The sequence below is a fragment of the Citrobacter sp. CK180 genome, from assembly GCF_030333655.1.
In the GTDB taxonomy this organism is placed as follows: domain Bacteria; phylum Pseudomonadota; class Gammaproteobacteria; order Enterobacterales; family Enterobacteriaceae; genus Citrobacter_B; species Citrobacter_B koseri.
On sequence record NZ_JAOWFM010000040.1, the window covers coordinates 57672 to 115342 of the forward strand.

General features: G+C 53.8%; 53 protein-coding genes (1 of these 53 only partly in view). 26 read left to right on the forward strand and 27 right to left on the reverse strand.

Features of this window, described 5'->3' with window-relative positions; genetic code table 11:
* The 3 genes from pfkA to cpxP form a co-directional block, all read right to left on the reverse strand.
* Positions 1–397, reverse strand: the 5' end (the start) of a protein-coding gene (pfkA, locus tag OGV50_RS07090; protein ID WP_012133883.1) for a 6-phosphofructokinase. 566 nt of this gene lie to the left of the window's left edge; only the first 397 of its 963 coding nucleotides appear in the window; the start codon lies at positions 395–397; the stop codon falls past the left edge of the window.
* Positions 398–587: 190 nt separating this feature from the next.
* Positions 588–1490 carry a CDF family cation-efflux transporter FieF gene (gene fieF / locus OGV50_RS07095; protein ID WP_012133884.1) on the reverse strand — a complete coding sequence of 301 codons (903 nt, stop codon included), beginning with the start codon at positions 1488–1490 and terminating at the stop codon, positions 588–590.
* 148 nt (positions 1491–1638) lie between these two features.
* Entirely contained in the window at positions 1639–2139 is a 501-nt protein-coding gene (gene cpxP / locus OGV50_RS07100) for a cell-envelope stress modulator CpxP (RefSeq protein WP_012133885.1), read from the reverse strand.
* A 150-nt stretch (positions 2140–2289) separates the two neighbouring features.
* On the opposite strand from cpxP, the gene cpxR reads away from it, so the two are divergent.
* Together cpxR and cpxA are read left to right on the forward strand one after the other, a co-directional pair.
* Positions 2290–2988 (forward strand): envelope stress response regulator transcription factor CpxR, encoded by a 699-nt coding sequence (gene cpxR / locus OGV50_RS07105; RefSeq protein WP_012133886.1) that lies wholly within the window; start codon positions 2290–2292, stop codon positions 2986–2988.
* Complete coding sequence (gene cpxA / locus OGV50_RS07110) at positions 2985–4358, forward strand: envelope stress sensor histidine kinase CpxA (protein WP_012133887.1); 1374 nt, start codon at positions 2985–2987, stop codon at positions 4356–4358. Before cpxR ends, cpxA begins: the two co-directional genes overlap by 4 nt.
* A gap of 99 nt (positions 4359–4457) precedes the next feature.
* On the opposite strand, the gene yiiM is transcribed toward cpxA, so the two are convergent.
* Positions 4458–5129, reverse strand: coding sequence for a 6-hydroxyaminopurine reductase (gene yiiM, locus OGV50_RS07115; RefSeq protein ID WP_012133888.1), 672 nt, complete (start codon positions 5127–5129; stop codon positions 4458–4460).
* A gap of 153 nt (positions 5130–5282) precedes the next feature.
* Here yiiM and OGV50_RS07120 point away from each other — a divergent pair, with 153 nt between their 5' ends.
* The gene (locus tag OGV50_RS07120) at positions 5283–6173 is read left to right on the forward strand and encodes a dihydrodipicolinate synthase family protein (RefSeq protein ID WP_200093310.1); all 891 of its coding nucleotides are present in this window, start codon (positions 5283–5285) and stop codon (positions 6171–6173) included.
* A gap of 52 nt (positions 6174–6225) precedes the next feature.
* On the opposite strand, the gene kdgT is transcribed toward OGV50_RS07120, so the two are convergent.
* Together kdgT and sodA are read right to left on the reverse strand one after the other, a co-directional pair.
* Complete coding sequence (gene kdgT, locus OGV50_RS07125) at positions 6226–7209, reverse strand: 2-keto-3-deoxygluconate transporter (RefSeq protein WP_012133890.1); 984 nt, start codon at positions 7207–7209, stop codon at positions 6226–6228.
* 437 nt (positions 7210–7646) lie between these two features.
* Complete coding sequence (gene sodA, locus OGV50_RS07130) at positions 7647–8267, reverse strand: superoxide dismutase [Mn] (RefSeq protein WP_024130664.1); 621 nt, start codon at positions 8265–8267, stop codon at positions 7647–7649.
* 288 nt (positions 8268–8555) lie between these two features.
* Between sodA and rhaT the strand changes: the two genes are divergently transcribed.
* Entirely contained in the window at positions 8556–9590 is a 1035-nt protein-coding gene (gene rhaT / locus OGV50_RS07135; protein WP_049009553.1) for an L-rhamnose/proton symporter RhaT, read from the forward strand.
* Here the strand turns inward: rhaT and rhaR are convergent.
* Together rhaR and rhaS are read right to left on the reverse strand one after the other, a co-directional pair.
* Positions 9587–10435 carry an HTH-type transcriptional activator RhaR gene (gene rhaR / locus OGV50_RS07140; protein ID WP_047459845.1) on the reverse strand — a complete coding sequence of 283 codons (849 nt, stop codon included), beginning with the start codon at positions 10433–10435 and terminating at the stop codon, positions 9587–9589. The genes rhaT and rhaR overlap by 4 nt on opposite strands.
* A 153-nt stretch (positions 10436–10588) precedes the next feature.
* Positions 10589–11425 carry an HTH-type transcriptional activator RhaS gene (gene rhaS, locus OGV50_RS07145; RefSeq protein WP_012133897.1) on the reverse strand — a complete coding sequence of 279 codons (837 nt, stop codon included), beginning with the start codon at positions 11423–11425 and terminating at the stop codon, positions 10589–10591.
* Positions 11426–11725: 300 nt separating this feature from the next.
* On the opposite strand from rhaS, the gene rhaB reads away from it, so the two are divergent.
* From rhaB to rhaM, 5 genes are all read left to right on the forward strand, one after another.
* Positions 11726–13195 carry a rhamnulokinase gene (gene rhaB, locus OGV50_RS07150; RefSeq protein WP_200093311.1) on the forward strand — a complete coding sequence of 490 codons (1470 nt, stop codon included), beginning with the start codon at positions 11726–11728 and terminating at the stop codon, positions 13193–13195.
* Positions 13192–14451 carry an L-rhamnose isomerase gene (gene rhaA, locus OGV50_RS07155; protein WP_012133900.1) on the forward strand — a complete coding sequence of 420 codons (1260 nt, stop codon included), beginning with the start codon at positions 13192–13194 and terminating at the stop codon, positions 14449–14451. Before rhaB ends, rhaA begins: the two co-directional genes overlap by 4 nt.
* Before the next feature lie 143 nt (positions 14452–14594).
* Positions 14595–15422: a rhamnulose-1-phosphate aldolase gene (gene rhaD / locus OGV50_RS07160; RefSeq protein ID WP_012133901.1), complete on the forward strand. Its 828-nt coding sequence runs from the start codon at positions 14595–14597 to the stop codon at positions 15420–15422.
* Positions 15423–15540: 118 nt separating this feature from the next.
* Positions 15541–16689, forward strand: a complete 1149-nt coding sequence (gene fucO, locus OGV50_RS07165) for a lactaldehyde reductase (protein ID WP_058668376.1) — start codon at positions 15541–15543, stop codon at positions 16687–16689.
* Positions 16686–17000, forward strand: coding sequence for an L-rhamnose mutarotase (rhaM, locus tag OGV50_RS07170; protein WP_012133904.1), 315 nt, complete (start codon positions 16686–16688; stop codon positions 16998–17000). Before fucO ends, rhaM begins: the two co-directional genes overlap by 4 nt.
* Positions 17001–17123: 123 nt before the next feature.
* On the opposite strand, the gene OGV50_RS07175 is transcribed toward rhaM, so the two are convergent.
* On the reverse strand, positions 17124–17672 hold the full coding sequence (locus OGV50_RS07175; protein WP_200093313.1) for a helix-turn-helix domain-containing protein: 549 nt from the start codon (positions 17670–17672) through the stop codon (positions 17124–17126).
* A gap of 101 nt (positions 17673–17773) precedes the next feature.
* Here OGV50_RS07175 and OGV50_RS07180 point away from each other — a divergent pair, with 101 nt between their 5' ends.
* Together OGV50_RS07180 and OGV50_RS07185 are read left to right on the forward strand one after the other, a co-directional pair.
* The gene (locus OGV50_RS07180; RefSeq protein ID WP_047459858.1) at positions 17774–18433 is read left to right on the forward strand and encodes an AzlC family ABC transporter permease; all 660 of its coding nucleotides are present in this window, start codon (positions 17774–17776) and stop codon (positions 18431–18433) included.
* A complete protein-coding gene (locus tag OGV50_RS07185; protein ID WP_012133907.1) occupies positions 18433–18756 on the forward strand; it encodes an AzlD domain-containing protein in 324 nt (107 codons plus the stop codon). The genes OGV50_RS07180 and OGV50_RS07185 overlap by 1 nt, the downstream gene beginning before the upstream one ends.
* Before the next feature lie 88 nt (positions 18757–18844).
* On the opposite strand, the gene OGV50_RS07190 is transcribed toward OGV50_RS07185, so the two are convergent.
* The 6 genes from OGV50_RS07190 to OGV50_RS07215 all read right to left on the reverse strand — a co-directional run bounded on the left by OGV50_RS07190 (position 18845) and on the right by OGV50_RS07215 (position 24690).
* Positions 18845–19057 carry a YdgH/BhsA/McbA-like domain containing protein gene (locus OGV50_RS07190; RefSeq protein WP_012133908.1) on the reverse strand — a complete coding sequence of 71 codons (213 nt, stop codon included), beginning with the start codon at positions 19055–19057 and terminating at the stop codon, positions 18845–18847.
* Positions 19058–19185: 128 nt separating this feature from the next.
* Complete coding sequence (fdhD, locus tag OGV50_RS07195; RefSeq protein ID WP_320337776.1) at positions 19186–19938, reverse strand: formate dehydrogenase accessory sulfurtransferase FdhD; 753 nt, start codon at positions 19936–19938, stop codon at positions 19186–19188.
* 216 nt (positions 19939–20154) lie between these two features.
* Positions 20155–20766 (reverse strand): DUF1120 domain-containing protein, encoded by a 612-nt coding sequence (locus OGV50_RS07200; RefSeq protein ID WP_114848732.1) that lies wholly within the window; start codon positions 20764–20766, stop codon positions 20155–20157.
* On the reverse strand, positions 20766–23189 hold the full coding sequence (locus OGV50_RS07205; RefSeq protein ID WP_071259459.1) for a fimbrial biogenesis outer membrane usher protein: 2424 nt from the start codon (positions 23187–23189) through the stop codon (positions 20766–20768). Before OGV50_RS07205 ends, OGV50_RS07200 begins: the two co-directional genes overlap by 1 nt.
* Before the next feature lie 36 nt (positions 23190–23225).
* Positions 23226–23909: a fimbria/pilus chaperone family protein gene (locus tag OGV50_RS07210; RefSeq protein ID WP_200031590.1), complete on the reverse strand. Its 684-nt coding sequence runs from the start codon at positions 23907–23909 to the stop codon at positions 23226–23228.
* Positions 23910–23982: 73 nt separating this feature from the next.
* Entirely contained in the window at positions 23983–24690 is a 708-nt protein-coding gene (locus OGV50_RS07215) for a DUF1120 domain-containing protein (RefSeq protein WP_200031592.1), read from the reverse strand.
* 642 nt (positions 24691–25332) lie between these two features.
* On the opposite strand from OGV50_RS07215, the gene fdnG reads away from it, so the two are divergent.
* From fdnG to fdhE, 4 genes are read left to right on the forward strand one after another with little or no spacing between them, the layout of a single operon-like run.
* A complete protein-coding gene (gene fdnG, locus OGV50_RS07220; RefSeq protein ID WP_200093317.1) occupies positions 25333–28383 on the forward strand; it encodes a formate dehydrogenase-N subunit alpha in 3051 nt (1016 codons plus the stop codon).
* A gap of 12 nt (positions 28384–28395) precedes the next feature.
* Entirely contained in the window at positions 28396–29298 is a 903-nt protein-coding gene (gene fdoH / locus OGV50_RS07225; protein ID WP_071259455.1) for a formate dehydrogenase O subunit beta, read from the forward strand.
* Entirely contained in the window at positions 29295–29930 is a 636-nt protein-coding gene (fdoI, locus tag OGV50_RS07230; RefSeq protein ID WP_049011887.1) for a formate dehydrogenase cytochrome b556 subunit, read from the forward strand. The genes fdoH and fdoI overlap by 4 nt, the downstream gene beginning before the upstream one ends.
* Positions 29927–30856 (forward strand): formate dehydrogenase accessory protein FdhE, encoded by a 930-nt coding sequence (fdhE, locus tag OGV50_RS07235; protein WP_047459875.1) that lies wholly within the window; start codon positions 29927–29929, stop codon positions 30854–30856. The genes fdoI and fdhE overlap by 4 nt, the downstream gene beginning before the upstream one ends.
* Before the next feature lie 36 nt (positions 30857–30892).
* On the opposite strand, the gene OGV50_RS07240 is transcribed toward fdhE, so the two are convergent.
* From OGV50_RS07240 to OGV50_RS07280, 9 genes are all read right to left on the reverse strand, one after another.
* Entirely contained in the window at positions 30893–31267 is a 375-nt protein-coding gene (locus tag OGV50_RS07240) for a type II toxin-antitoxin system VapC family toxin (RefSeq protein ID WP_012133919.1), read from the reverse strand.
* On the reverse strand, positions 31267–31509 hold the full coding sequence (locus OGV50_RS07245; protein WP_160880417.1) for a ribbon-helix-helix domain-containing protein: 243 nt from the start codon (positions 31507–31509) through the stop codon (positions 31267–31269). The genes OGV50_RS07240 and OGV50_RS07245 overlap by 1 nt, the downstream gene beginning before the upstream one ends.
* 235 nt (positions 31510–31744) lie before the next feature.
* Positions 31745–32686 (reverse strand): fatty acid biosynthesis protein FabY, encoded by a 942-nt coding sequence (gene fabY / locus OGV50_RS07250; protein WP_024130670.1) that lies wholly within the window; start codon positions 32684–32686, stop codon positions 31745–31747.
* A gap of 44 nt (positions 32687–32730) precedes the next feature.
* Positions 32731–33168 (reverse strand): D-aminoacyl-tRNA deacylase, encoded by a 438-nt coding sequence (gene dtd / locus OGV50_RS07255; protein ID WP_047459887.1) that lies wholly within the window; start codon positions 33166–33168, stop codon positions 32731–32733.
* A complete protein-coding gene (locus OGV50_RS07260; RefSeq protein ID WP_012133924.1) occupies positions 33165–34037 on the reverse strand; it encodes a virulence factor BrkB family protein in 873 nt (290 codons plus the stop codon). The genes dtd and OGV50_RS07260 overlap by 4 nt, the downstream gene beginning before the upstream one ends.
* On the reverse strand, positions 34031–34630 hold the full coding sequence (yihX, locus tag OGV50_RS07265; protein WP_047459890.1) for a glucose-1-phosphatase: 600 nt from the start codon (positions 34628–34630) through the stop codon (positions 34031–34033). The genes OGV50_RS07260 and yihX overlap by 7 nt, the downstream gene beginning before the upstream one ends.
* A gap of 284 nt (positions 34631–34914) precedes the next feature.
* On the reverse strand, positions 34915–37629 hold the full coding sequence (locus OGV50_RS07270; RefSeq protein WP_115615284.1) for an autotransporter outer membrane beta-barrel domain-containing protein: 2715 nt from the start codon (positions 37627–37629) through the stop codon (positions 34915–34917).
* A gap of 435 nt (positions 37630–38064) precedes the next feature.
* Positions 38065–38868: a DeoR/GlpR family DNA-binding transcription regulator gene (locus OGV50_RS07275; RefSeq protein WP_012133927.1), complete on the reverse strand. Its 804-nt coding sequence runs from the start codon at positions 38866–38868 to the stop codon at positions 38065–38067.
* Between the two features lie 32 nt (positions 38869–38900).
* Entirely contained in the window at positions 38901–39797 is an 897-nt protein-coding gene (locus OGV50_RS07280; RefSeq protein WP_200093319.1) for a sugar kinase, read from the reverse strand.
* 166 nt (positions 39798–39963) lie between these two features.
* Between OGV50_RS07280 and yihU the strand changes: the two genes are divergently transcribed.
* The 7 genes from yihU (at position 39964) to ompL (ending at position 48802) form a co-directional block, all read left to right on the forward strand.
* Positions 39964–40860, forward strand: a complete 897-nt coding sequence (gene yihU / locus OGV50_RS07285) for a sulfolactaldehyde 3-reductase (RefSeq protein WP_024130674.1) — start codon at positions 39964–39966, stop codon at positions 40858–40860.
* A gap of 22 nt (positions 40861–40882) precedes the next feature.
* Entirely contained in the window at positions 40883–41761 is an 879-nt protein-coding gene (gene yihT / locus OGV50_RS07290) for a sulfofructosephosphate aldolase (protein WP_286488412.1), read from the forward strand.
* A 15-nt stretch (positions 41762–41776) separates the two neighbouring features.
* On the forward strand, positions 41777–43018 hold the full coding sequence (gene yihS / locus OGV50_RS07295) for a sulfoquinovose isomerase (protein ID WP_115182264.1): 1242 nt from the start codon (positions 41777–41779) through the stop codon (positions 43016–43018).
* A 110-nt stretch (positions 43019–43128) separates the two neighbouring features.
* Positions 43129–45153 carry an alpha-glucosidase gene (locus OGV50_RS07300; RefSeq protein ID WP_200093321.1) on the forward strand — a complete coding sequence of 675 codons (2025 nt, stop codon included), beginning with the start codon at positions 43129–43131 and terminating at the stop codon, positions 45151–45153.
* A gap of 45 nt (positions 45154–45198) precedes the next feature.
* Complete coding sequence (locus OGV50_RS07305; protein ID WP_012133934.1) at positions 45199–46581, forward strand: MFS transporter; 1383 nt, start codon at positions 45199–45201, stop codon at positions 46579–46581.
* A gap of 45 nt (positions 46582–46626) precedes the next feature.
* Positions 46627–48021 carry an MFS transporter gene (locus OGV50_RS07310; RefSeq protein WP_012133935.1) on the forward strand — a complete coding sequence of 465 codons (1395 nt, stop codon included), beginning with the start codon at positions 46627–46629 and terminating at the stop codon, positions 48019–48021.
* Positions 48022–48109: 88 nt separating this feature from the next.
* The gene (gene ompL, locus OGV50_RS07315) at positions 48110–48802 is read left to right on the forward strand and encodes a porin OmpL (RefSeq protein ID WP_024130675.1); all 693 of its coding nucleotides are present in this window, start codon (positions 48110–48112) and stop codon (positions 48800–48802) included.
* Positions 48803–48913: 111 nt separating this feature from the next.
* On the opposite strand, the gene typA is transcribed toward ompL, so the two are convergent.
* Positions 48914–50737: a ribosome-dependent GTPase TypA gene (gene typA, locus OGV50_RS07320; protein ID WP_012133937.1), complete on the reverse strand. Its 1824-nt coding sequence runs from the start codon at positions 50735–50737 to the stop codon at positions 48914–48916.
* A gap of 377 nt (positions 50738–51114) precedes the next feature.
* Between typA and glnA the strand changes: the two genes are divergently transcribed.
* From glnA to OGV50_RS07340, 4 genes are all read left to right on the forward strand, one after another.
* Complete coding sequence (glnA, locus tag OGV50_RS07325) at positions 51115–52524, forward strand: glutamate--ammonia ligase (RefSeq protein WP_024130676.1); 1410 nt, start codon at positions 51115–51117, stop codon at positions 52522–52524.
* Between the two features lie 279 nt (positions 52525–52803).
* A complete protein-coding gene (gene glnL / locus OGV50_RS07330; protein ID WP_047459914.1) occupies positions 52804–53853 on the forward strand; it encodes a nitrogen regulation protein NR(II) in 1050 nt (349 codons plus the stop codon).
* Positions 53854–53864: 11 nt separating this feature from the next.
* Entirely contained in the window at positions 53865–55274 is a 1410-nt protein-coding gene (glnG, locus tag OGV50_RS07335; RefSeq protein WP_047463826.1) for a nitrogen regulation protein NR(I), read from the forward strand.
* A 111-nt stretch (positions 55275–55385) separates the two neighbouring features.
* Positions 55386–55496 (forward strand): YshB family small membrane protein, encoded by a 111-nt coding sequence (locus OGV50_RS07340; RefSeq protein WP_096753919.1) that lies wholly within the window; start codon positions 55386–55388, stop codon positions 55494–55496.
* A gap of 90 nt (positions 55497–55586) precedes the next feature.
* Here OGV50_RS07340 and hemN read toward each other — a convergent pair whose 3' ends face one another.
* Positions 55587–56960 (reverse strand): oxygen-independent coproporphyrinogen III oxidase, encoded by a 1374-nt coding sequence (hemN, locus tag OGV50_RS07345; protein WP_071259434.1) that lies wholly within the window; start codon positions 56958–56960, stop codon positions 55587–55589.
* Between the two features lie 188 nt (positions 56961–57148).
* Complete coding sequence (gene yihI / locus OGV50_RS07350; RefSeq protein ID WP_012133944.1) at positions 57149–57658, reverse strand: Der GTPase-activating protein YihI; 510 nt, start codon at positions 57656–57658, stop codon at positions 57149–57151.
* Positions 57659–57671: the final 13 nt, after the last annotated feature.

The following is a 57671-nucleotide window of genomic DNA, read 5'->3' on the forward strand; positions in this document are numbered from 1 at the left end:
CTTTGATGTCGTTGTCGATCGTGCCCGGCAGACCGATGCACGGGAAGCCCATTTCAGTCAGACGTTTTGCACCCATATAGGAACCGTCACCGCCGATAACAACCAGCGCGTCGATGCCACGTTTTTTCAGGTTTTCGATAGCCACTGCGCGAACATTTTCATCGCGGAATTCCGGGAAGCGCGCGGAACCGAGGAAAGTACCGCCACGGTTGATCATGTCGGACACGCTGTAACGGTCGAGCTGAACCATACGGTCTTCATACAGACCCAGGTAGCCATCATAAATACCCATTACTTCCAGTCCTTCCGTCAACGCTGCGCGTACAACACCACGGATTGCTGCGTTCATGCCAGGCGCATCACCGCCGCTTGTCAACACACCGATTTTCTTAATCATGACTACCTCTGAACTTTGGAATGCAAAATGAAATCTGTTGCCGGAAGCCGATACTGTTACTGCACATCGGGACGATCCAACGAATATGCAGATAGTATAACAACCGCTTCCTGCTGAATTGATTCAGGTCAGGCCAAACGGCGGTAATTTATACACAAAATGCTGGCCTTGCTCACTTTTTTACAACGAATTACGAAAGCTCAAACCTCTTGCCTTCCCTGGGTACGACTGAACAGGGGTCCTGGTGGATAATGACATCCGAACCCGGAAAACGCCGCAAAATCGCCTGCTCTACCTGTTCAGCCACCAGATGCGCCTGAACGAGCGGCAGATTATCTTCCATTTCCAAATGAATCTGAATAAAGCGGGTCGGCCCTGACTGCCGCGTGCGAAGATCGTGAGCACCGTTGACGCCCGGCCACGATGTCACGATATCAATAATTTCCTGACGTTCCTCATCGGGCAGCGCGCGATCCAGTAACGACTGCACTGCCTCATATCCCATACGTAGTGCGCTGTATAGAATATAGATGCCGATTCCCAACGCAAACAAGGCGTCCGCGCGATGCCAGCCATACCAGGCCAGCCCAAGCGCAACGAGAATCGCTCCGTTCATCATAACATCAGACTGATAATGAAGCATATCTGCCCGTACAGCCTGACTTTGCGTCTTGCGCACAACCCAACGCTGAAACGTGACCAGAATGATCGTACAAACCAGGGCGATAAGCGTCACCACGATCCCGACGCCCGGTTCGTTCATTGGCGTAGGGGTAATCAGATGCTGAATACCGGTCAAAAACAGAAACAGCGCCGAGCCGGAAATAAACATGCTCTGCGCCAGCGCCGCCAGCGACTCCGCTTTGCCGTGTCCAAAGGTGTGTTCATCATCCGCCGGTTGCAGCGAATAGCGCACCACTAACAGGTTAGTCAGCGACGCGGCAATATCCACCAGCGAGTCAACCAACGCAGCCAGAATACTCACCGACCCGGTGTACCACCACGCAAAAATTTTGATCAAAAGTAACAGTGACGCCATCACTGTCGCGGCAATTGCCGCCCGGCTGACCAGTCGCCCATAGGTTTGATTCATAAACACTCCTGCCTTTCCATGCCGGTAGTATAACGGATGGAGTAAAACAGTAAGGCAATAACCGGATGACAAATTTTGGACAAAAAAAACCCCTCCATCATGGAGGGGAAGACAGGGATGGTGTCTATGGCAAGGAAAACAGGGTTTGTTACTGGGAACGTGAGTTGCTACTACTCAATAACTTCAACGAGGAGCCGTTTTGCCATTGCGCCACATCGCGCAGTTGCTCCATTCGTTGTTGATGCTTCTCATTTAAAACCGCTTGCTGCTCCGGCGTTAACAGGCGATACATCTGGTTGCGAACCCTGGCCATTTCGACCTGACGGGCAACCTGTTCTTGCGCCATTTTTTCTGCCTGAGCGCGCACAGCGTTTTCATCAAATTTTTCTGCGATGACAAGGCGATGCATTGTCTCCATTTCGCTAACATTAACAGGAGGCTGTTCGTGTCTTGCCTGCTGCATCAGATCTCGCATCTGTTGACGCTGATGTTCGGTTAAACTTATGCCGTCGAACATATGGCTCTGCGTACTGCGCTGCGTAAGTCCTTCACCTTGATGCCAGTTATCGCCTGTAACGACTTCAGCAGCGTGGCTTAAAGGACTGAGTGCCAGCGTTGAGGCCATGACGGCAGCGGTAACTTTGCGCATCACTTGCTCCCAAAATCTTTTCTGTCGCGATTCAACGAGAGACAGTTTACGATTCGGGCTGCAAACATGCGTCAGGGGGTGTAAAACAACGTAAAGTCATGGATTAGCGACGCCTGATGACGTAATTTCTGCCTCGGAGGTACTTAAACAATGAATAAAATCCTGTTAGTTGATGATGACCGAGAGCTAACTTCCCTGTTAAAGGAGCTGCTCGAAATGGAAGGCTTCAATGTGCTGGTTGCCCATGACGGGGAGCAGGCGCTTGAGCTTCTGGACGACAGCATTGATTTACTTTTGCTCGATGTCATGATGCCGAAGAAAAACGGTATTGATACGTTGAAAGCGCTTCGCCAGACACACCAGACCCCTGTCATTATGCTGACCGCGCGCGGCAGCGAACTGGATCGCGTACTCGGCCTTGAGCTGGGCGCGGATGATTATTTACCTAAACCGTTTAACGACCGCGAACTGGTCGCGCGTATCCGTGCGATTCTGCGCCGCTCACACTGGAGCGAACAGCAGCAGAACAACGACAACGGCTCGCCGACGCTGGAAGTGGATGCGTTAAGCCTCAATCCGGGTCGCCAGGAGGCCAGCTTCGATGGTCAAACCCTGGAGTTAACCGGCACCGAATTTACCCTGCTCTATTTGCTGGCGCAGCATCTCGGCCAGGTGGTTTCGCGTGAACATTTGAGCCAGGAAGTGCTGGGTAAACGCCTGACGCCGTTCGACCGCGCAATCGACATGCATATCTCCAATCTGCGTCGTAAGCTGCCGGAGCGTAAAGACGGGCACCCGTGGTTTAAAACCCTGCGTGGTCGCGGTTATTTGATGGTTTCCGCTTCATGATAGGCAGTTTAACCGCGCGCATCTTTGCCATCTTCTGGTTGACGCTGGCGCTGGTGCTGATGTTGGTATTGATGTTACCCAAGCTCGACTCACGCCAGATGACCGAGCTACTGGACAGCGAACAGCGCCAGGGGTTGATGATTGAGCAACATGTAGAAGCTGAACTCGCGAACGATCCACCCAACGATTTAATGTGGTGGCGTCGCCTGTTCCGTGCGATCGACAAGTGGGCGCCGCCAGGACAGCGGTTATTGCTTGTGACCACTGAAGGACGCGTGATCGGCGCAGAACGCAGCGAAATGCAGATCATTCGTAACTTTATTGGTCAGGCGGATAACGCCGATCATCCGCAGAAGAAGAAATATGGCCGCGTTGAGATGGTAGGCCCGTTCTCTGTCAGAGACGGGGAAGATAACTACCAGCTTTATCTGATTCGACCGGCCAGCAGTTCCCAATCCGATTTTATTAATCTGCTGTTTGACCGCCCGCTCTTGTTGCTGATCGTCACCATGCTGGTCAGTTCGCCTCTGTTGCTTTGGCTGGCCTGGAGCCTGGCGAAACCGGCGCGTAAGTTGAAAAACGCGGCGGACGAAGTGGCTCAGGGTAATCTGCGACAACATCCAGAACTGGAAGCAGGCCCGCAGGAATTTCTTGCGGCTGGTGCCAGCTTTAACCAGATGGTAACTGCGCTGGAACGTATGATGACCACGCAGCAGCGTCTGCTGTCGGATATCTCGCACGAGCTACGCACTCCGCTTACGCGTCTGCAACTGGGCACCGCGCTGCTGCGTCGCCGTAGCGGCGAGAGTAAAGAGCTGGAGCGCATCGAGACCGAAGCGCAGCGGCTGGACAGCATGATCAACGACCTGCTGGTGATGTCGCGTAATCAACAGAAAAACGCGCTGGTCAGCGAAACGATGAAAGCCAATCATCTGTGGGGAGACGTGCTGGATAACGCCGCCTTCGAAGCCGAGCAGATGGGCAAATCGTTAACGGTGAACTTCCCGCCGGGGCCGTGGCCGTTATACGGCAACCCTAGCACCCTGGAAAGCGCGCTGGAGAACATTGTCCGTAACGCCCTGCGCTATTCACACACGAAGATTGAAGTCGGCTTCGCGGTGGATAAAGACGGCATTACGATAACGGTTGATGACGATGGCCCGGGCGTTAGCCCTGAAGACCGCGAACAGATCTTCCGCCCGTTTTATCGTACCGATGAAGCGCGCGATCGGGAGTCCGGTGGAACAGGGTTGGGGCTGGCCATCGTTGAGACCGCGATCCAGCAGCATCGCGGTTGGGTGAAAGCCGAAGACAGCCCGCTGGGCGGCTTACGGCTGGTGATCTGGCTGCCGTTGTATAAGCGTTCTTAAGTCTCGCTGTGGTGCCGGATGGCGGCGTGAACGCCTTATCCGGCCTACGAAAAACCGCACGTTGTAGGCCCGATAAGCGCAGCGCCATCGGGCGTTACATCATCCACGTAAACGTCGTGACTGATCTTCAATTTTGCCGCTCAAACGGCGCTTCTGCATCGTTCTGGTCCAGCTTTTCGATAACCCCGCTGCCGACAGCAACCGATGATACTGGTCGTCGTCGAACGGCATATGCCAGGCTATCGCAATCGCCTCCTGTACGCTCACATCGCTGACGCGCGACGCCAGAATTAACGGCGCATCCGCCGATACCTGCCCCGGCGCGATAACGCTGTACAGCCAGCCGGTTTTCCCGGCGTTCTGCATTTGCGTCGCCATATCGCTAATGCCGAAATGGAAGTTGAGCTTAAAGCACGGCGAACGTGGCTGAGTCACCTGAATCAGCGCCTCTCCCCACTGAAAAATATCGCCGATAAAAACATTTTGCTCGGTCAGACCGTCGGTCGAAAGGTTTTCGCCAAACGCGGGCGCGACAAACAGATCCGCCTGCGCCGGGAATTGACGCGCCCAGTGCAGATAGTGTTCACGGGGATAATGGCACAGCGCGCGATCGGGCCCGCCGTGAATTTTTGTCTCTGCCTGCTCATCACCGGCAAGGCCCAGATCGTTAAGCATCAGCTCGCCATCAACCTGGATTTTCGCAATGGCGCTGGGACGACTTCCCGCATAGTCCCGAATTTTGCCCGTAAACACCTCGACCGGATATCGCATCAGCTTCCCTCTCCCGACAAATAATCCTCATTAGAGCATATTTATTTTGTCTCAGCCGCTCAAAATGAGAGCCGGGTTCACATGATGCGCCAGCAGACGTGCTATCAATTAAAGTGATTTTGAAACGCCATTTCATAATAAGGAGTCAACAACGTGACAGTACAATCGCAGTTTGCTGGCGTCTGGTGTCCTTCCATTACGCCGATGGACAATGACGGAAAAGTCGATCTCAACGGCTTGAGCCAGCATCTCAAACGCCTTACCGAGGCTAACATCGATGTTATTTTGCTGATGGGCAGCATTGGCGAATTTGCGTCTTTCACGCTGGAAGAGCGGCTGATGCTGATCCGCGAGGCCCGCGCGATGAGTTCGCTGAAGATGGTTGCCAATGTCTCCTCCACCTGCACCAGCGACATCCTGCTTATGGCGCAGGAAGCGTACCGCGTCGGGTACGATGCGGTGATGATTCTGCCGCCGTATTACTACGGGCAGACGTCGAAGCAGCTTCTGAGCTACTTCCGCCAGCTTGGCAACGCCCTGAGCGGCAAATGGCTTGCCTACAATTTCCCGGCACGCACCGGCTGCGATTTAACGCCGGATCTGGTGGCGACCCTTGCCGCCGAATTCCCGAATTTTGCCGGGATTAAAGATACCGTCGACTGCCAGTCCCATACCCGCAGCATGATTCAGACCACCCGCGCGGTACGCGACGATTTTGCCGTGCTCTCCGGCTATGACGAGTATTACATTCCCAACCTGCTGGCGGGCGGCGCAGGCATTATTTCCGGCTTAAACAACGTGATGCCGGAGCTATTTGTCAGCGCGCGGGAGGCGTTTAAGCAGGGTGATTTGCAAACGTTGCGCGATATCCAGGAGAAAATCGGCACGTTTATGTCCATTTATGCGATTGGCGAGGATTTTGTGACCACGATTAAAACCGTGGTATCGCGTAAGTTCGGCTATTGTACCGGCGTGTCGCGTAATGCGGGAGGAGAACTGAACGAGCACGAGCGTCGCACAATTGATGAGGTGTTTGGCCGTTAATTCTGACCGGAAGCGCCGGATGAGGCATAAGCCGTCATCCGGCAAAACGGGTTTATTTCACCGTACCGCGAATATCGATTTCCGCCGCTCTGGCCTTCACCTTCCGCGACCAGACTGAGGTAATGATCGGCACCAGAATCGAAGTCACGATAACCGATGTGGCAACCAGCGAGGTCGCGGCGGGCGCCATCGGTTTAAACGCCGGAACCATCTCTGCGATCAGCACGGGCGTGGCTACTGCGGCGCCCGCAGAACTTGAGGCGGCAATACCTGCCGTACCGTCACCGCCGCCGATAAACTTGTCAGCGATGATTAACGGGATGCCGGTGATAATAATGACCGCCACACCCAGTAGAATCCCCAGCACGCCCGTCTGTGCAATCACGCTCAAATCAATGGTGTTGCCCAGCGCGAAGGCGAAGAACGGGATCAGCGTCTGTACCGCTTTGCTGAAGAATTCCCGCAGTTCCGGGTCGAGATTCCCCAGCGCGAAACCAATCAGGAACGGCAATACCGCCCCCACAAATACATGCGGTTCAAACGAGGCAATCCCGGCGGTTCCCAGAATAACCATCGTCATCAGCGGCCCTGACTCCAGCGACATCAGGACAAATGCCCCGGCCTCTTCTTTCGTGCCGTACTGCTGCATGATGGAGGCGTACAGCCCACCGTTGGTCATGTCCATAGAGGCCACCAGCGCCAGCGTCGACAGCCCGGCGAAGAAGCCCGCTTCCACCCCATGTTCCGGGATAACGCGTGACGCAATAGCGGCCACCACCCAGGCAACCGCAATTTTGGTCACCACCAGCGTCCCGGATTTACGCAGCACGGTGCCTGTGGCGCTCAGTTTGATCGACGCGCCCATACAAAAGAACCAGACCGCCAGAATCGGCACCGTACCGGTGATCATACCGTTTGTGAATGAGCCGAAGTATTTCCCTGCACCTGGCGCGAAGGTGTGGCATAGCGCGCCGAGGAACAACGGAACGAGCATCATGCCACCCGGGACTTTTTCTATCGTGCGTTTAATCTGCATTTCCTTCACCTGTAGACATAAAAACGGGCAATTTTTATGGGCGAATGCACCTTACTTTGAGGCACACCCGCGTTGATGAAGAAACGATAGACATTCATTCGAACAATAAAAGTGATCCCAACCACATAACAAAACTATGTTTCATTTTTTATGGATTGATGTTTTTAATTTGACGTAAGTCACACCAGGCAAGCCCAAAAGCGCCTAAAAGAAAGCCCCCGCAGGTTATGCCTGCGGGGGCTGAATTCAATGCCGGATGGCGGCTAATGCCTTATCCGGCCTACAAATTGTAACTCTGTGCCGGATGGCGGCTAATGCCTTATCCGGCCTACAAATTGTAACTCTGTGCCGGATGGCGGCTAACGCCTTATCCGGCCTACAAATCGACAAATCCTCTTCGTAGGCCTGATAAGCGCAGCGCCATCAGGCAAAAAGACTTATTTTTTCGCCGCGAAACGCGCAGCAGCTTCGTCCCAGTTCACCACGTTCCAGAACTCTTTGATGTAGTCCGGGCGACGGTTCTGGAATTTCAGGTAGTAAGCGTGTTCCCATACGTCCAGACCCAGGATTGGGAAACCGGAAACGCCGGAAATGGCCTCGCCCATCAGCGGGGAGTCCTGGTTAGCGGTAGAGACAACCGCCAGTTTGTCGCCCTGCAACACCAGCCAGGCCCAACCGGAACCGAAACGGGTTGCCGCCGCTTTTTCAAACTCCGCTTTGAAGTTATCAACGGAACCGAAATCACGTTCGATAGCCGCTTTCAGGTCGCCCTGCAAAGCGGTGCCTTTTTTCAGGCCTTTCCAGAACAGGCTGTGGTTAGCGTGGCCGCCCGCGTTATTGCGCAGTACGGTTTTTTTGTCCGCCGGAAGCTGATCCAGTTTGGTGATCAGTTCTTCAACCGGCAGGTTCGCGAATTCAGGCAGGTTTTCCAGCGCCGCGTTAGCGTTGTTGACATAAGTTTGATGGTGTTTGGTATGGTGGATTTCCATCGTCTGCTTATCGAAGTGCGGTTCCAGCGCATCATAAGCGTACGGCAGGGATGGCAGTGTATAACTCATAATCATCTCCATTATTGTCGAGCGGCTGAAGTGTTAATGCCGCGTAAGCAGTTGGTTCATTATAGTTAATTAAATGATATTGAAAATGCTTATCAATGCCGTAGTTTTAATAAGGATATAACTTTTCATTATGTTCTTGAATATGTGAGCCAAATCACCCGTATAACGTGCTGGTTGCCAGGAAGGAAGAAATGTCGGCAATCCTCAAAAGGTTAATCAACTGCGCAATTTTTACACTCATCAGGTCGGGAGGGTCACACCGGCAATAAAAACGATGAGGATTAAGTCATGAGTAACGCGATTACGATGGGTATCTTTTGGCATTTGATAGGTGCGGCCAGTGCAGCCTGTTTTTATGCCCCGTTCAAACAAGTTAAACAATGGTCCTGGGAAACCATGTGGTCAATCGGTGGGATTGTCTCCTGGCTTATCCTGCCCTGGACCATCAGCGCCCTGCTGCTCCCGGATTTCTGGGCCTATTACAGTTCCTTCAACCTCTCCACCCTGTTGCCCGTATTTCTGTTCGGCGCAATGTGGGGCATCGGTAATATTAACTACGGCCTGACCATGCGCTATCTCGGCATGTCGATGGGGATCGGCATCGCGATTGGTATTACGCTGATCGTCGGCACCCTGATGACCCCCATCATCAATGGAAACTTTGATGTGCTGATCAATACCGAAGGCGGACGAATGACGCTGCTGGGCGTCCTGGTGGCGCTGATCGGCGTTGGCATCGTCACCCGCGCCGGGCAGTTAAAAGAGCGCAAAATGGGGATCACCGCCGAGGAGTTCAACCTGAAAAAAGGTCTGCTGCTGGCGGTGATGTGCGGTATTTTCTCCGCCGGGATGTCCTTTGCGATGAACGCCGCCAAACCGATGCATGAAGCCGCCGCCGCGCTCGGCGTCGATCCGCTGTATGTCGCTCTGCCAAGCTACGTGGTCATCATGGGCGGCGGCGCGCTGATCAACCTGGGCTTCTGTTTCATTCGTCTGGCAAAAGTGAAAAACTTGTCGATAAAAGCCGACTTCTCGCTGGCAAAATCGATGATCATCACCAATATCCTGCTGTCCGCGCTGGGTGGCCTGATGTGGTATTTGCAGTTCTTTTTCTACGCCTGGGGCCACGCTCGCATTCCGCCGCAGTATGACTACATCAGCTGGATGCTGCACATGAGCTTCTACGTGCTGTGCGGTGGGATTGTGGGTCTGGTGCTGAAAGAGTGGAAAAACGCGGGTCGTCGTCCTGTCAGCGTTCTCAGTCTGGGTTGCGTGGTCATTATTATCGCCGCCAACATCGTCGGCATGGGAATGGCAAGCTAATCGTTTTGCGTACTGTGATGACGCCACTGGCTGGGCGTCATCCCGGTTTCCCGCGTAAACACCACCGAAAAGTAGTTACTGTCCTCAAAGCCGCACTGCATTGAAATCTCACTGATCATCAGGCGGCTGTGCTGAAGCAAATACTGCGCATGGCAGATGCGGATCTGGCGAAGATACTGGTTGATGGTCATCCCGGTCTGTGAGCGAAACTGCTGTCGCAGCACCCGCTCGCTGCACTGCTCCTGGTCGCAAAACGCGTCCAGCGCAAAGGGGCGCTCCAGGCTGCCGGCCAGCGCGGTAATCAATTTATCCAGCAACGTTTCGCTCGCTCTGGTCGGGAGATCATCGGTGGCATAGCGATGTCTTTTCAGCGTCATCACCAGCTGACCAAATAGCAGCTCCGCCATCTCATTCGCCAGCGGATCGCCCTGATTGCTCTCATGTTCAAGCTGGCTGATAACCTGCCGCGCCTGATTCATCCCCACGCTGCCCAGCCGCCAGTGCGGGCGCCGTTCACTGCCGTTAAAGCCCGGAATGGCGCTTTCCCAGCCAAGATTCAGGGTCAACCGCTCCGGGCAGTAAATAATATTCTGCAAAACCAAATCGTTAACGGAAGTGTAGGAGTGTCTGTCCTCGGCGCGAATATAAAACAGATCGCCGCGCGTGATGCGGTAAGGGCGATCGTTGAGCACATGCAAACCGTTGCCGCGCCAGACCAGCACCAGTTCACAAAACTCGTGTGTATGTTCCGCGAACACATTTTGCGGATAGCGATCGGCAACCGCGACAGCCTGGCCGTCATTCGCAAAAAAGTCTTTTTTCAGAAGGACTAACTGATTTGCCACCGCAGCACCTCACGTTGAATGCTTGCCGGATGGCGCTACGTTTGTCTGGCCTACAGATCGCCGCCGTAGGCCGGATAAGACGAAGCCGCCATCCGGCATTGAAGGGGACGATTATCAGCAAATTGGCGACAAAAAACGGTGATAGCTTTCGCGTTACTGTAGCAATGCGTCCCGCCCCTGGCGAATATCCCTGGGCGACCAGTCAAATTCCCGGCGAAACAGCGTCGAAAAATGGTTACTGTCGCCAAAACCGCAGCGATACGCGATATCTGTGACGCTTTCATCACTGTGACGCAGCAGATGGCGAGCCTTGATAAGCCGCAGACGGTTAAGATAGCGCTGCGGCGTCAGGCCGGTCTGCTGTTTGAGCTGACGATGCAGCGTGCGCAGCGAGAGCGAAAACTTGTCGGCTATCGATTCCCAGCACACCTCTTCAGCAAAATGATCCTCCAGCCAGGCCAGCAACTGATTCAGCCGCGCATCGTTATTGGCCGCCCCTTCCATCAGGCTGCTTTTACGCAGCAGCACCAGCAACTGCATAAACAGAATTTCACGGTTGGCGACCGCAGGCGTGTCCATCTCGTCTCCGGCGTTTTCCATCTGCGCCACCAGTTGCCGCACCTGCTGCAACGCGCTCTGATTCACGCGCCAGTGTGACGGATACTGCCCATCCTGTTCCTGCGGCAAGAGCTGGTTCAGCCCTGCCAGAAACTGAAACGCGTCCGGCGAGCGATAGAGCACATTCGTCAGACACAGGTTGTCGGTGTGTTCATACAGATGTCTGTCGTGATCGCGAACAAAGCAGACCGTACCGCCGCTAATGGTGTAGGGCTGCCCATTGAACACATGAATGCCGGTGCCATGTTCAACAATCACAATCTCATGAAAATCATGATGATGTTCAGGAAAAGCGGACTGAGGAAGCCGGGGTTCAATGGCCACGGGCGCTTTACCTGACGGAAAAAAATCCACGCTATGCAGTACGGTCATGATGGCTTCCTGATATGAGAAACATGTCAGAAATAGTAATTAAGGGTTACTACCCTCACCTTAAATTTTTAACGCCAAAGCGCGCAAACCCGGTCGTTTTTTCAAGAAAGGACGGGAAAGATCAGGAAATGCGGACGCCGTCACATCCGGCCAATTCACGCTGATAAACGGAAATTGTGAACGCTATCACGTTCACCTTTGCCTCCTTGCCAGCGGCCAATTTAACCTGTCAGTAACAGGAAGGTACGCCTTCCTGGGGGTTCTTAGACTGAGTGCAATGAAACTCAGAAGGACTTCACCATGACTTTTCGCCATTGTGTCGCTGTCGATCTCGGAGCATCCAGCGGGCGCGTAATGCTGGCGCGTTACGACAGTGAACAACACGCCCTGACGCTGCGTGAAATCCACCGCTTCGCGAACTGTTTGCAAAAAACAGACGGGTTCGACGCCTGGGATATCGACAGCCTGGAAAATGAAATTCGCCTTGGACTGGAGAAAGTCTGCGATGAAGGTATCCGTATTGACAGCATCGGCATTGATACCTGGGGCGTGGACTATGTGCTGCTCGACAAGCACGGCCAGCGCGTCGGTCTGCCCGTATCTTATCGCGACAACCGTACCACGGGGGTGATGCAGCAGGCGCTGGCGCAGCTCGGCAAGCATGATATCTATCGCCGCAGCGGCATTCAGTTTCTGCCGTTCAATACGCTGTATCAGCTCCGCGCGCTGGTTGAACAACAGCCTGAACTTATCCCGCAGGTGGCGCATGCCCTGCTGATCCCCGACTATTTCAGTTTCCGCCTGACGGGCGAAATGAACTGGGAATACACCAACGCCACCACCACGCAGCTCGTCAATATCAACAGCGATGACTGGGACGATACCCTGCTGGACTGGACCGGCGCCAACAAAGCCTGGTTTGGCAGGCCCACCCATCCGGGCAACGTGATCGGCTACTGGATCTGCCCACAGAAAAATCAAATTCCGGTGGTCGCCGTCGCCAGTCACGACACCGCCAGCGCAGTGATCGCCTCTCCGCTGGCCGATAAAAACAGCGCTTATCTCTCTTCCGGCACCTGGTCGTTGATGGGCTTCGAGTGCAGAACGCCTTACACCGATGACGCGGCGCTGGCGGCGAACATCACCAATGAAGGCGGCGCAGAAGGCCGCTACCGGGTGCTGAAAAACATCATGGGGCTCTGGCTGCTTCAGCGCGTACTGAAAGAGCGCCAGATTACCGACCTGCCCGCGCTGATCGCCGAGACCCAGTCGCTTCCGGCCTGCCGTTTCCTGATAAACCCGAATGACGATCGCTTTATCAACCCCGCCGATATGAGCGCGGAGATTCAGGCGGCCTGCCGTGAATCCGGCCAGCCGGAACCCACCCGTAACGCCGAACTGGCACGCTGCATTTTCGACAGTCTGGCGCTGCTGTATGCCGATGTGTTGCAGGAGCTGGCGAACCTGCGTGGTGAAGCCTTTAGCCAGCTGCACATCGTCGGCGGAGGTTGCCAGAACGCCCTGCTGAACCAGCTGTGCGCTGATGCCTGCGGCATTCGCGTGATGGCCGGGCCGATTGAGGCTTCCACCCTCGGCAATATCGGCATCCAGCTCATGACGCTGGACGAACTGAACAACGTTGACGACTTCCGTCAGGTGGTGAGAACCAACTACGACCTGACGACCTTTACCCCAAATCCTGACAGTGAAATTGCCCGCCACGTTGCGCAGTTTCAATCAAAACGACAGACAAAGGAGCTTTGCGCATGACCACTCAACTTGAACAAGCCTGGGAACTGGCAAAACAACGTTTTGCTGCGGTAGGTATTGATGTCGAGGAGGCGTTACGCCAGCTCGATCGTCTGCCGGTATCGATGCACTGCTGGCAGGGCGACGACGTCGCCGGATTCGAAAACCCGGAAGGATCGCTCACCGGCGGTATTCAGGCCACCGGTAACTATCCCGGTAAAGCACGCAGCGCCAGCGAGCTGCGTGCCGACCTGGAACAGGCGCTAAGCCTGATTCCTGGGCCAAAACGCCTGAACTTACACGCAATCTATCTGGAGTCTGACACACCGGTGTCCCGCGACCAGATCAAACCGGAGCACTTCAAAAACTGGGTGGAATGGGCAAAAGCGAACCAGTTAGGGCTGGACTTCAACCCCTCCTGCTTCTCTCACCCGCTGAGCGCTGACGGCTTCACCCTGGCGCACGCGGACGACAACATTCGCCAGTTCTGGATTGACCACTGCAAGGCCAGCCGCCGCGTATCTGCGTACTTCGGTGAGCAACTGGGCACGCCGTCGGTGATGAACATCTGGGTCCCGGATGGCATGAAAGACATCACCGTTGACCGCTTAGCGCCGCGCCAACGCCTGCTGGAGGCGCTGGACGAGGTGATCAGCGAAAAACTGAACCCGGCGCATCACATCGACGCCGTGGAAAGCAAACTGTTCGGTATTGGCGCGGAAAGCTATACCGTCGGCTCCAACGAGTTCTACATGGGCTACGCCACCAGCCGCCAGACCGCGCTGTGCCTCGACGCGGGCCACTTCCATCCGACCGAAGTGATTTCCGACAAGATTTCCGCCGCCATGCTGTATGTGCCGCGCCTGCTGCTGCACGTCAGCCGCCCGGTACGCTGGGACAGCGACCACGTCGTGCTGCTGGATGATGAAACCCAGGCAATTGCCAGCGAAATCGTGCGTCACAACCTGTTTGACCGTGTGCATATCGGCCTCGATTTCTTCGATGCCTCCATCAACCGTATCGCCGCGTGGGTTATCGGCACGCGCAATATGAAGAAAGCGCTGCTGCGCGCGCTGCTGGAACCAACCGGGCAGCTGCGTCAGTTAGAAGCCAGCGGCGATTACACCGCCCGCCTGGCGCTGCTGGAAGAGCAGAAATCCCTGCCGTGGCAAGCCGTCTGGGAAATGTATTGCCAGCGTCACGACACGCCAGCCGGCAGCCAGTGGCTGGAAAGCGTCCGTGCCTATGAAAAAGAGATTCTGAGCAAACGTAGCTAACCGCGACGCCTGACTTGTAGGCCGGATAAGACGTTCCGCGTCGCCATCCGGCAATAAATGAAACACGATAGCCGGATGGCGCTGCGCTTATCCGGCCTACGTAAGACCCGATAACGTTCGGGCAATAAATGGGAACACCGAACATGCAGAACATTACCCACTCCTGGTTTGTCCAGGGAATGATCAAAGCCACCTCCGACGCCTGGCTGAAGGGCTGGGACGAACGCAACGGCGGCAACCTGACGCTGCGTCTGGATGAGGCGGATATCGCGCCGTTTACCGACGATTTCCACCAGGAGCCGCGCTATATCGCGCTGAGTCAGCCAATGCCGCTGCTGGCGAACACGCCGTTTATCGTCACCGGCTCCGGCAAATTCTTCCGCAACGTACAGCTCGATCCGGCAGCGAATTTAGGCGTGGTGAAAGTGGACAGCGACGGCGCGGGCTACCACATTCTGTGGGGGCTGAATCATGAGGCGGTTCCAACCTCCGAGCTGCCGGCTCACTTCCTCTCCCACTGCGAGCGCATTAACGCCACCGACGGCAAAGACCGCGTGATCATGCATTGCCACGCCACCAACCTGATCGCGCTGACCTACGTGCTGGAAAACAACACGCCGCTTTTCACCCGCAAACTGTGGGAAGGCAGCACCGAGTGCCTGGTGGTGTTCCCGGACGGCGTCGGCATTCTGCCGTGGATGGTGCCGGGCACCGATGAGATCGGTCAGGCCACCGCGCAGGAAATGCAGAAGCATTCGCTGGTGCTGTGGCCCTTCCACGGCGTGTTCGGCAGCGGCCCGACGCTGGATGAAACATTCGGCCTGATCGATACCGCCGAGAAGTCTGCGGAGGTGCTGGTCAAAATCTATTCGATGGGCGGTATGAAGCAAACCATCACGCGTGAAGAACTGGTAGCGCTTGGCAAACGCTTTGGCGTGACTCCGCTTGCCAGTGCATTAGCGTTGTACTGATTCTTCCCGCAATCCAATGCCGGATGGCGGCTTCGCCTTATCCGGCCTATGCCGTAGGCCCGATAAGCGCAACGTCATCGGGCAATAGGGTAACGCGTCAATCTTAAGGAGAATATTCATGAGCTTCATGTTGGCACTTCCCAAAATTAGCCTGCATGGCGCAGGCGCAATCGGCGATATGGTTAACCTCGTCGCGAATAAGCAATGGGGTAAAGCGCTGGTCGTCACTGACGGGCAACTGGTAAAACTGGGCCTGCTGGACAGCCTGTTTGCCGCGCTTGACGCGCATCAGATGTCGTACCACCTTTTCGACGAGGTTTTCCCGAACCCCACTGAAGAACTGGTGCAAAAAGGGTATGCGGCATATCAGGACGCGCAGTGTGATTACATCATCGCCTTCGGCGGTGGCAGCCCGATCGATACCGCCAAAGCGGTCAAAATTCTGACGGCGAATCCTGGCCCCTCTACCGCCTATTCAGGCGTCGGCAAAGTCAAAAACGCGGGCGTTCCGCTGGTGGCGATTAATACCACCGCCGGTACGGCAGCGGAAATGACCAGCAATGCCGTCATTATCGACTCCGCGCGCCAGGTCAAAGAGGTCATCATCGACCCGAATATCATCCCTGATATCGCGGTGGACGACGCCAGCGTTATGCTGGACATCCCGCCATCCGTCACTGCCGCCACCGGCATGGATGCGCTGACCCACGCCATTGAGGCCTATGTCTCGGTTGGCGCGCACCCGCTTACCGACGCCAACGCGCTGGAAGCCATTCGGCTGATTAATCTGTGGCTGCCGAAAGCGGTTGATGACGGCCACAACCTCGAAGCGCGTGAGCAGATGGCGTTTGGCCAGTATCTGGCAGGTATGGCGTTCAACAGCGCTGGTCTTGGTCTGGTACACGCGCTGGCGCATCAGCCAGGCGCCACGCACAACCTGCCGCATGGCGTCTGTAACGCCATCCTGCTGCCGATCATTGAGAACTTTAACCGCCCGAACGCGGTCGCGCGTTTTGCCCGCGTCGCCCAGGCGATGGGCGTCGATACTCAAGGTATGAGCATTGAGGCGGCGAGTATGGAAGCGATCAATGCAATTCGCGCATTGAGCAAACGCGTCGGCATTCCTGAAGGTTTCAGCACACTGGGCGTCACGAAAGACGATATTGAAGGCTGGCTGGACAAAGCGCTGGCAGATCCGTGCGCGCCGTGCAATCCACGCACCGCCAGCCGCGATGACGTCCGCGAGTTGTATCTGGAGGCGCTATGATCCGCAAAGCGTTTGTGATGCAGGTGAATGCCGACGCACACGAGGAGTATCAGCGTCGCCATAATCCCATCTGGCCGGAGCTGGAAAGCGTATTGAAAGCGCATGGCGCGCATCACTATGCGATTTACCTCGATAAAGAACGCAACCTGTTGTTCGCGACCGTCGAGATTGAATCGGAAGAGCGCTGGAATGCCATCGCCAGTACCGACGTGTGCCAGCGTTGGTGGAAGCATATGCGCGACGTGATGCCTGCCAACCCGGATAACAGCCCGGTGAGCGCAGAGCTGAAAGAAGTGTTTTACCTGGCGTAGGCTGTCTGAAGCCGGATGGCGACGCTAACGCGTCTTATCCGGCCTACAGGTAGCAAACGGCACGAAATTGTAGGCCGGATAAGCGTTAGCGCCATCCGGCGTCATAAACCTCATCGCGCGGAATTAATTTTGCTCGGCCACCAGGATCGCCTGCGTATCCACTTCCAGCGCTTTAAAGATGTGCTCCTGATCGGCGGGATAACAAATATAATCGCCCTCGCCTAACTCTTCCGGCGCCTCTGTCAGCCCGACAAGCGCTTTCCCCCGCGTCACAATAATATGCTCCACCGATCCCGGCGGATGTGGATGTGAAATACGATCCGCCCCCGGCTGCGTCAGCAGCAGGTAGATATCGCGCCGCGCCCCTGGCGGACAGGCAGCCAGTAAAATAGCCTGATAGTGGGCCTGTTCCGCCACCACTTTTGTCCCTTCTCCGCGACGAATCACCTGCGTTTTTTGCGCCTGCGGCTCCAGCAGACGTGCAAAGGGAATATCCAGGGCCACGCAAAGCGCCCAGAGCGTTTCCAGGCTAGGATTTCCATTGCCCGCTTCCAGTTGCGACAGGGTAGATTTCGCAATCCCCGCACGCCGGGCGATTTCCGCCAGCGACAGGCCGGTACGCTGACGTTCGCGCACCAGGCTTTTCGCGATCACGCTAATGGGCTGTGTCATTCACGACTCCGCGTTCTTTATATCGAACGAATCGTTCGACTTGTAAATCAATTCTGTTGCGTTCATTATAATGGAAATTCGTTCGATATGGCTAAGATAGTATGAAACATCACCTCTCATGTCTCAGCGGAGACACGATAAAAGCGATATTTTTAGTGTGTCTGGCCGTTGGCGTCGTTGGGATGTCCTACGGATCGCTGGCGATGGCCTACGGCTTCCCGATTTGGGTGCCGTTTGTACTCTCCATTTTTGTCCTGGCGGGGGCGTCCGAATTTATGTTTATCGGCATTGTCGCCAGCGGCGGGAACCCACTGGCCGCCGCCGCTGCCGGTTTGCTGGTGAATGCCCGCCATATTCCATTCGGCGTAACGGTACGTGAACTGGTAGGCACCCGCGCCGCCAGCTTTCTGGGCTGCCATATCATGAATGATGAAAGCGTCGTCTTTGGTCTGTCGCAAAAAACACGGCAACAGCGCAAAGCCGCCTACTGGCTGTGCGGCGCGGGCGTCGCAATTTTTTGGCCACTGGGCGCACTGCTTGGCGCGATGGTCGGCAAACTGCTCCCGGCACCGGAAACCATCGGTCTGGACGCGGTATTTCCCGCCATTTTATTGGCGTTAGTGATCCCGGCGTTCAGGAATCGCACCACGCTGATCCGCGCCTGTAGCGGCGCCGGGCTGTCGCTTGCCGCCGTCCCCTTCGCACCGGTCGGGTTGCCGGTACTGCTCTCTCTGCTTGGCTTACTGACGAGGAAAAAATAATGGGCAACATGACGCTGTTTATCGTCGGTATTGCTGTGTTATCGGCAGGCACCTATCTGATGCGTCTTGGCGGAGCAAAGCTCGGCAACCGGCTGGCGCTCTCCGAACGTTCTCAGGCGCTATTGTCGGATGCGGCAACGGTATTGCTGTTTTCAGTGGCGCTGGCAACCACGTTTTATGAAGGCGAACATTTTGCCGGAATGGCGAGGGTACTGGGCGTCGCGTTCGCTGTTTTCCTGGCGTGGCGCAAAATGCCGCTGATTGTGGTGATTATCGCTGCGGCGGTGGTGACAGCGCTGCTAAGGCTGGCGGGTATGCACTAAATATGAGGCATTTATCGGAATAGTAAAACAGTAAACGCAGAAACGAAAAAAGCGCCCTGAAGGCGCTCTTTCGACAGTTTTGGATCACTTATTTCAGCAGTTCAGCGGTCATATGCACGCGGTTACCGGAGTATGCGGAAGTGATTTTGTAATCACTGGCGCCAGCCTGCTGAGCCTGAGCGGCGATTTTTGCTTCTGCGCTTTCCAGAGTAGAGCCCGTCGCGGTAACAGACTGAGCGGCGAAAGAACCGAAAGAAGTAGCGAGAGCGATAACTGCGACAAAAGTTTTGATGCTTTTCATGATATAAACCCTTTAACTTAGTTGTTTGAGTAAGGCACCGTGCCTTGATGTGATAAATAATAGGCCGGTATTCGAACAACTAAAAGCGGAAGGATTTGCTATTCTTTTTCAAATTTACTGAATAAAATTCAACCTGCCATCAAACGCCGTGGATGCGTATAAATTGTCGCCTTGCCCGGCTTGCAAAAGCCCACCAGCGTCAGGTTACAGCGCTCAGCCACGTCAACCGCTAACGTGGTGGCTGCGGAGACGGCAAACAGGATTTCAACGCCGCACATCGCCGATTTCTGCACCATTTCATAGCTGGCGCGACTGGAGACCAGCACCGCGCCCTGCTGCCAGCTTTCGCCTTCCGTCGCCCGGCGCCCCAGCAGTTTATCCAGCGCGACATGGCGACCGACATCTTCATGCCCGCCCGCTAATTCACCGGACGGCATCGCCCACGCCGCCGCGTGAGTACAGCCGGTAAGCTGACCGACCGGTTGAAAATCAGACAGATGCTTCAACGCGCGATCAAGATTCGCCAGGTCAAAGGTTTGGGTAAACGGGAGCGGCGTAATGGGTTTGCCGATGTCATTCAGCTGCTCCACGCCGCAAACGCCGCAGCCGGTACGCCCGGCCAGGGCGCGACGACGTTCTTTCAGCCCCATAAAGCGGCGGCTGGAAAGCTCAATCTGCACTTCAAGGCCGTTGCAGGAAGGAACGACATCCATGCCATAAATATCCTGCGGACATTCAATAATGCCTTCCGACAGTGAAAAACCGATCGCGAATTGTTCCAGATCTTTCGGCGTGGTCATCATCACCACATGGGAAATGCCGTTATAGACCAGCGCGACAGGAACTTCCGTCGCCAGCATATCCGGTTTTGATTGCGTCAGGCACCCGCGCGTCCAGACGGCATGAGAAACAGCGCCCTCCGGGGATGAATTTTGATGGTCAGACAAAGCAGCTTCCTGGTATGGACTCACGATAAGAGAGATTACGTTCAGGCAGGATGAGAGCGCCTTTGCGCATTTAACTGCGGTTATTGTCCTCCATTATTTTTGTGAGGTCAAAACCGGGGCAAAACCGCCCCGGTCGGCAGGATGAGAACGCTAGTTAGCCGCGAGAGCGTCAAACGACACGGTGTAGGTTTCTTCCAGATCCTGCGTATTGCTGGTCTGGAAAGCTTTATCGGCAAGATAAGTGGTGATCATCAGTGTTGCAACCCACTGTTTTCCTGCCACTTCCTGGCCGTTTACCGCAGCAGCGGACATATCCGGCAACAGCGTCATTTCCGCAGCGCCACCCGATACCTGCGCCGCGCCCCGGGGAACCGAAGCCAACTGAACGGGAGCGTTATCGACTCTGGCATTTTTCATTTTAATCGACATCGCGCCGTTGTCAGAAAACCGCCAGGCCTGCCCCTGCCGGGCGGGGCCATCCACAAAGAGCCGAATTTTATGTTCATCAGTACAGATGACGGAGACCTGTAACTCCCGGGTGACGGAGGCATAACCGTGATACATATTCCCGGCGTATTCGGTGCTCCCCTCCCTCATATCCTCCCTGCGGAACCGCCCATAGTCGACCTGTTTTGTCGAAGATAAAATCTGACAGTCGCCTTCTTCCGCCAGTGCGGATGGCGCATTCCCACACAAGAAACCCGCCAGTAATACAGGCATAAAAACGCTAAGGTGTTTCATGGAGCCAGCTCCCTGTTTCATTAGAGACATTTCCCTTTTATCTCCTCGTAGAATTTCTGCGGATCGGCTTCCGGCAGGGTGTAGTTCAGTTTGCATCGTCCACCGTCCACCTTCGCATACAGCTGATGGCTTGCTGAGATATCATTCAGGAAGATCAAACCGTCCTCTGGCGCGGAAGTGATGTATTCCCCGGCGTCGTTGACAATGGAGACGCCTTTCGGCAACGGAGTACCGTCTGCACGCATGACAGAGAGCAGCACGCGCCGCTGACTCAGCGTGGTGAATTGCCATTTCGCGACCGCCCCGTGCGACGCTTTAATCGCCGTCCGGCCATTATTGACGTCAAGATTGCCCGGAAGACTTTGGGTATTGAGTTCCAGCGTACTTTCATGGAACGGCGTCAATGACGGGACAACGGCCTGACCCCATTTATCGGTCCAGACGGGCCCGCGCGACGTCACGATTTCGATACCGGCAACAGGCTTGTCCAGTTGGGTAATGGCATACGTGTCCGCGACCGGATACGGTGAGAAGGTCACGCCATCGTCATGCGCCACAATGCCGCCACTCAATGCGGCAGAGTAGTTCGTATTGCTGTCGTTATCGCCGCCAGCCGCCACGGACAGCGTGGTATAGTGAAGATTGCTGTTAAGCGAGCTATCCCAGTCGGTAACACTTTCGTCCTGATCGCGAGACACGCCGACCGTGTATTGGTTGTCGTCATTCAGCGACCCCATCGCCCGCGTGCCATAAGAGCTTCTTCCTTCACTCTCGCGATACCACGAGTTCGTTGAAACACCGGTACGGCCTAACGGAACAGAAACGTTCACGTAGAACATATCGTGATCGCTCTCATCCCCACGACTGATATCCGATTCCCAGTTCACGCTGACGCTGAAATATTTATAGGTTTGCGACCAGGAAGAGATAATGCGGCGGCTATTATAGTCGCTGTCCCAGGCCTCATTACGGTAGTAGCCGAGTGAAAAACGCCCCAGAAGCGTATCCGACCAACTGACCGCGACGTTCGTATCGTATTTCGTTGGGGAGTAATCATCGTCGTCGCTATACAGTTCCTGCATTTCGCGATAGTCCGCCGTGCCGTAGCTGCCGCCCAGCGAAATCCCCATCCCCCAGGGCAAGGAATACCCAAGATCCAGCGTGGTTTTGTGTCCATCAGTCTGGCTACGGTTATCGATCGACCCAAGAAACCCGAGCGAGGCATATAAATTCTGTACGGGAACGGTATCCACATTGGCAGAGAAACCGTAATAGTGGTTATCCGCCATCACCATTCCGGCCATGAGATTCATACGATTATTCACTGACCAGCCATCAGACGCCGACACAATCCAGGGCTGCTCAAAATTCGTGTCCATATCTTCCGCACGCCCCACGGCCAGAGAAAAGCCCGGCGCCCTGCCGACATGGTTGCTACGAAACGTGCTCGCCGATACGGTAAAATGGCTTTCGCTTCCATCGGTCTCCGTCACCGTGACATTCAGGTCGGTGTTGAGGTTAGCAATGGGCACATCGGTTAAGGTAAAGGGGCCAGCGGGAACAAGCGTTGAATAGATGATCTGCCCGCCCTGGCGAATATCCACGCGCGCCTGAGAATATCTGGCGATCCCCGTCACCTCGACGCCGCTCCCCTCGTTCGGCAGCAGGGTATTATCCGGCATGACTTGCACACCGTAGACCGATGGAATACTAAAGCGGCTGTTGGCAATGTTGATTTGCCCGCCCTGCACCATCACGCCATAGTCGGCGAAAGTGCGTTGCGCGTAGGTATAATACGAGTCGGTTTCTAATTCCTGGTCGCTGCCGTCGCTGACGAATTGTGTGCTGCGCACAATCCAGTCACCCGCATTAAAACCAAGTTCAAACGTTGACTGAAAGCGGTCTGAATTATCGCCGTCATATTTATAATGCGTGCCAAACATGGAGTAATTCAGCATTGCGGCATGACCACCGCGAACGTCCGCGACCTGTCGGTTATTATCTGGATCAATCGCTTCCTGCGGAACAACCAGCGACATTTCTTCTGTTTCAGGCGTAGCGCTAACGGTTGCCGTAGACCAGTATTGATGGATCAGCGGGCAGGTTTCTCTTTTTATTTTCGTGATGAGTCCTGCGCTTTCCAGAAATGCTTTATCAATACAGGGCTGCCCTTCCTCATTAAACTTAACCGACATGACACTGTGTTTCTTGCCATTAATAATAACGGTCACATTATGGACACCAGGAGTGAACCGGGACGCTAAGGAATAATAATCAGCAATCACAGGATCGAGACCATTAGATTCTAATGCATCAGTATCAAATACCGCTCTCGCCAACTCCATCGTTCCAGTAGAGGTCGGCATTATTTCCGCCCGTATACTGAAAGCGATTGCCGTCAGACAAAACACAATAATTCCTTTTTTAGCGGAACCGCGAATCATAACCACTCCATGTGTTTTACAATAAACTGAGATTAATTATTTTATTTCTGCGACAAAACTCTTCGCCTTATAGCCATAGCGCGTAGCAGGATACATTTCGATATTTTTATCCAGTGCGGATAATGTGGTCGAGGCATGGGCACTTATTGTTTCACCCGGCAGAATATAAGCCTTTGGTAAATCAGCGTGCGCACCTGATGGCAATAATTTTACTTTCTGCTCCAGACGGATAACATAAGGCGTTTTATTTTCCACGCTGAGTTTTCCGCCGCGCATATGCCACTGGAGATCTTTCCACGGCTCCATATTCACGTCTAAACCCGAAGGATGAATAATGACGGGAAGGTTTTGGCTAAAGACCACTTTAACTTTGTTTTTATCCCGTTGCGGGATGGTCGTAAAAATAACGCGCTTCAAATGCTCAACTTTTAACGGCTCCGCGTTATTTTTAAGAACGAATCGCACACGTTGCGTCTTACCGGCATCAACACGCGTAACGGGTTGCGTGACAATCAGGCCAGGCTGCGGATCGTCTGGAAGATTGACGATTTTGGTATACAAGAGCTGGGCATCAGCATCGGTGTTTTTAACATCCATACTGCCGCCTTGCTCTTCTTCATTAATCAGCAGCAGCGACGTGTCGGGCACCATCCCGGCGGCCAGACAGTTAAATGACGCCAATAAACAGGCGCAGATTAATGTTTTCTTGAAGGAAAGCATAATATTAGTCCATTAATATTCATAACTGCTCCCCATAGTAATATGGGGAGCATCTACGATACGTGCAGTGTAATTACAGGTATACCAGCTCTACGGTGGTTAAGCCGTCAAGCGTCGCTTCATCGGTAATTTGCAGATCGTCTGTCGGGTTGATAATCGCGGACACACCGACGTTAAAGTTGACTTTTGTTTGCGGTTCTGGCGCAGAAGCCGAGCTTTTACCAAAGCTGTAAACCTCGCTGTTATTATTTATGATCTGCATATAGCTGTTGCCTGCTTTTGTTCCCCAGCTAGTGCCGTCATTTGCTGAGAAATAGGCAACCAGGTTATCGCCATTGCCGTTAGTCAGCGTTCCTGAATCAATCTGAATACCCAGCGCATATGCCCCAATTTTCTGGCTACCGTACAGCCCCAGGCCAAAAAGATAATTAGCAGAAGAAATGAAATCAGTCGATGCGAAATTAATGGCATAACCGGTGGTCGGTGCAGAAGCGCTATGCATATCAGTAAAAGAAACGCCGACACGCGTATCTTCTTCACAGGTAATGGCGACTGGCACGGTTTTAATGTCAGGCAGCGCGGTTGGCGTAGTTGAATTTAATGACGCCACTTTGATGGTGCCAAAATCAGCGATACCGCCGCCGCTTGGGAATGACGGAATACAGGAAGCAGGAACAATTTTCCCTGATACTTTAATATCAACGCTCGGTGCCGCCATAACGGAAGAAGCCGTCAGCGCCAGCACAGACACCATCAGGCTTTTTTTTAAAAAAACATTCATTTTTATTTCCTTATAAAAGAAGCCACTTTATATAATGATGACCTCTGCATATTTCAAAAAATTGACATGACACCAACATACAATATTGGTTGGCGAAATTTATCATTTGTCAAAAAACCATACAATCGAAAGATTATTTTTAAGAATTTATTCCAGGAAAATCCTCAAAGGAAATCCTTATATATATTCACCAAACATATACAATGATTCATATAAAAGATTAAATCCCGTTATTGTATAAATAATAAATATTATCTACCGCCAGAAAAGTCGATCCATCCAGAACTACCGATAAAGAATGCTGATACCTCATCTCTTTTCGAACAACAACACAATTATTTAACATAGTGATGATTACGCAGCGAAATTTATTAACTCTAAAGTATTAGCTCCTGCTTTTTCGGTTGCAAAGCTCGTCATTCATTATACTTCAATGTGATAAGCATCACATTTTCATGTTGCCATCATGAAAACTCATTCACTTTTATTTAACCGCAACAGAACACACCTACCAACATTATGGTATCCTGAGTTATATCCCTCCCGGAACTGAGGGAATGCGCAAATTCTTCCCTTTGCGGCCGGTTTCATGGTGGTCCGCAAAGTAAAACTACATAGCAATGTCGAAACAAGGAGCAAACCATGCAGGTCAGCAGAAGGCAGTTCTTTAAGATCTGCGCTGGCGGTATGGCAGGCACCACGGCGGCGGCACTGGGTTTCGCACCCAGCGTAGCGCTAGCGGAAACACGGCAATATAAATTGCTGCGCACCCGCGAAACCCGTAACACCTGCACTTACTGTTCCGTTGGTTGTGGGCTGTTAATGTACAGCCTCGGCGACGGTGCAAAAAACGCCAAAGCATCTATCTTCCACATCGAGGGCGATCCGGATCATCCGGTCAGCCGTGGCGCGCTTTGCCCGAAAGGGGCCGGTCTGGTGGACTTCATTCACTCCGAAAGCCGCCTGAAATACCCGGAATACCGCGCGCCAGGTTCAGATAAATGGCAGCAAATCAGTTGGGATGAGGCATTCGACCGCATCGCTAAACTGATGAAAGAAGACCGCGACGCCAACTACGTTGCGCAGAACGCCGAAGGCGTGACCGTTAACCGCTGGCTCTCCACCGGGATGCTGTGCGCTTCCGCATCCAGTAACGAAACCGGCTATTTAACGCAAAAATTCTCCCGCGCGCTCGGTATGCTCGCGGTCGACAACCAGGCGCGTGTCTGACACGGACCAACGGTAGCAAGTCTTGCTCCAACATTTGGTCGCGGTGCGATGACCAACCACTGGGTCGACATGAAGAACGCCAACCTCATCGTGGTGATGGGCGGTAACGCCGCTGAAGCCCACCCGGTAGGGTTCCGTTGGGCGATGGAAGCTAAAATTCACAACGGCGCGAAGCTGATTGTGATTGATCCTCGCTTCACGCGTACGGCGTCGGTGGCCGATTTCTATGCCCCTATCCGTTCCGGTACTGACATTGCCTTCCTGTCAGGCGTACTGCTGTACCTGCTGAACAACGAAAAATACAACCGCGAATACACCGAAGCCTATACCAACGCCAGCCTGATCGTGCGTGAAGATTTTGGCTTCGAAGATGGCCTGTTTACGGGCTATGACGCGGATAAACGCAAGTACGACAAAACCAGTTGGGCCTACGAACTGGATGAAAATGGCTTCGCTAAACGCGATACCACGCTGCAACATCCTCGCTGCGTGTGGAACCTGCTCAAGCAGCACGTTTCCCGCTATACGCCGGAGGTGGTGGAAAATATCTGCGGCACGCCGAAAGCCGATTTCCTGAAAGTATGCGAATACATTGCGGAAACCAGCGTCAAAGATAAAACCGCGTCGTTCCTGTATGCCCTCGGCTGGACGCAGCACTCCATCGGCGCGCAAAACATCCGCACGATGGCGATGATCCAACTGTTGCTCGGCAACATGGGGATGGCTGGCGGCGGCGTCAACGCGCTGCGCGGTCACTCCAACATTCAGGGGCTGACTGACTTAGGGTTGCTGTCGCAAAGCCTGACGGGTTACATGACGCTGCCCAGCGAAAAACAGACCGACCTGCAAACCTACCTTGCCGCCAACACGCCAAAACCGCTGCTGGAAGGTCAGGTCAACTACTGGAGCAACTACCCGAAATTCTTCGTTTCTATGATGAAAGCCTTCTTTGGCGATAACGCGACGAAGGAAAACGACTGGGGCTTCGACTGGTTGCCGAAGTGGGACAAAGGGTACGACGTCCTGCAATACTTCGAGATGATGAACGAAGGCAAGGTCAATGGCTATCTCTGCCAGGGCTTTAACCCGGTCGCCTCATTCCCGAACAAAAACAAAGTGGTTGCGTCACTCTCTAAACTGAAGTTCCTGGTGACTATCGACCCGCTCAATACCGAAACGTCCACCTTCTGGCAAAACCACGGTGAGTCGAACGATGTTGATCCGTCGAAAATCCAGACCGAAGTGTTCCGTCTGCCGTCAACCTGCTTTGCCGAAGAGAACGGCTCTATCGTCAACTCCGGCCGCTGGCTGCAATGGCACTGGAAAGGCGCGGACGCCCCCGGCGACGCCGTAACCGACGGCGAGATCCTGGCCGGTATCTTCTTACGCCTGCGTAAGATGTACGCCGAGCAAGGCGGCGCGAACCCGGAACAGGTGCTGAATATGACCTGGAACTACTCCACGCCGCATGAACCGTCTTCGGAAGAAGTGGCGATGGAAAGTAACGGTAAGGCGCTGGCCGATCTTATCGACCCGGCAACGGGGGCGGTGATCGTGAAGAAAGGCCAACAGCTCAGCTCGTTCGCCCAGCTACGTGACGATGGTACCACGTCCAGCGGATGCTGGATTTTCGCCGGTAGCTGGACGCCGGAAGGCAACCAGATGGCGCGCCGCGATAACTCCGATCCGTCAGGCCTCGGCAATACGCTGGGGTGGGCATGGGCATGGCCGCTGAACCGCCGCATTCTGTATAACCGCGCCTCCGCCGATCCACAGGGCAACCCGTGGGATCCGAAGCGCCAAATCCTGAAATGGGACGGTGCGAAATGGGGCGGGATGGATATCCCGGACTACAGCGCCGCTGCGCCGGGTAGCAACGTCGGGCCGTTCATCATGCAGCCGGAAGGGATGGGTCGCCTGTTCGCGCTCGACAAGATGGCGGAAGGGCCGTTCCCGGAACACTACGAGCCGTTTGAAACGCCGCTGGGGACGAACCCGCTGCACCCGAACGTTATCTCCAACCCTGCCGCCCGTATCTTTAAAGGCGACGCAGAGGCGTTGGGTAAAGCCGATAAGTTCCCTTACGTCGGAACAACTTACCGTCTGACCGAGCACTTCCACTACTGGACCAAACACGCGCTGCTTAACGCTATCGCGCAGCCGGAACAGTTTGTGGAGATCGGCGAGAAGCTGGCGAACAAGCTCGGCATCGTGCATGGCGATACCGTAAAAGTCTCCTCCAACCGTGGCTATATCAAAGCCAAGGCGGTAGTGACCAAGCGCATTCGCACGCTGAAAGCAGACGGCAAGGATATCGATACCATCGGTATTCCTATTCATTGGGGCTACGAAGGGGTGGCGAAAAAAGGCTTTATCGCCAATACGCTTACGCCATTCGTCGGTGATGCGAACACGCAGACGCCGGAGTTCAAGTCCTTCCTGGTGAATGTGGAAAAGGTGTAACGGAGACGACCTATGGCTTATCAATCGCAAGACATCGTTCGTCGTTCCGCGACTAACGGTTTCACTCCCGCGCCACAGGCGCGGGATCACCAGCAAGAGGTGGCGAAGCTTATCGACGTCACCACCTGTATTGGCTGTAAAGCCTGTCAGGTGGCCTGTTCGGAATGGAACGACATCCGTGATGAAGTGGGCAGCAACATCGGGGTGTACGACAACCCGGCTGATCTGACCGCAAAATCCTGGACGGTGATGCGCTTCTCGGAAGTGGAGCAAGACGACAAACTGGAATGGCTTATCCGTAAGGATGGCTGTATGCACTGCGCCGATCCGGGCTGCCTGAAGGCATGTCCGGCAGAAGGGGCTATCATTCAGTATGCCAACGGCATTGTCGACTTCCAGTCTGAACAGTGCATCGGCTGCGGCTACTGCATCGCCGGTTGTCCGTTCGATGTGCCGCGCCTCAACCCGGACGACAACCGCGTTTATAAATGTACGCTGTGCGTTGACCGCGTGGTGGTGGGGCAAGAACCGGCCTGCGTGAAGACCTGCCCGACTGGCGCTATCCACTTTGGTTCCAAAGAGGCGATGAAGACGCTGGCAGGCGAACGTGTGGCGGAGCTGAAAACCCGTGGTTACGACAATGCAGGTCTGTACGATCCGGCGGGCGTCGGCGGTACTCACGTCATGTACGTGCTGCACCATGCCGACAAACCGAATCTGTACCACGGTCTGCCGGAAAACCCGGAAATCAGCGCGACGGTGAAATTCTGGAAAGGCATCTGGAAACCTCTCGCAGCGGTCGGCTTTGCCGCGACCTTTGCGGCCAGCATCTTCCACTATGTCGGTGTCGGCCCGAACCGTGCAGATGAGGAAGAAGACAATCTGCATGAAGAGAAAGACGAGGTGCGCAAATGAAACGACGTGACACCATCGTGCGCTATACGGCGCCGGAACGCATCAACCACTGGGTAACCGCCTTCTGTTTCGTACTGGCGGCGGTGAGCGGACTGGGCTTTTTGTTCCCGTCCTTCAACTGGCTGATGCATATCATGGGCACCCCACAGCTGGCGCGCATTGTGCACCCGTTCGTGGGCGTGATCATGTTCGCCTCATTCATCATCATGTTTTTCCGTTACTGGCACCACAATCTAATCAATCGGGATGATATCTTTTGGGCGAAGAATATTCGTAAGATCGTCGTCAACGAGGAAGTCGGCGACACCGGACGTTATAACTTCGGCCAGAAATGCGTATTCTGGGCGGCGATTATTTTCCTGGTCCTGTTGCTGGTCAGCGGAGTGATCATCTGGCGTCCGTATTTTGCGCCTGCTTTCTCAATCCCGGTGATCCGATTCGCGTTAATGCTGCATTCATTTGCCGCAGTAGCGTTAATTGTGGTTATCATGGTGCACATTTACGCCGCCCTCTGGGTGAAAGGCACCATTACCGCGATGGTGGAGGGATGGGTAACCCGGTCATGGGCGAAGAAACATCACCCGCGCTGGTACCGTGAAGTCCGCCAGAAACAGGAAAAGTCATCTGAATGAGTATTCGCATAATCCCGCAAGATGAGCTGGAGAAGAGCGAGAAACGTACGGCGGATATGATTCCGCCGTTATTGTTCCCCCGGCTCAAAAATTTGTATAACCGCCGCGCCGAGCGTCTGCGCGAGCTGGCCGAAAACAACCCGCTGGGCGATTACCTGCGCTTTGCCGCGCTGATCGCACATGCCCAGGAAGTGGTGCTGTACGACCATCCGCTGGAGATGGATCTGACCGCGCGCATCAAAGAAGCGAACGCGCAGGGCAAACCGCCGCTGGACATTCACGTTTTACCGCGCGATAAGCACTGGCAGAAACTGCTGCATTCGCTGATTGCTGAGCTGAAACCGGAGATGAGCGGCCCCGCGCTGGCGGTAATCGAAAATCTGGAGAAGGCTTCGGAACAGGAACTGGAGCAAATGGCGAGCGCGCTGTTTGAATCCGATTTTGCCTCCGTCAGCAGTGATAAGGCCCCGTTTATCTGGGCGGCGCTGTCGCTCTATTGGGCGCAAATGGCCAGCCTGATCCCCGGTAAAGCCCGTGCGGAGTACGGCGAACAGCGTCAGTATTGCCCGGTGTGCGGCTCAATGCCGGTTTCCAGCATGGTGCAAATCGGCACCACGCAGGGTCTGCGTTACCTGCACTGCAACCTGTGCGAAACCGAGTGGCATGTGGTGCGCGTCAAATGCAGCAACTGCGAGCAGAGTCGCGATCTGCACTACTGGTCGCTGGATAACGAACAGGCGTCGATTAAAGCAGAAAGCTGTGGCGACTGCGGTACTTACCTGAAAATTCTGTATCAGGAAAAAGACCCGAAAGTGGAAGCCGTCGCCGACGATCTCGCCTCACTGGTGCTGGACGCGCGCATGGAGCAAGAGGGCTTTGCCCGTAGTTCCATCAACCCGTTCCTGTTCCCGGGCGAAGGGGAGTAATTCTGACGTCAGGTCGGGTGGCGCGTGCCGCCCGGCTTATAAATGATAAGGCGTAATGACTCCCGGAATCCCCGCGAAGTCCTTTGTATTGCGCGTCACGAGCGCAAAACGATGAATGTGCGCTGTAGCCAGAATAACCGCATCCGGCAACTTCATCCCGTATTCCTGCCTGAGACTGACACTTCTTTCGGCAATATCCTGTGAAACGCCGATAACGTTAAAAGCGCTCAATGCTATACGTGTGCGGGATTCCTGATGGTATTTTTTTGCCCCTACCATCACTTCCATCCAGGTAATGAGACTAATGGCATTCTGGGGTGAGTAAGCTTCGAGAGCCTTCTTCGCTTCACCACGCCCGCTAAATAAATCAATGAGAATATTGGTGTCAAACAACACCGGACCTTTAATCATCACCACTCCTCGCGAAGTTTCCTTTCGTATTCAACGCCATCTTCTTCGCAACCTTGCCAGAGCCCCAGCGCATCGGAAATAGTGGTTTCGGCTTGTCCCTGCCTTTCCAGGTATTGTTCAACTGCTTCGCGTAATAGCTCTGCTCGCGGAAGATTACGCTGTTGTTTGAGGTCATCAAGCCGCTTGATAACTTCATCGGATAAATCAAGTAATATTCTGCCCATTTCCATTCCAGCCATCATACTCATATATACCTCCAGTATATCATTGGCGATTAATTTTCAAACAACATACACTGATGAAAGACCAGAAAAAAGACTTTATGAGCGCGATTTTTGCTTTTACGAGCCGCTTTCCAGAATTGCAACCTCGTCAGCACTCCCCGTTTCTTTTCGCTAAAAACCAGGTTATAACGCTGTATATCCATATAGATTAAGGGAGTAAAATATCGAATAAAGGAGGATTACCCCCTTTATCCTACTCTTCCTCGTTGCCGCCCTCTTCATAGGGGCCAAACGGTTTTGCCGGCAATACGATATAAATACCTTCAAAAACTGCGCCTGACGTCTCGTCGCCAAACAACTCCACTTGCAGTTGCACGCGTGCTTTACGGCCTCGCGCCAACCTGTCCAGATCGCCGCTCAACGACCCCAGATCGGCAATTGCGCTGGGTTTGCCGCTGATGGGCCTGCTGTAGCGAATATGCGCATCGGCGAGAATAATCGTACCGCCCAGATGACGCTCGCGCAGCATGAGCCAGATCAGCCCCCAGCCGGTAAGCGTTGCCAGTGAAAACAAACTCCCGGCAAACAACGTGTGGTGCGGATTCTGATTGCCCGTTTCAGGCATGGTCGTAATAAATTTCTGACCAGTGTACTGCTGAATGCGCACCCCCATTTTTTCACTTAACGGGATGTGCTCATACCAGGCCTGCTGAAGCTGCCCACACCAGTCGCCACGGTGCAGAATGTCATCCAGCGTCGCGACCGGTTTAATCATCAGAAAATGGCGAACCGGCGTGGTTTGCGGGGTCGTGATTTCCCCTTGATTCACAAAGCCAAGTTTGGCGAAGAACGCTACCGCATCTTCACGGGCGCTACAGGTGACGCGTTTTACCCCTTCCTGGCGCGCCACGGACTCCAGGGTCATCGCCATCAACGTTCCCAGCCCTTTATCCTGAACAGACGGTTCAACGGCCATGAAACGAATAGAAGCTTCGTTATCCGCATTGATATACAAACGCCCTACCGCAACCAGGTTCCCCTCTTCATCCACCACCATTTGATGATGCGCCATCGCATCCCAGGCATCGCGTTCGGAGCCTTTCGGCTGGTGGAGCGGTTTGCGCAGCATTTCCCAGCGAAACTGGTAGTAACGTGCTAATTCTTCTTCTGTTTGCGGTACTCGAAGGTGATACATAGCTGTACTCTCTCTTGTTACCCGCGGCCACGCCGGAAGCTGGCTCATACCTGTAGCCAGAACGTTACGGGGCCATCATTGACCAGCGAGACCTGCATATCAGCAGCGAAACGTCCGGTTTGCGTGTTCATTTCCTGTTGGCGGCAGCGCTCAACAAAGTATTCATACAGCGCTTCAGCGCGATCCGGCGCGGCGCCTCTTGAGAAGCCCGGTCGCATACCGCGTTCGGTATCGGCAGCCAGCGTAAATTGCGACACCACCAGCACGCTTCCCCCCGCCTGTTGCACGTTGAGATTCATCTTGCCTTCGGCATCGCTAAAAATTCGATAACCGAGCACGCGCTCGCACAGGCGATTCGCTTTCTGTTCGTCATCATCCCTTTCGACACCTAATAACACTAAAAGTCCCTGGCCGATTTCACCCGTCACCTCGCCCTCCACGGTGACGCTGGCACGGGTTACGCGCTGAATTAATGCAATCATGATTGGTCTGCTTCTTCTTGTTCTGCGGCTTGTTTGAGTTTGCGGTATTCCCCGAGAGTGACAGTTATTTCGGCACCAAGCAAGACGATACACCATGTCCAGTACACCCAGACAAACAAAATGGGGATAACCGCCAGCACGCCGTAAATCAACTGATATGACGGGAACATGGTGATATAAAGCGCGAATCCTTTCTTTCCTGCTTCGAACAGTACCGCTGCGACAAAAGCGCCGACAACAGCATCGCGGTTTGGTACGCGCGTGGTCGGCACAATGCTGTACAGCAGCCAGAACGAAATCCAGGAGAGAATCAGAGGGAATACCCTCAGGACGTTATCGATAACCGTGTTGAGCTCGCTGGCCCAGCGCAGAGAAAGCAGATAGGAGCTGATCGCCAGGCTGGCGCCCGCCAGCAGTGGCCCCAGGGTCAGGATCATCCAGTAAACGGCGAAAGAATACACTTTTGGACGCGTGCGTTTGCTACGCCAGATGGTGTTCAGGGCGCTGTCGATGGCATACATCAGCAACAGCGCCGTGACGATCAGTCCACAAGCGCCTACCGCCGTCATTTTGTTGGAATTTGCGACGAACTGCTCAATATAACGCTGAATAACATCTCCCGTCGCCGGGATGAAGTTAGCAAAAATAAAATGGCGTAACTGGAGGCTGACGTCGGAAAACATGGGAAAGGCGGCGAAAAGCGCAAAAACGACGGCGATCAACGGCACTAACGAGAGCAACGAGACATAGGCCAGGTTCCCCGCGAGGGTGGTCATATTGTCCTCGTCAATGCGCTGCCACAACAGTTTAAGCCAGGCCCTGACTGGACGCGTATGATGCCTGGCTTTTTGATGCACGTTTTTTAGCATAACAACTTCGCGAAATAGTCCGGGATGGTCGTTTTATCCGTCACCAGAATACTGGTGATCCCCAACTGGTTAGCCCCTTCTATATTATCGGCGTTGTCGTCAAAAAAGACCGTATCGGCGGCAGAAAAACCTTCTGTCTGCAAAACATGCTGGTAAATCCGCACCTCAGGTTTACGCATGCCCAATTCCTGGGACAGATAAATATGATCGGCAGCCTGGCGAACTTCAGGGTATTCATCCGGCCAGAAGGTCGTATGCAGACGGTTGGTATTAGACAATACGACGACACGATGCCCCTGCTCGCGAAGCTTATGCATGATGTCGATAACCTCGGGCCGTAATGCGACAAATACCGCCTGCCAGCCGTGGGAAAATTGCTCATAGCTCAGCGGTAACGCCATCTCATGGCACAGCGCTTCTGCGAAGGCTTCATCAGTGATCTCCCCCCGCTCATGCTGATGAAACGCCTCTCCCATCGTAAAACTTTGCTTCAACGAAGCCAGCGGGACACGGCTCAGGTCACTCCATGCACCTAACACGCGGTTGAAGTCGATATCGACAATCACATTACCTAAATCAAAGATATAGAGCATGATCCTCTCCTTGCAAGCCGTGGATGAATAACTGTAGCGGGAAAGCAGGAGTTTGACTATGCGCCGGACAGGGAAAAAATCGACTAACGCAAACGGAAAAAAGGCGATGCAATGCATCGCCTTAACACTTTTCGCCGGATGGCGGCTATGCCTTATCCGGCCTACAAAACAGCCCGTAGGCCCGGTAAGCGGTAGCGCCACCGGGCGACCTGCCGGATGGCGGCTTTGCCTTATCCGGCCTACAAAATAGTCCGTAGACCCGGTAAGCTATCCGCCGTTATGGTTCAGAAGCTGTATTTCACCCCCAACATCGCTGCGGTATCACTGTAACTGTTGTCGCCTACCTGCTGAGCTACATTCCCCCACACCTGCAAACGCGGGTTAATTTGCCCTTCCACACCAACTTTCAGCTCACCAATATTTTTGGTGCCGCTGATTTCATCCCGGATCGCCCCCATCTGGACGCTCTGGTTATGGGTATTGTGGAGCCAGTTTGCTTCAACAAACGGCTGAAACTCGCGGTCTTTGCCATCATCAATGGCGTTATGGCTCTTCAGGTATGCACGCACACCGAGTCGGGTCATCAGGTTGCCGTCAGTTTTGTCTTTCACCTGAGTGCCGTTGCTTTCACGGTGCGAGTCAGCCTGCACGTCCATCCAGGTCACCTGGGCTTTTGGCTGGAGCCAGTAACTCGTACGCTCGCTTTCGCCTATCAGGAAGGTGTATCCCCCTTCGATGGATGCCGTGATACCGTCAGATTTGTATTTTTCACTGGCAAGATGGTCACCCTGCACGGTGTTATCAAACCAGTTATAGAGCACCCAGCTATCCAGATACGTCCCGGTTTTATCCGCTTCATTCGCATACCACGTCGCATACAACCCCGCGCTGTAGCCGTTCACATGACCGCGTGAAGCGTAGCCATTATGGGTGTTATGCGTTTTACTTTTCTGATTGGCATAACCTGCCATCACACCCAGATGCCAGCGGTCGAGACTATCGCTGCTCCACTGCGCCAGGTCGCCGCCAATCTGCAATACATAGCGATTAGCCTGCGTTTTCAGTTGCTTGCTGCCATCAGTAAAGCGCATATGACCACCTACGTTACGCATCCACATGCTGGTCACTTTCTGCTCGCCCGTTAATATGTCGGTGTACTGGGTTTCACCCAGGCGATCGTGCAGACGGGTGATAAACAGCGTATTGGCGGCATAGTTGTTCGCCAGATAGCTACCAAATTCAGGGCGGTATTGATGTTCACCAGGTTCAGGCGCTGGCGGCAGCGGTGGCTCTGGTGGCGCGGGGGGATCAACAGGATCGACCGGCCCTGGCGGCGTTGGTGGTTCCACGGGATCAACCGGCCCTGGTGGTGCCGGCGGGTCCACCGGGTCAACCGGTCCCGGCGGTGTTGGTGGATCGACCGGGCCCGGGTTTTCTGGTTCCGGCTCCGGCTCAGGTTCTGGTTCTGGCTCCACCGGGCTTAGCTGGCTGGTGAGATACCAGTTGCTGGCATTTTTCACCACGTCATAGTCATAGCCGCCCGCCACAATACGTCCTGCTTTGGTGAACGTTCCGTCGGAAACGCCCTCAACGTCCACAATCTCAATGCCGTTAAGGGTCAGATCGCCCACACCGCCGATGTTATTGATGCCTACGTTGGTATTGCCGGAGGTATCCCCTTTGACGATCAGTTTATCGGTAAAAGAGTCATCGCCTTCAAGCACGGTGTTCAACACCAGTAACGCATCTGTGCCGGTGTAGTTGCCCACCACGGTCAGGGTTTTAAAGGTACTTTCGTCATCGCGGGACACGCCGTCTGCGCTATAACGTAATGTGGCCTGGTTCAGCGTCAGAGTAGAGACCACAGAGTTACCGGTCATCGTCCATTCGCTGTTTGCACCGTTTATATCCAGATCCAGCGTACCATGGTAGTTCGCGTTACTATTTTGTTGTGAAGAATCCGTTTGCCCCACAAAGCGGCTCCCCTCTTCCATCCGCAGATCCATCGTACCGCCGTAATATGCGCGTAAATTTCCTTCAATGTCGTATACGCCAGAGCCAACACTATCGGTAGCATAATCCCACGAGCGAACCAACGCCTGTGAACCATAGGCGTAAATGGCATAAGCGCCGCTATCAGTAACCTGAATTTTACTATCACCGCTAAGGTTCACCGTTGCAGAATCAGTAGATGAATACGCATAAACGCCATGTGCGCTCACGCCGGAGGTTTTCAAATCCACATTATTAAGGTTTATTAACCCTTTACGGGCCACATATACCGCATGAGCACTACGCCCTGACGTCGCGACTGATGCGGTGCCATTAACCGTAATACTCGCATCGCCTTTTGCTGTACCTGTAAATTGCGCGGGATCTCTACCTGCATAGATCCCGTATCCCGTATTCGCTCCACCAGGACCACGGGTAACAATATCAGTATCACCATGGATAATTATTGATGACTGGGCGTTATCTTTATTCGCAGACGCGTTGGCGCGTAGCCCCATTCCATTTTCAGCATCAACCGTTACATCACCATTGACTTCAACAATTGAATAATCAGCCTGTAATTCGCGACCAATATTTATTCCATCAGCACTACTTCCTGTTGCGGTAATATAGATATTATCTGCGACCAGTTTACCGCCTGCATTTTTAGAGTGGATTCCATCTGCTGCGGTGCCTGTTGTATTGATAACCAGATTTTTAAATTTATAGCCAATGTTATCAATATAGACACCCCAGCCAGTTAATCCTGAAGTGGTTCCTTCTGAGGTAGTATCAATACGGACTTCATCAAATCCACTGTAATCCCTTGCAGCTCCTCCGAGCGGATTACCATAGTGATATATAGTTGTATTGTCACAAAATAGTTGTGCGGTAGACGTGTAACTACATCCTGCTACAGCCTGCCCGCTCAACGCCAGCGCACTGGCAATACAGAGCGCGAGCTTTGCCGGGATCGGCGTTTTTTGAATAAGACGAGAAGATTTCATGAGAGCCACCTTTTCTGTAAGGCTTTTTTATTCGGATAAAAGCATCAAAGACGCGTGCATAAGATATTTATAAAAGGCGAAATCCATCCGCTCATCTTTAAATAATTAAAGAGTCAGAGTTCAAAGGCGTAATGAATTGTCACCTTAGCAGAATAAATACAAGTATTCATTTAATCTGTCAATGTACGGCAGGGACTCATGAGATAACAGTAAATAAAATGCACCTTATTTATTGGCATTATTCTTAATAACTATTTTTATAAAATAAAAGCATCCCTGGCAGGAAAATAAACGTCTTATAAAACAACAGCTATCAGGGTAACAATAAGCAGGCGGTTTTATTTTAAGATTTTTATATCACCACCAGGATGATTATATATTTAGCAAAAAAGTGAAAAAGAACCGTCTAAAAAGACGGTTCTTTTTATAACCCCTTCAGACTGACGTTGCGTCATCCTGGCCTGGGCTAACCTGGACAATCTCAACCTGCTGTGACTGAAGCAGGTTATGCAATGCCGGGCCTGGGTACTCATCAGTAAACAGCGCCGTTACCTGCGACACGTTGCCAATCTCTACCGCTGCGGAAGCATGGTATTTCGTATGATCGGCAGCAAGGAGGATATGCCGGGAGTGAGCCATCATGGTTTTCACCACACTGGCTTCATTGACGTCAAACTCCAGCAACGCGCCATCGCTTTCTATCGCACCGACGCTGGTGACAAGATAGTCCGCACGAAACCCCGCCACAAACGCCGTCGCAGAAGGGCCGATAATGCCGCTGTTATGCGGGCGAAGCGTTCCGCCAGGCACCATCACTTCAAAACGCGGATTATTGTACAGAATATGCGCCACACGCAGGCTGTTAGTGATAATGCGCAGATGATTGTGGTTTAACAGCGCCCGCGCTACCTGCTCAACGGTCGTACCAATGGTGATAAAGACCGTGGAGCCGTCTGGAATATAGTCCGCCACCGCTTCCGCGATGGCTTTTTTCTCTTCCGTCCAGGAGACTTCTCGCTGCTCAAAGGCGGTATTCACAACGCTGGAAGCCCGTCCCGCGCCACCGTGATGACGCGTAATCAATCCCTGATCGCTCAGTTTGCGGATATCGCGACGCACGGTCTGCGTGGACACATCCAGCAGGCCAGCCAGTTCGTCAATATTCATGTAACCGCGCTCGCCAATCAGCGCCAGCAACTGATCATGCCGTGGGTTACCGGTCAGTTCAGTAAGACTCATGCAAATTCCTCGAAAAACCATTGCCTTACATTTTATACAAAAAGTGACAGAAAAGATCGGGTTTGATCACAGTCAGGGATTCCGGCACGCCCGCCTGGTCGGGTGCATTTCAGTGCGGCCACGCCGCTGGCAAACCTGACTGCCTCTTCGACTAGCGTTCCACCCGCCAGGCTAAAGGCGAGCGCACCGTGAAAAACATCCCCCGCGCCGGTGGTGTCGACCACCTCTACCGGGAATCCGGGTTGATGCCGGAAGACATTATCGTCTAACCAGTCGCATCCTTCACTGCCGCGCGTGACATAGACATGTCCATTTGTGAGCATTTGTGATTTTTTTAACGCGCTTACGGTATCCTGTATTCCCGTCAGGCGCGTCAGACCCGGTTCAGAGAAGGCGGCATGATCGCTTAACGCCACCAGCTCGCTGATGTCCTGTGGCGTCACATCGCCATCCAGAACCGTCATGACTCCGGCCCGGCGCGCCAGCGTGAACGCCCGTTTCGCCCCTTCATGCCAGCGAACATCCGCCAGCACCACATCCCATTGAGAAAAGTCGATCTCATTAAGCCAGTCAGCGTCATGCAATAAATCCGGGCTGGGATAATTGACGATAATCCGCTCCCCTTTCGCATCGACGATGACCGCAGACTGTGAGGACTTCGCCCCCGCGTAACGCCGGGTATAGCGGGTATTTACCCCCAGGGATTCCAGCTCCGCCAGCAGGCTGTTTCCGGTGTCGTCATCTCCCACACGCCCAATAAAGTCCACCTGCGCCCCCAGTTTCGCCACAGCCACTGCGGCAGTTGCAGCAGGCCCGCCGCCCACTTCCGTATAACGTTTCGCCACATATTTACCTCCTTCAGTCGGTAAACCTTCAACGTAATAGATGCGATCCATCACGGTGATACCCACACAAGCAACACGAATCATGGTCATTCCTTAAGCATTTCGGGATGCGATTATTTTAATTTCGCAAAATGTTTAAAAAGTGACGGCTGTCAATTTTTTGACCATAAATTACAAATACGATCAAAAACAGACAAAATCAGCGTCACGCAAGTGACAAAAAATGACATTTACGTTTCAGGAGAACGATATGGCAGTGATTGCATTTGTTGGATTAGGCCAGATGGGTTCGCCCATGGCGAGTAATTTGCTCAAGCAGGGCCATCAGCTCAGCGTCTTTGATGTGAACCCCGACGCCATACAGACCCTGGTGGAAAAAGGCGCTCGTCCTGCCAGCAGCCCGGCGCAGGCGGCGAAAGAGGCCGAGTTTGTCATCACAATGCTGCCTAATGGCGATCTCGTTCGCAGCGTGTTATTCGGCGATCAAGGCGTTTGCGAAGGCTTGTCACAGGACGCGCTGGTGATCGATATGTCCACCATCCATCCGCTACAGACGGACAAACTTATCGCAGATATGCGCGCCAGAGGGTTCAGCATGATGGATGTCCCGGTCGGTCGAACATCCGATCACGCCATTGCGGGGACGTTGCTATTACTGGCAGGCGGCAGCGCAGAACAGGTGGAGCGCGCAACGCCGGTACTGATGGCGATGGGCAATGAATTGATTAACGCTGGCGGCCCCGGCATGGGGATTCGCGTAAAGCTTATCAATAACTATATGAGCATCGCGCTGAATGCGCTTTCTGCCGAAGCCGCCGCGTTATGCGAAGCGCTGGGCCTCTCCTTCGACGTCGCGTTAAAAGTGATGAGCGGAACCCCGGCAGGCAAAGGCCACTTCACCACCTCCTGGCCGAACAAAGTGCTGAAAGGCGACCTTTCTCCCTCCTTCATGATCGATCTGGCGCACAAAGACCTGGGGATTGCACTGGATGTTGCCAACCAACTGCATGTGCCGATGCCGCTCGGCGCCGCATCCCGTGAAGTTTATAACCAGGCTCGCGCCGCCGGTCGTGGCCGGGAAGACTGGACAGCCATTCTCGAACAGGTGCGTAACAGCGCCGGATTACCGAACAAATTCAAAATGTAACGACTGAATAAAGGAAAACTGAATGAACAACTACACCATCAAAGACATTACGCGCGCATCCGGCGGCTTTGCCATGCTGGCGGTCGATCAGCGTGAAGCGATGCGCTTAATGTTTGCAGCTGCTGGTGCGAAGTCTCCTGTTGCCGACAGCGTACTGACGGATTTCAAAGTGAATGCCGCAAAAGCGCTGTCTCCTTATGCCTCCGCCATTCTGATTGACCAACAGTTCTGTTACCGCCAGGTGGTGGAGCAAAACGCGATTGCAAAAAACTGCGCCATGATCGTCGCCGCCGATGCGTTCATTCCCGGCAATGGCATTCCTGTCGATAGCGTCGTCATTGATAAAAAAATCAATCCACAAGCGATAAAGCAAGACGGCGGTAAAGCGCTAAAACTGCTGGTGCTCTGGCGCAGCGATGAAGATGCCCAACAGCGTCTTGATATGGTCAAAGAATTTAATGAGATGTGCCACAGCAATGGTCTGGTGAGCATTATCGAACCGGTTGTGCGCCCACCTCGCCGTGGCGATAAGTTCGACCGTGAACAGGCCATCATTGATGCCGCGAAAGAGTTGGGCGACAGCGGCGCGGATCTCTACAAAGTTGAAATGCCGCTGTACGGCAAAGGCGCGCAGCACGACCTTCTCGCCGCGTCACAGCGCCTGAACGAGCATATCAATATGCCGTGGGTCATCCTCTCCTCCGGTATTGATGAAAAATTGTTCCCTCGGGCGGTCAGAGTCGCAATGACTGCGGGCGCATCCGGTTTTCTGGCGGGTCGCGCCGTCTGGTCATCGGTGATTGGCCTGCCGGATACCAAACTGATGCTGCGTGATATTTCTGTGCCTAAGTTGCAGCGTTTGGGTGAGATCGTCGACGAAATGATGGCCCGCCGTCGTTAATGTGAGGATGAAAGCATGAAATGGTTTAACACGTTGAGCCACAACCGCTGGCTGGAGCAAGAAACCGATCGCATTTTTGACTTTGGGAAAAAATCCGCAGTACCTACCGGTTTCGGCTGGCTGGGAAATCAGGGACAGATCAGAGCGGAGATGGGTACGCACCTGTGGATTACCGCCCGTATGCTGCACGTTTATTCCGTTGCTGCATCGATGGGCCGTCCGGGCGCATATCAGTTAGTCGAGCATGGAATTAACGCGCTGAACGGCGCGTTACGCGATCGGCGCTACGGCGGCTGGTATGCCTGTGTAAACGATGAAGGCGTGATGGACGCGTCCAAACAGGGATATCAGCATTTCTTCGTCCTGTTAGGGGCGGCAAGCGCCGTCACCACGGGCCATCCACAGGCCAGAAAACTGCTGGATGACGCGATCGAGGTCATCGAAAAATACTTCTGGAGCGAAGAGGAGCAAATGTGCCTGGAGTCCTGGGACGAAGCCTTCAGCCAGACCGAAGATTACCGTGGCGGCAACGCCAACATGCATGCCGTAGAGGCTTTTTTGATCGTGTACGACGTGACCCACGATCGTAAATGGCTCGACCGCGCGCTGCGCATCGCCTCCGTCATTATTCACGATGTGGCCCGCAACGGCGACTACCGCGTCAACGAGCACTTCGATGCGCAGTGGAACCCCATCCGCGATTACAACAAAGATAACCCTGCCCACCGTTTCCGCGCTTACGGCGGCACGCCGGGGCATTGGATCGAGTGGGGTCGCCTGATGCTGCACCTGCATGCGGCCCTGGAAGCGCGTTTTGAAACTCCTCCCGCCTGGCTGCTGGAAGATGCCAAAGGGTTATTCCACGCCACCCTTCGCGACGCCTGGGCGCCCGATGGTGCAGACGGCTTCGTCTACTCCGTGGACTGGGACGGCAAACCGATTGTACGTGAAAGAGTACGCTGGCCGATTGTGGAAGCAATGGGCACCGCTTACGCCCTGTATACCCTCACCGGCGATAGCCAATACGAAGCCTGGTATCAGAAGTGGTGGGATTACTGCATCACTTATCTGATGGACTACGAGAACGGTTCGTGGTGGCAGGAGCTGGATACCAATAACCAGGTGACCACCAAAGTGTGGGACGGCAAGCAGGATATTTACCACCTGCTGCACTGCCTGGTGATCCCGCGCCTGCCGCTGGCACCGGGGCTGGCGCCCGCCGTTGCTGCGGGCCTGCTGGATAGCAATGCGAAATAACAATATGACATGCCGGATGGCGACGTTAAGGCGTCTTATCCGGCCGACGAGCGCCATGCTAACTGTAGGCAAGAGCGCTGCCGTCCGGCAACATTGAGGATAGAAAACTTATGCATACCCTACACAATATCACCCTGACAACAACCGATGGCGGCTTCACCCTGAACTGGCAAGATCGTCTGCTGCTATCCCACAGCGCAGAAAATCCCTGCCTGTGGATTGGCGCCGGCGTCGCCGATATCGACATGTTTCGCGGTAATTTCAGCATAAAAGATAAGCTGAATGAGAAAATCGCGCTGACTGACGCAACGATAAGCCAGTCCCCGGATGGCTGGTTGATCCATTTCAATCGCGGCGATGCCATCAGCGCGGCGTTACACATCGCCACCGATGAGGCGGGCCGCCTGACGCTGAAACTGCAAAACAGCGATCTTACCCATAACCGCATCTGGTTACGCCTGGCCGCCCAGCCAGAAGATCACATCTATGGCTGCGGCGAACAGTTCTCTTATTTCGATTTGCGCGGCAAGCCTTTCCCGCTCTGGACCAGCGAACAAGGCGTCGGGCGCAACAAAAACAGCTATGTCACCTGGCAGGCGGACTGCAAAGAAAACGCGGGCGGGGATTACTACTGGACCTTTTTCCCACAGCCCACTTTTGTCAGCACGCAAAAGTACTACTGCCACGTCGATAACAGCTGCTACATGAATTTCGACTTTAGCGCGCCGGAATACCATGAGCTGGCACTATGGGAAGACAATGCCACCCTGCGTTTTGAATGCGCCGACAGCTACATCGCCCTGCTGGAAAAATTGACGGCGCTGTTAGGCCGCCAGCCGGTGTTGCCGGACTGGGTTTACGACGGCGTGACGCTCGGCATTCAGGGCGGCACCGACGTCTGCCAGCAGAAGCTGGACACCATGCGCAACGCAGGCGTGAAGGTGAATGGCATCTGGGCGCAGGACTGGTCCGGCATCCGCATGACCTCTTTTGGCAAACGCGTGATGTGGAACTGGAAGTGGAACAGCGACAACTACCCGCAGCTGGATACCCGTATCAAACAATGGCAAGAAGAAGGCGTGCAGTTCCTCTCCTACATCAATCCTTATGTCGCCAGCGATAAAGATCTTTGCGCCGAAGCGGCCAGACACGGTTATCTGGCAAAAGACGCTGCGGGCGATGACTATCTGGTTGAGTTCGGCGAGTTTTATGGCGGCGTCGTGGATTTGACCAATCCTGAAGCCTATGACTGGTTCAAGAATGTCATCAAGAAAAACATGATTGAGCTGGGTTGCGGCGGCTGGATGGCAGATTTCGGGGAATACCTGCCAACCGACACTTACCTGCATAACGGCGTCAGCGCGGAAATTATGCATAACGCCTGGCCGGCGCTGTGGGCGAAATGTAACTACGAAGCGCTACAAGAGACCGGCAAGCTGGGCGAGATCCTGTTCTTTATGCGTGCGGGTTATACCGGCAGCCAGAAATACTCCACCATGATGTGGGCGGGCGATCAGAACGTCGACTGGAGTCTGGACGACGGTCTCGCCTCCGTGGTGCCTGCCGCATTGTCGCTGGCAATGACGGGTCACGGTCTGCATCACAGCGATATTGGCGGTTATACCACCCTGTTCGACATGAAGCGCAGCAAAGAGCTGCTGCTGCGCTGGTGTGACTTCAGCGCCTTCACCCCGATGATGCGTACCCACGAAGGGAACCGCCCCGGCGATAACTGGCAGTTTGATGGCGACGCGGAAACTATCGCCCACTTTGCCCGTATGACAACCGTCTTTACCACCCTGAAACCGTATCTCAAACAGGCGGTGGCGCAGAACGCCAGAACCGGTCTGCCGGTCATGCGCCCGCTGTTCCTGCACTACGAGGACGATGCGCAGACCTACACCCTGAAGTACCAGTATCTGCTGGGTCGCGACCTGCTGGTTGCGCCGGTCCACGAACAAGGACGCCGCGACTGGACGCTATATCTGCCTGAGGATAACTGGATCAACGCGTGGACGGGCGAAACGCTTCGCGGCGGCGAGATTACCGTGGACGCGCCGCTCGGCAAGCCTCCGGTCTTTTACCGTGCAGAGAGCGAGTGGGCATCTCTGTTTGCCTCTTTACGCACTATCTAATACGGCTCGCCCGTGGGGAAACTCACGGGCATATGGAGAAAAATAATGAGTCAAACATCATCAAATCCGGCGACCCTACGCTTGCCGTTTAAAGAAAAACTTGCCTATGGGATGGGTGATTTAGGCTCCAATATCCTGCTGGATATTGGTACGCTTTATTTACTTAAGTTTTATACCGATGTGCTGGGTCTACCGGGCACGTATGGCGGTATTATTTTCCTGATCGCCAAATTCTTTACCGCCTTCACCGATATGGGCACCGGGATTATGCTCGACTCGCGGCGTAAAATCGGCCCGAAAGGCAAGTTCCGTCCGTTCGTGCTCTATGCCGCGTTTCCGGTGACCCTGCTGGCCATCGCCAACTTTGTCGGCACGCCGTTTGAAATCACTGGCAAGACGGTGATGGCGACGGTGCTGTTTATGCTGTACGGCCTGTTCTTCAGCATGATGAACTGTTCGTATGGCGCGATGGTGCCCGCCATTACCAAAAACCCGGATGAGCGCGCCTCGCTTGCCGCCTGGCGTCAGGGCGGCGCCACGCTCGGCCTGCTGCTGTGCACCGTCGGTTTTGTTCCGGTGATGAATCTGATCGAAGGGAACGCACAGCTAAGCTATATTTTCGCCGCCACGCTGTTCTCACTGTTTGGCCTGCTGTTTATGTGGCTCTGCTACGCAGGCGTCAAAGAGCGTTATGTGGAGGTAAAACCGGTTGAAGCGACCGAAAAACCGGGGCTGCTCCAGTCGTTTCGCGCCATTGCCGGGAACCGTCCGCTGTTCATTTTATGTATCGCGAATCTCTGCACCCTGGGCGCTTTCAACGTTAAGCTGGCGATCCAGGTGTATTACACCCAGTACGTACTGAATGACCCGATCCTCCTCTCCTGGATGGGCTTTTTCAGCATGGGCTGCATTTTTATCGGCGTCTTTTTAATGCCCGGCGCGGTAAGACGCTTCGGCAAGAAAAAGGTCTACATCGGCGGCCTGCTGGTTTGGGTTATCGGCGATCTTCTCAACTACTTCTTTGGCGGCGGCTCGGTCAGTTTTGTCGCGTTTTCCTGCCTGGCGTTTTTCGGTTCAGCGTTTGTGAACAGCCTGAACTGGGCGCTGGTCTCCGACACGGTGGAATACGGTGAATGGCGCACCGGCGTGCGTTCAGAAGGAACGGTATACACCGGTTTTACCTTCTTCCGTAAAGTATCTCAGGCGCTGGCGGGCTTCTTCCCCGGCTGGATGCTGACCCAAATCGGCTACGTGCCCAATGTGGTGCAATCGGCAGGCACTGTCGAAGGTTTGCGGCAGTTGATCTTTATTTATCCGTGCGCGCTGGCGGTGATAACCATCATCGCAATGGGATGTTTCTACAACCTCAACGAGAAGATGTATGTCCGCATCGTTGAAGAGATAGAAGCCCGTAAACAAACGGCTTAACAATGATAATAAAGGCGCCCTTCGGGGCGTTATTGAGGAGCGATTATGTCTGACCATGATCCGCTGACGCTAAAACTGAGCCTACGGGAAAAATATGCCTATGGCATGGGTGACTTCGGCTCAAATTTGATGCTGTGTATCGGTACGCTGTATCTGCTTAAGTTTTATACCGATGAACTGGGGATGCCCGCATATTACGGTGGGATTATCTTTCTGGTGGCGAAGTTCTTTACCGCGTTCACCGATATGTTGACGGGGGTGCTGCTGGATTCCCGTCGTCATATTGGCGCTAAAGGTAAGTTTCGCCCTTTCATTCTGTATGCATCATTTCCTGTCGCGCTGGTTGCCAGCGCGCAGTTTCTCGCCACCGATTTTACGCTGACGGTCAAAACAGCGCTGGCAACCGTACTGTTCATGCTGTTTGGCCTGTTTTACAGCCTGATGAATTGCTCATACGGGGCGATGGTGCCCGCTATCACCAGAAACCCGCATGAGCGCGCCCAACTCGCAGCATGGCGTCAGGGCGGCGCAACGCTCGGTCTGTTGCTGTGTACCGTTGGCTTTATGCCGATTCAGGCGCTCTTTACCCAGTCATCTTCTCTGGGTTATCTGGTAGCCGCGCTGATTTTCTCCGTTTGCGGCCTGTTCAGTATGTGGTGGTGTTTCAGCGGGGTGAAAGAACGGTATATCGATATCGTTCCGGCCCACCATAAGCCCAGCATTCTTAAATCCTTCTGTGCGATTTTCCGCAATCCGCCGCTGCTGGTGCTCTGCGTGGCCAACTTATGTACGCTGGCCGCGTTTAACATCAAACTGGCGATTCAGGTCTATTACACCCAGTACGTGCTGAACGACATCCATTTGCTGTCATGGATGGGATTTTTCAGTATGGGGTGCATTCTGGTCGGTGTACTGCTGGTACCCGTAACCGTAAAACGGTTTGGGAAAAAGCAGGTCTATCTCGGCGGCCTGACGTTGTGGGCTATCGGCGATGTGCTGAACTTTCTCTGGGGCGGAACCTCTTTCCTGTTCGTGATCTTCTCCTGCATGGCGTTTTTCGGCACCGCGTTCGTTAACAGCCTGAACTGGGCGCTGGTTCCCGATACGGTCGATTACGGCGAATGGAAAACAGGTATTCGTGCGGAAGGGTCGGTCTATACCGGTTATACCTTCTCACGAAAAATTTCTGCGGCGCTGGCGGGTTTCTTGCCCGGCATTATGCTGACGCAAATTGGCTACGTGCCGAACATAGCGCAAAGTGCGGAGACGTTACTTGGCCTGCGTCAGCTGATATTTCTCTGGCCATGCGGCCTGGCGATTATCGCCGCACTCACAATGGGCTTTTTTTATAAGCTCAATGAAAAACGTTTTGCTTTTATTATTGAGGAAATTAGCCAACGAAAGAAACAATCGATACAAACCGGCGTTGTAAGCCATTAAAAAACCTCTGTTCTAATTAAATAAAATAATTGCCGCTCTATCCATTTCGATGGATAGCGGCTCCCTACGCTTAAAAAATGGATTTACTATGAAAACGTTGAACACAATAATGCTGTTATCCTCTGTTATCTCCACTTCTGTTTTTGCGGGCGCGTATGTGGAAAACCGCGAGGCCTATAATCTGGCATCCGATCAAATGGAATTCATGCTGCGCGTTGGTTACAACTCCGATATGGGGGCCGGAATTATGTTGACCAACACCTATACGCTACAGCGTGATGATGAATTAAAGCATGGTTATAATGAAATTGAGGGTTGGTATCCGTTATTTAAACCGACGGACCGGTTAACCATTCAACCCGGTGGTCTGATAAACGATAAAAGCATCGGTTCTGGCGGCGCTGTTTATCTGGACGTCAATTATAAATTCACGCCGTGGTTTAACCTGACGGTTCGTAACCGTTACAACCATAATAACTACAGTTCTACTGATTTAAATGGTGAATTAGATAATAACGATAGCTATGAAATCGGCAACTACTGGAATTTCATCATTACTGATAAATTTTCTTATACTTTTGAGCCACACTATTTTTATAATGTGAATGATTTTAACAGCAGCAACGGAACCAAACACCACTGGGAAATTACCAATACTTTCAGATACCGGATTAACCAGAACTGGCTGCCGTACTTAGAGTTACGTTGGTTGGATCGCAATGTGGAACCCTACCATCGGGAGCAAAACCAGATTCGTGTCGGGGTAAAATATTTCTTCTGAACAGGATAATAAAAAAGCCGCTGAAATCAGCGGCTTTTTGTTGCCGGATGGCGGCTAACGCCTTATCCGGCCTACGAATCGGAGTTATCAGGCCGATTTTGTAAGCCCGTATTACTCTTCTTTCGCGCCACGCATTGCACGACGACGATCGTTTTCCGTCAGGTGACGTTTACGAATACGGATAGAGGTTGGAGTCACTTCTACCAGTTCGTCGTCATCGATGAACTCCAGAGCCTGCTCCAGGGTCATCTTGATCGGCGGAACCAGAACCGTTGCTTCGTCAGTACCAGACGCACGCATGTTGGTCAGTTTCTTACCGGTCAGGCAGTTTACGGTCAGGTCGTTAGAACGGCTGTGAATACCGATGATCTGGCCTTCGTAAACTTCCGCGCCGTGACCCAGGAACAGCTTACCGCGATCCTGCAAACCGAACAGTGCGAACGCAACCGCTTTACCCTGACCGTTGGAGATCAGTACGCCGTTCTGACGCTGGCCTACTTCGCCCGGACGGATATCGTCGTAGTGGCTGAAGGTGGAGTACAGCAGACCCGTACCGGAGGTCATGGTCATGAACTCTGAACGGAAACCGATCAGACCTCGGCTTGGGATCACGTAGTCAAGACGTACGCGGCCTTTGCCATCTGGATTCATGTTTTTCAGGTCGCCTTTACGCTCGCCCAGCGCCTGCATCACAGAACCCTGGTGCTGCTCTTCGACGTCCAGCGTGACGTTTTCGTACGGCTCTTGTTTACGGCCGTCGATTTCGCGGAAGATAACTTTCGGACGGGAAACCGCCATCTCGAAACCTTCACGACGCATGTTTTCAATCAGAACGGACAGGTGCAGTTCACCACGACCGGATACACGGAACGCGTCCGCATCTTCGGTTTCTTCAACGCGCAGCGCAACGTTGTGTACCAGTTCTTTGTTCAGACGCTCAAGGATCTGACGAGAGGTCACGTATTTACCTTCTTTGCCGCAGAACGGAGAGGTGTTTACGCAGAAGAACATAGAAACGGTCGGCTCATCAACAGACAGCGCTGGCAGCGCTTCAACATTCTGCGGATCGCAGATGGTGTCGGAGATGTTCAGCTCGCCCAGACCGGTGATTGCAATGATATCGCCCGCTTCCGCCAGGTCGCTATCAATACGTTCCAGACCCAGGTGAGTCAGCACTTTGCCCACTTTACCGTTACGGGTTTTGCCTTCGCTATCGATGATAGTGATTTGCTGGTTCGGCTTCACTTTACCGCGCTTGATACGACCAATGCCGATAACGCCAACATAGTTGTTGTAGTCCAGCTGAGAGATCTGCATCTGGAGCGGGCCGTCCAGGTCAACGTCCGGTGCCGGTACGTGGTCAACGATCGCCTGATACAGCGGGGTCATGTCTTCCGCCATATCTTCGTGATCCAGACCTGCGATACCGTTCAGCGCCGAAGCGTAGATGATCGGGAAGTCCAGCTGTTCGTCGGTCGCGTCGAGGTTAACGAACAGGTCGAATACCTGGTCTACAACCCAGTCAGGGCGCGCGCCAGGACGGTCAACTTTGTTGATAACAACAATCGGCTTCAGGCCATGAGCAAAGGCTTTTTTGGTCACGAAGCGCGTCTGCGGCATCGGGCCGTCAAATGCGTCAACCACCAGCAGCACGGAGTCTACCATGGACATTACACGTTCAACTTCACCACCGAAGTCGGCGTGTCCTGGGGTATCAACGATGTTGATACGGTAATCATTCCATTTGATAGCAGTGTTTTTAGCGAGGATGGTAATCCCACGCTCTTTCTCCAAATCGTTGGAGTCCATCACACGCTCTTGAGTTTCGGCACGCGCATCAAACGTACCGGATTGCTGTAGCAGCTTATCGACCAGGGTAGTTTTACCGTGGTCAACGTGCGCGATGATGGCGATGTTACGCAAATTTTCGATCACAACTTTGCCTCAGGCATTAGAAATAGCGCGTTATTGTACACGGATTAATCGCACTACAAAACAGGATCACAGAGATCCTCCGCAAACAAGTATTGCAGAGTTTCTTTGTGATCGCTTTCACGGAGCGTTAAAAGGGTCACTCACTGTCCATTGCACCAACATGGTGCTTAATGTTCACATTAAAGCACTATATTGGTGCAACATATCCACTATGGTGCGGCCCTTTTGCACGATGGTGCGCATGATAACGCCTTTTAGGGGCAATTTAAAAGTTGGCACAGATTTCGCTTTGTATTTTTTACGGCGACACGGCCAATTTTTGCAGAATTGAAGACTTCGTTACCACGACGACAATGACCAATCCGGGAGAGTTAAGTATGTCCGCTGAACACGTTTTGACGATGCTGAATGAGCATGAAGTGAAGTTTGTTGATTTGCGCTTCACCGATACCAAAGGTAAAGAACAGCACGTCACGATTCCTGCTCATCAGGTGAATGCCGAATTCTTTGAAGAAGGCAAAATGTTTGACGGCTCCTCGATCGGTGGCTGGAAAGGTATCAACGAATCCGACATGGTTCTGATGCCGGACGCATCCACTGCGGTCATTGACCCGTTCTACGCTGATTCTACGCTGATTATTCGTTGCGACATCCTGGAGCCAGGCACCCTGCAAGGTTACGATCGCGACCCGCGTTCCATCGCCAAGCGCGCGGAAGAGTACCTGCGCTCTACCGGCATCGCAGACACCGTTCTGTTCGGGCCAGAGCCAGAGTTCTTCCTGTTTGACGATATCCGCTTCGGTTCTTCTATCTCCGGTTCCCACGTCGCTATCGACGATATCGAAGGCGCATGGAACTCCTCCACCCAGTACGAAGGTGGCAACAAAGGTCACCGTCCGGCAGTAAAAGGCGGTTACTTCCCGGTTCCGCCGGTAGACTCTTCTCAGGACATCCGTTCTGAAATGTGTTCCGTTATGGAGCAAATGGGTCTGGTTGTAGAAGCACACCACCACGAAGTGGCAACCGCAGGTCAGAACGAAGTGGCAACCCGCTTCAACACCATGACCAAAAAAGCGGACGAAATTCAGATCTACAAATACGTTGTGCACAACGTCGCTCACCGTTTCGGTAAAACCGCGACCTTTATGCCAAAACCGATGTTCGGCGATAACGGTTCCGGTATGCACTGCCACATGTCCCTGTCCAAAAACGGGACTAACCTGTTCTCCGGCGACAAATATGCGGGTCTGTCTGAGCAGGCGCTGTACTACATCGGCGGCGTAATCAAACACGCGAAAGCGATCAACGCCCTGGCGAACCCGACCACTAACTCCTACAAACGTCTGGTTCCGGGTTATGAAGCACCGGTCATGCTGGCCTACTCCGCCCGTAACCGTTCTGCCTCTATCCGTATTCCGGTTGTTGCCTCTCCGAAAGCGCGTCGTATCGAAGTGCGCTTCCCGGACCCGGCTGCGAACCCGTACCTGTGCTTTGCCGCTCTGCTGATGGCGGGTCTTGACGGTATTAAGAACAAGATCCACCCAGGCGAAGCGATGGACAAAAACCTGTATGACCTGCCGCCGGAAGAAGCGAAAGAGATCCCACAGGTTGCAGGCTCTCTGGAAGAAGCGCTCAACGAGCTGGATATTGACCGCGAATTCCTGAAAGCAGGCGGCGTGTTCACTGATGAAGCGATCGACGCGTACATCGCCCTGCGCATTGAAGAAAATGACCGCGTGCGCATGACGCCGCACCCGGTAGAGTTTGAGCTGTACTACAGCGTTTAATCGTTGAGTTGCCGTGGAACTTTTAGCCTGTTCAGGCAGGTTTGAGATTGATGGCGAATGATAAGACGCCTGATGGCGCAAGCTTATCAGGCCTACCGGTAACATCACCTTGTAGGCCGGATAAGGCAAAGCCGCCATCCGGCACAACGTTTGCCACTCATCTGTAGCCCATCACACGATGGGCTTTTTTCTCCACCAACGTTCTGATCCCACGCGCTTTTTACACGTAAAAAGCTATAATGCACTAAATTGGTGCAAACTATTCCAGGAGACTGCTAAATGGCAACAGGCACGCAGCCCGATGCTGGGCAGATCCTCAATTCTTTAATCAACAGCATTTTACTGGTCGACGACGAGCTGGCGGTGCATTACGCCAACCCGGCCGCACAACAGCTGCTCGCCCAAAGCGCCCGCAAGCTGTTTGGTACGCCGCTGCCTGAGCTGTTGAGCTATTTTTCATTAAATATTGGGCTGATGCGCGAAAGCCTGGAAGCGGGTCAGGGATTTACGGACAACGAAGTCACGCTGGTGATCGACGGACGCTCTCATATTCTCTCGCTAACCGCCCAGCGCCTGCCGGATAACTTCATCCTGCTGGAAATGGCGCCGATGGATAACCAGCGTCGCCTGAGCCAGGAACAGCTTCAGCATGCCCAGCAAATCGCCGCCCGCGACCTGGTGCGCGGTCTGGCGCATGAGATCAAAAACCCGCTTGGTGGTTTACGCGGCGCGGCCCAGCTGCTCAGTAAAGCCCTGCCTGACCCGGCGTTGCTGGAGTACACCAAAGTCATTATTGAGCAGGCCGACAGGCTGCGTAATCTGGTTGACCGACTGCTGGGGCCGCAACAGCCGGGTATGCACGTCACGGAGAGTATCCACAAAGTCGCAGAACGCGTCGTCGCACTGGTGTCGATGGAGCTGCCGGAGAACGTCACGCTGATTCGTGATTATGACCCCAGTCTGCCGGAACTGCCTCACGACCCGGACCAGATTGAACAGGTCCTGCTGAACATCGTGCGTAACGCTTTACAGGCGTTAGGGCCGGAAGGCGGTGAAATCATTCTGCGTACCCGTACCGCATTCCAGCTGACGCTGCATGGCGTGCGTTATCGCCTGGCGGCGCGCATCGACGTTGAGGACAACGGGCCGGGTATTCCGTCCCATTTACAGGACACGCTGTTTTACCCGATGGTCAGCGGTCGCGAAGGCGGCACCGGGCTGGGCTTATCCATTGCCCGTAATTTGATTGATCAGCATTCCGGCAAAATTGAATTTACCAGTTGGCCGGGTCATACCGAGTTCTCGGTTTACCTGCCTATCAGGAAATAAAGGTGACGTTTATGCAACGAGGGATAGTCTGGGTAGTCGATGACGATAGTTCCATCCGTTGGGTGCTTGAACGTGCGCTCGCCGGGGCGGGATTACATTGCACCACATTTGAAAACGGCAACGAAGTGCTGGACGCGCTGGCGAGTAAAACGCCGGATGTCCTGCTGTCGGATATCCGTATGCCGGGAATGGACGGACTGGCGCTGTTAAAACAGATCAAACAGCGTCACCCCATGCTTCCGGTCATCATAATGACGGCGCATTCCGATCTCGATGCCGCCGTCAGCGCTTATCAACAAGGCGCGTTTGATTATCTGCCAAAGCCTTTTGATATTGACGAAGCGGTCGCGCTGGTTGAACGCGCGATCAGCCATTATCAGGAGCAGCAACAGCCACGCAATGTCCAGATCAACGGCCCGACAACCGATATCATCGGCGAAGCGCCCGCGATGCAGGATGTCTTTCGCATTATTGGCCGCCTCTCACGCTCGTCTATCAGCGTGCTGATCAACGGCGAGTCCGGGACCGGTAAAGAGCTGGTCGCCCATGCGCTGCATCGCCATAGCCCACGCGTTAAAGCTCCCTTTATCGCCCTGAATATGGCGGCTATTCCGAAGGATTTGATCGAGTCCGAACTGTTTGGTCATGAAAAAGGGGCGTTCACCGGGGCGAATACCATTCGTCAGGGGCGCTTTGAGCAGGCCGACGGCGGCACGCTGTTTCTCGATGAAATCGGCGATATGCCGCTGGATGTGCAGACGCGTTTGCTACGCGTCTTAGCCGATGGGCAGTTTTACCGCGTTGGTGGCTATGCGCCGGTGAAGGTTGATGTGCGGATTATCGCCGCCACCCATCAGAACCTGGAATTACGCGTACAGGAAGGTAAGTTCCGTGAAGATCTGTTCCACCGCCTGAACGTGATTCGCGTACATTTGCCGCCGCTGCGCGAGCGTCGGGAAGATATTCCACGCCTGGCGCGGCATTTCCTGCAAGTGGCTGCCCGCGAGCTGGGCGTCGAAGCCAAATTGCTCCACCCGGAAACCGAAGCGGCGCTGACGCGTCTGGCCTGGCCTGGCAACGTGCGTCAACTGGAGAATACCTGCCGTTGGTTAACGGTGATGGCCGCCGGACAGGAGGTTCTGATTCAGGACTTACCCGGCGAGCTGTTTGAAGCCACGGTGCCAGACAGCCAGTCGCACATACAGTCAGACAGTTGGGCCACATTGCTGGCGCAGTGGGCGGATCGCGCGTTGCGTTCCGGTCATCAAAACCTGCTTTCTGAAGCGCAGCCTGAGCTGGAGCGTACGCTGTTAACCACCGCGCTGCGTCATACCCAGGGGCATAAACAGGAAGCAGCACGGCTGCTGGGATGGGGTCGTAACACCCTGACTCGCAAGCTAAAAGAGCTGGGTATGGAGTGACGATTCGTCGTTGTGTAAAGATTAATATTTAAGCGCAAATTGCCGTTATTTTGCGCTTTACTGTTCCGATGAGTTGAGTATGATCATGCCCGGCAAACAGGGAGAATCATCATGCTGGAATCATTAATCAATCTGGTATCGAGCGGAGCGGTCGACAGCCACACGCCACAAACTGCGGTTGCCGCAGTGCTGTGTGCAGCGCTGGTTGGGCTGTTTAGCTAAATGCGTGCCGGATGGCGCTACCGCTTATCCGACCTACGGTTGATGTTAACTTGTAGGCCCGGTAAGCGGTAGCGCCACCGGGCAACGCCACTAAATCACCCGTGAGAACTGCTGCATCCGCGCTTTCTGGCGCAGATAAGCATCAAAGCACATACAGATGTTACGGATCAGCAGACGGCCTTTCGGCGTAACCTGAATCCCCTTATCATCCACATCCACCAGCCCATCTTTCGCCAGCGGCGCCAGCAGCGCTAAATCTTCCGCAAAGTACGCCGCAAAGTTGAGATCCCACTGCTGTTCAACCGCTGCGTAATCGAGACGGAAGTTGCAGATCAGCGACTTAATAATATCCCGACGAATGCAGTCATCGCGGGTCAGCACAATGCCGCGCCATAACGCATTCCCCAGCTCATCCACCTGCTGATAGTAGCGCTTCAGCTCTTTCTGGTTCTGCGCGTAGCTGTCGCCAATCATACTGATGGCGGAAACGCCCATCCCCAGCAGGTCCGTATCGCCCTGAGTGGTATAGCCCTGGAAGTTACGATGCAGAACACCTTCACGCTGGGCAACGGCCAGCTCGTCATCCGGGCGGGCAAAGTGATCCATCCCGATGAACTGATAGCCCGTCTCCGTCAGCGACGAGATGGTCTCTTGCAGGATATCGAGTTTTTGCTGCGCGCTGGGCAGGTCGGCCTCTTTGATTTTGCGCTGAGCGGCGAATAACGTGGGCAAATGAGCGTAGTTAAAGACACTCAGGCGATCGGGGCTCAGCTCTGCCACGCGTCTGAGCGTAAAGGCGAAGCTTTCCGGCGTTTGCTTTGGCAGCCCGTAAATCAGATCGATATTCGTCGAGGTGAAGCCTATCTCGCGCGCATGATTGAGCAGCGAGAAGATAAACTCTTCATCCTGCTCGCGGTTAACCAGACGCTGAACGTCTTTATTGAAGTCCTGCACCCCCATACTCAGGCGGTTAAACCCTTGCGCGCGTAAATGATCGAGCACATCCAGCTCAATTTCACGGGGATCGACTTCGATCGAGATTTCGACGTCGTCGTTAAAATGAAAGTTTCCACGCAGAAGCGTCATTAACCGACTGATTTGCGCTTTATTCAGGTACGTTGGCGTTCCGCCGCCCCAGTGCAGTTGACTAACGCGACGTCCGGCAAACAGCGGCGCGCGATGAATAATTTCTTGTTCAAGCGCATCGAGATATTGGTCGGCCTTATGCTGCTGGCGGGTCACAATCTTGTTGCAACCGCAGAAGTAGCACAATTTATGGCAAAACGGGATATGAACGTACAGAGACAGCGGACGTTCAGGGTAACGCGCCACAGCGTGCTGAAATGCCTCTTCGCCGTAGTCTTCCGAAAACTCCAGCGCTGTGGGATACGAGGTATATCGTGGCCCGGAATAGTTATATTTCTGGATCAGGGCCAGATCCCAGTCTATCAACTGTTCAGACATGCTCACTCCTTCCGATGGCGTCGCTGGCGGGTACGGCGTACCGGCTTTACCCCACTACGGGTAATAAACCGGTTGCGCAGCCACTTCTGTCGCCGCGACAACCGCTGTAGTTTAACGAATAACCACACCAGATAACATACAACCGGAAGGGTTATAAGCAGGACGGGAAGGCCCACGGTGTAAACCCGTTAGTTGCCGCCCCGGAGCAGGCGCATCATATCTTCCTGCTTTTCGTCCTCTTCCTCTTCTTCATCGTCATCATAAGAGAGGCCCAACTTCTGCATCAGCTCATCAATACGATCCAGTTTGGCATCTACCCAGGTTTGGTCTTCCGCACTCAGGGTTTCGCCTGCTTCCAGACGTTCCAGCAGCGCATCCAGGCGCTCATCCGTTTCCAGTAAATCCAACTCAGCCTGCGGTGAAAGCATAGGTTTCTCACTCTTCGGTTTGTGCTGTTTGGTGACTTTTTCGGTCACACCCAGGGGAATGGGGGTTTTACTGCCAATTCGTGGATCTTTCTGCTTGTTCTGGTTTTTACCGCCTGAAGCCGCGTTGTCACCTGTCGCACGGCTCCCCGCCGCATGACCACGGTGTTTTTTCTGACGCTTACGGTCGCGCGCTTCCTGATTCAGCTCTTCGCGTGTTTTACGACGCGCTTTTGCGGGACCTTTACCGCGTGGTGTAGAAGTTGATTTCATAGTGATTCGTCTT

Coding starts and splice junctions, on each gene's coding strand:
- fieF (WP_012133884.1), bottom strand. CDS start 1,490: ATGAATCAAACCTATGGGCGACTGGTCAGCCGGGCGGCAATTGCCGCG.
- cpxP (WP_012133885.1), bottom strand. CDS start 2,139: ATGCGCAAAGTTACCGCTGCCGTCATGGCCTCAACGCTGGCACTCAGT.
- cpxR (WP_012133886.1), top strand. CDS start 2,290: ATGAATAAAATCCTGTTAGTTGATGATGACCGAGAGCTAACTTCCCTG.
- cpxA (WP_012133887.1), top strand. CDS start 2,985: ATGATAGGCAGTTTAACCGCGCGCATCTTTGCCATCTTCTGGTTGACG.
- yiiM (WP_012133888.1), bottom strand. CDS start 5,129: ATGCGATATCCGGTCGAGGTGTTTACGGGCAAAATTCGGGACTATGCG.
- kdgT (WP_012133890.1), bottom strand. CDS start 7,209: ATGCAGATTAAACGCACGATAGAAAAAGTCCCGGGTGGCATGATGCTC.
- sodA (WP_024130664.1), bottom strand. CDS start 8,267: ATGAGTTATACACTGCCATCCCTGCCGTACGCTTATGATGCGCTGGAA.
- rhaT (WP_049009553.1), top strand. CDS start 8,556: ATGAGTAACGCGATTACGATGGGTATCTTTTGGCATTTGATAGGTGCG.
- rhaS (WP_012133897.1), bottom strand. CDS start 11,425: ATGACCGTACTGCATAGCGTGGATTTTTTTCCGTCAGGTAAAGCGCCC.
- rhaB (WP_200093311.1), top strand. CDS start 11,726: ATGACTTTTCGCCATTGTGTCGCTGTCGATCTCGGAGCATCCAGCGGG.
- rhaA (WP_012133900.1), top strand. CDS start 13,192: ATGACCACTCAACTTGAACAAGCCTGGGAACTGGCAAAACAACGTTTT.
- rhaD (WP_012133901.1), top strand. CDS start 14,595: ATGCAGAACATTACCCACTCCTGGTTTGTCCAGGGAATGATCAAAGCC.
- fucO (WP_058668376.1), top strand. CDS start 15,541: ATGAGCTTCATGTTGGCACTTCCCAAAATTAGCCTGCATGGCGCAGGC.
- rhaM (WP_012133904.1), top strand. CDS start 16,686: ATGATCCGCAAAGCGTTTGTGATGCAGGTGAATGCCGACGCACACGAG.
- OGV50_RS07175 (WP_200093313.1), bottom strand. CDS start 17,672: ATGACACAGCCCATTAGCGTGATCGCGAAAAGCCTGGTGCGCGAACGT.
- OGV50_RS07180 (WP_047459858.1), top strand. CDS start 17,774: ATGAAACATCACCTCTCATGTCTCAGCGGAGACACGATAAAAGCGATA.
- OGV50_RS07185 (WP_012133907.1), top strand. CDS start 18,433: ATGGGCAACATGACGCTGTTTATCGTCGGTATTGCTGTGTTATCGGCA.
- OGV50_RS07190 (WP_012133908.1), bottom strand. CDS start 19,057: ATGAAAAGCATCAAAACTTTTGTCGCAGTTATCGCTCTCGCTACTTCT.
- OGV50_RS07200 (WP_114848732.1), bottom strand. CDS start 20,766: ATGAAACAGGGAGCTGGCTCCATGAAACACCTTAGCGTTTTTATGCCT.
- OGV50_RS07205 (WP_071259459.1), bottom strand. CDS start 23,189: ATGATTCGCGGTTCCGCTAAAAAAGGAATTATTGTGTTTTGTCTGACG.
- OGV50_RS07210 (WP_200031590.1), bottom strand. CDS start 23,909: ATGCTTTCCTTCAAGAAAACATTAATCTGCGCCTGTTTATTGGCGTCA.
- OGV50_RS07215 (WP_200031592.1), bottom strand. CDS start 24,690: ATGAATGTTTTTTTAAAAAAAAGCCTGATGGTGTCTGTGCTGGCGCTG.
- fdoH (WP_071259455.1), top strand. CDS start 28,396: ATGGCTTATCAATCGCAAGACATCGTTCGTCGTTCCGCGACTAACGGT.
- fdoI (WP_049011887.1), top strand. CDS start 29,295: ATGAAACGACGTGACACCATCGTGCGCTATACGGCGCCGGAACGCATC.
- fdhE (WP_047459875.1), top strand. CDS start 29,927: ATGAGTATTCGCATAATCCCGCAAGATGAGCTGGAGAAGAGCGAGAAA.
- OGV50_RS07240 (WP_012133919.1), bottom strand. CDS start 31,267: ATGATTAAAGGTCCGGTGTTGTTTGACACCAATATTCTCATTGATTTA.
- OGV50_RS07245 (WP_160880417.1), bottom strand. CDS start 31,509: ATGATGGCTGGAATGGAAATGGGCAGAATATTACTTGATTTATCCGAT.
- fabY (WP_024130670.1), bottom strand. CDS start 32,686: ATGTATCACCTTCGAGTACCGCAAACAGAAGAAGAATTAGCACGTTAC.
- dtd (WP_047459887.1), bottom strand. CDS start 33,168: ATGATTGCATTAATTCAGCGCGTAACCCGTGCCAGCGTCACCGTGGAG.
- OGV50_RS07260 (WP_012133924.1), bottom strand. CDS start 34,037: ATGCTAAAAAACGTGCATCAAAAAGCCAGGCATCATACGCGTCCAGTC.
- yihX (WP_047459890.1), bottom strand. CDS start 34,630: ATGCTCTATATCTTTGATTTAGGTAATGTGATTGTCGATATCGACTTC.
- OGV50_RS07270 (WP_115615284.1), bottom strand. CDS start 37,629: ATGAAATCTTCTCGTCTTATTCAAAAAACGCCGATCCCGGCAAAGCTC.
- OGV50_RS07275 (WP_012133927.1), bottom strand. CDS start 38,868: ATGAGTCTTACTGAACTGACCGGTAACCCACGGCATGATCAGTTGCTG.
- OGV50_RS07280 (WP_200093319.1), bottom strand. CDS start 39,797: ATGATTCGTGTTGCTTGTGTGGGTATCACCGTGATGGATCGCATCTAT.
- yihU (WP_024130674.1), top strand. CDS start 39,964: ATGGCAGTGATTGCATTTGTTGGATTAGGCCAGATGGGTTCGCCCATG.
- yihT (WP_286488412.1), top strand. CDS start 40,883: ATGAACAACTACACCATCAAAGACATTACGCGCGCATCCGGCGGCTTT.
- yihS (WP_115182264.1), top strand. CDS start 41,777: ATGAAATGGTTTAACACGTTGAGCCACAACCGCTGGCTGGAGCAAGAA.
- OGV50_RS07300 (WP_200093321.1), top strand. CDS start 43,129: ATGCATACCCTACACAATATCACCCTGACAACAACCGATGGCGGCTTC.
- OGV50_RS07305 (WP_012133934.1), top strand. CDS start 45,199: ATGAGTCAAACATCATCAAATCCGGCGACCCTACGCTTGCCGTTTAAA.
- OGV50_RS07310 (WP_012133935.1), top strand. CDS start 46,627: ATGTCTGACCATGATCCGCTGACGCTAAAACTGAGCCTACGGGAAAAA.
- ompL (WP_024130675.1), top strand. CDS start 48,110: ATGAAAACGTTGAACACAATAATGCTGTTATCCTCTGTTATCTCCACT.
- glnA (WP_024130676.1), top strand. CDS start 51,115: ATGTCCGCTGAACACGTTTTGACGATGCTGAATGAGCATGAAGTGAAG.
- glnL (WP_047459914.1), top strand. CDS start 52,804: ATGGCAACAGGCACGCAGCCCGATGCTGGGCAGATCCTCAATTCTTTA.
- glnG (WP_047463826.1), top strand. CDS start 53,865: ATGCAACGAGGGATAGTCTGGGTAGTCGATGACGATAGTTCCATCCGT.
- OGV50_RS07340 (WP_096753919.1), top strand. CDS start 55,386: ATGCTGGAATCATTAATCAATCTGGTATCGAGCGGAGCGGTCGACAGC.
- hemN (WP_071259434.1), bottom strand. CDS start 56,960: ATGTCTGAACAGTTGATAGACTGGGATCTGGCCCTGATCCAGAAATAT.
- yihI (WP_012133944.1), bottom strand. CDS start 57,658: ATGAAATCAACTTCTACACCACGCGGTAAAGGTCCCGCAAAAGCGCGT.